Annotated in this window: 40 protein-coding genes; 11 read left to right on the plus strand and 29 right to left on the minus strand. The window is 56.6% G+C overall.

Translation table 11 applies throughout. The features are described 5' to 3' along the window. The 25 genes from rfbC to IM273_RS02000 all read right to left on the minus strand — a co-directional run. On the minus strand, window positions 1-535 hold a 535-nt coding region (gene rfbC / locus IM273_RS01880; protein ID WP_193055529.1), incomplete at its 3' end, for a dTDP-4-dehydrorhamnose 3,5-epimerase. 2 nt (window positions 536-537) lie between these two features. Further along, on the minus strand, window positions 538-1416 hold the full coding sequence (rfbA, locus tag IM273_RS01885; protein WP_193051675.1) for a glucose-1-phosphate thymidylyltransferase RfbA: 879 nt from the start codon (window positions 1414-1416) through the stop codon (window positions 538-540). 48 nt (window positions 1417-1464) lie between these two features. Next, window positions 1465-2364 (minus strand): dTDP-4-dehydrorhamnose reductase, encoded by a 900-nt coding sequence (gene rfbD, locus IM273_RS01890; protein ID WP_193051673.1) that lies wholly within the window; start codon window positions 2362-2364, stop codon window positions 1465-1467. After that, a complete protein-coding gene (rfbB, locus tag IM273_RS01895) occupies window positions 2364-3449 on the minus strand; it encodes a dTDP-glucose 4,6-dehydratase (RefSeq protein ID WP_193051672.1) in 1086 nt (361 codons plus the stop codon). Before rfbB ends, rfbD begins: the two co-directional genes overlap by 1 nt. A gap of 352 nt (window positions 3450-3801) precedes the next feature. Further along, window positions 3802-4698, minus strand: a complete 897-nt coding sequence (gene galF, locus IM273_RS01900; protein ID WP_048957548.1) for a GalU regulator GalF — start codon at window positions 4696-4698, stop codon at window positions 3802-3804. A 176-nt stretch (window positions 4699-4874) separates the two neighbouring features. Then, entirely contained in the window at window positions 4875-6266 is a 1392-nt protein-coding gene (gene wcaM, locus IM273_RS01905) for a colanic acid biosynthesis protein WcaM (protein ID WP_041909137.1), read from the minus strand. A 12-nt stretch (window positions 6267-6278) separates the two neighbouring features. Then, window positions 6279-7499 carry a colanic acid biosynthesis glycosyltransferase WcaL gene (wcaL, locus tag IM273_RS01910; RefSeq protein WP_193051671.1) on the minus strand — a complete coding sequence of 407 codons (1221 nt, stop codon included), beginning with the start codon at window positions 7497-7499 and terminating at the stop codon, window positions 6279-6281. Then, complete coding sequence (wcaK, locus tag IM273_RS01915; protein ID WP_047363165.1) at window positions 7496-8776, minus strand: colanic acid biosynthesis pyruvyl transferase WcaK; 1281 nt, start codon at window positions 8774-8776, stop codon at window positions 7496-7498. Before wcaK ends, wcaL begins: the two co-directional genes overlap by 4 nt. Before the next feature lie 17 nt (window positions 8777-8793). Beyond that, complete coding sequence (gene wzxC, locus IM273_RS01920; RefSeq protein ID WP_028013789.1) at window positions 8794-10272, minus strand: colanic acid undecaprenyl disphosphate flippase WzxC; 1479 nt, start codon at window positions 10270-10272, stop codon at window positions 8794-8796. Window position 10273: 1 nt separating this feature from the next. Beyond that, a complete protein-coding gene (wcaJ, locus tag IM273_RS01925) occupies window positions 10274-11668 on the minus strand; it encodes an undecaprenyl-phosphate glucose phosphotransferase (protein ID WP_028013790.1) in 1395 nt (464 codons plus the stop codon). 46 nt (window positions 11669-11714) lie between these two features. Further along, window positions 11715-13085 carry a colanic acid biosynthesis phosphomannomutase CpsG gene (cpsG, locus tag IM273_RS01930; protein WP_193051670.1) on the minus strand — a complete coding sequence of 457 codons (1371 nt, stop codon included), beginning with the start codon at window positions 13083-13085 and terminating at the stop codon, window positions 11715-11717. 109 nt (window positions 13086-13194) lie between these two features. Continuing rightward, entirely contained in the window at window positions 13195-14631 is a 1437-nt protein-coding gene (cpsB, locus tag IM273_RS01935) for a mannose-1-phosphate guanyltransferase (protein WP_028013792.1), read from the minus strand. 3 nt (window positions 14632-14634) lie between these two features. Further along, window positions 14635-15858, minus strand: coding sequence for a colanic acid biosynthesis fucosyltransferase WcaI (gene wcaI, locus IM273_RS01940; protein WP_045260413.1), 1224 nt, complete (start codon window positions 15856-15858; stop codon window positions 14635-14637). Next, complete coding sequence (locus IM273_RS01945; RefSeq protein WP_074135958.1) at window positions 15855-16334, minus strand: GDP-mannose mannosyl hydrolase; 480 nt, start codon at window positions 16332-16334, stop codon at window positions 15855-15857. Before IM273_RS01945 ends, wcaI begins: the two co-directional genes overlap by 4 nt. A gap of 2 nt (window positions 16335-16336) precedes the next feature. Beyond that, entirely contained in the window at window positions 16337-17302 is a 966-nt protein-coding gene (locus tag IM273_RS01950; RefSeq protein WP_024908102.1) for a GDP-L-fucose synthase, read from the minus strand. Window positions 17303-17304: 2 nt separating this feature from the next. Continuing rightward, window positions 17305-18426 (minus strand): GDP-mannose 4,6-dehydratase, encoded by a 1122-nt coding sequence (gene gmd / locus IM273_RS01955; protein WP_003863514.1) that lies wholly within the window; start codon window positions 18424-18426, stop codon window positions 17305-17307. Window positions 18427-18450: 24 nt separating this feature from the next. Then, a complete protein-coding gene (gene wcaF, locus IM273_RS01960; RefSeq protein WP_045260414.1) occupies window positions 18451-18999 on the minus strand; it encodes a colanic acid biosynthesis acetyltransferase WcaF in 549 nt (182 codons plus the stop codon). Window positions 19000-19014: 15 nt separating this feature from the next. Then, window positions 19015-19761 carry a colanic acid biosynthesis glycosyltransferase WcaE gene (gene wcaE, locus IM273_RS01965; RefSeq protein WP_028013796.1) on the minus strand — a complete coding sequence of 249 codons (747 nt, stop codon included), beginning with the start codon at window positions 19759-19761 and terminating at the stop codon, window positions 19015-19017. 16 nt (window positions 19762-19777) lie between these two features. Further along, a complete protein-coding gene (gene wcaD / locus IM273_RS01970) occupies window positions 19778-20998 on the minus strand; it encodes a colanic acid polymerase WcaD (protein ID WP_028013797.1) in 1221 nt (406 codons plus the stop codon). Next, window positions 20973-22190: a colanic acid biosynthesis glycosyltransferase WcaC gene (gene wcaC, locus IM273_RS01975; RefSeq protein WP_182035428.1), complete on the minus strand. Its 1218-nt coding sequence runs from the start codon at window positions 22188-22190 to the stop codon at window positions 20973-20975. The genes wcaD and wcaC overlap by 26 nt, the downstream gene beginning before the upstream one ends. After that, the gene (gene wcaB, locus IM273_RS01980) at window positions 22187-22678 is read right to left on the minus strand and encodes a colanic acid biosynthesis acetyltransferase WcaB (protein ID WP_047363155.1); all 492 of its coding nucleotides are present in this window, start codon (window positions 22676-22678) and stop codon (window positions 22187-22189) included. Before wcaB ends, wcaC begins: the two co-directional genes overlap by 4 nt. Beyond that, window positions 22678-23520 (minus strand): colanic acid biosynthesis glycosyltransferase WcaA, encoded by an 843-nt coding sequence (gene wcaA, locus IM273_RS01985; RefSeq protein ID WP_028013800.1) that lies wholly within the window; start codon window positions 23518-23520, stop codon window positions 22678-22680. The genes wcaB and wcaA overlap by 1 nt, the downstream gene beginning before the upstream one ends. Window positions 23521-23637: 117 nt before the next feature. After that, on the minus strand, window positions 23638-25800 hold the full coding sequence (gene wzc, locus IM273_RS01990; RefSeq protein WP_041909110.1) for a tyrosine-protein kinase Wzc: 2163 nt from the start codon (window positions 25798-25800) through the stop codon (window positions 23638-23640). 2 nt (window positions 25801-25802) lie between these two features. Next, window positions 25803-26246: a low molecular weight protein-tyrosine-phosphatase Wzb gene (wzb, locus tag IM273_RS01995; protein ID WP_045629833.1), complete on the minus strand. Its 444-nt coding sequence runs from the start codon at window positions 26244-26246 to the stop codon at window positions 25803-25805. Window positions 26247-26252: 6 nt separating this feature from the next. Then, entirely contained in the window at window positions 26253-27392 is a 1140-nt protein-coding gene (locus IM273_RS02000) for a polysaccharide export protein (RefSeq protein ID WP_014170829.1), read from the minus strand. A gap of 692 nt (window positions 27393-28084) precedes the next feature. On the opposite strand from IM273_RS02000, the gene IM273_RS02005 reads away from it, so the two are divergent. Further along, a complete protein-coding gene (locus IM273_RS02005; protein ID WP_047363153.1) occupies window positions 28085-29668 on the plus strand; it encodes a TerC family protein in 1584 nt (527 codons plus the stop codon). A 92-nt stretch (window positions 29669-29760) separates the two neighbouring features. Here the strand turns inward: IM273_RS02005 and asmA are convergent, their stop codons facing one another. The 3 genes from asmA to udk form a co-directional block, all read right to left on the minus strand. Then, complete coding sequence (gene asmA / locus IM273_RS02010) at window positions 29761-31611, minus strand: outer membrane assembly protein AsmA (RefSeq protein WP_193051669.1); 1851 nt, start codon at window positions 31609-31611, stop codon at window positions 29761-29763. 23 nt (window positions 31612-31634) lie between these two features. Beyond that, complete coding sequence (gene dcd / locus IM273_RS02015) at window positions 31635-32216, minus strand: dCTP deaminase (protein ID WP_028013805.1); 582 nt, start codon at window positions 32214-32216, stop codon at window positions 31635-31637. Window positions 32217-32307: 91 nt separating this feature from the next. Continuing rightward, complete coding sequence (udk, locus tag IM273_RS02020) at window positions 32308-32949, minus strand: uridine kinase (RefSeq protein ID WP_008500855.1); 642 nt, start codon at window positions 32947-32949, stop codon at window positions 32308-32310. A gap of 343 nt (window positions 32950-33292) precedes the next feature. Here udk and IM273_RS02025 point away from each other — a divergent pair, with 343 nt between their 5' ends. Beyond that, window positions 33293-36622, plus strand: coding sequence for a diguanylate cyclase (locus IM273_RS02025; RefSeq protein WP_193051668.1), 3330 nt, complete (start codon window positions 33293-33295; stop codon window positions 36620-36622). Here IM273_RS02025 and alkA read toward each other — a convergent pair. Beyond that, on the minus strand, window positions 36587-37459 hold the full coding sequence (gene alkA, locus IM273_RS02030) for a DNA-3-methyladenine glycosylase 2 (protein ID WP_049000314.1): 873 nt from the start codon (window positions 37457-37459) through the stop codon (window positions 36587-36589). The two genes, IM273_RS02025 and alkA, sit on opposite strands and share 36 nt — an antisense overlap. A 130-nt stretch (window positions 37460-37589) precedes the next feature. Here alkA and yegD point away from each other — a divergent pair, with 130 nt between their 5' ends. From yegD to yegS, 9 genes are all read left to right on the plus strand, one after another. After that, window positions 37590-38942 carry a molecular chaperone gene (gene yegD / locus IM273_RS02035; protein WP_049000317.1) on the plus strand — a complete coding sequence of 451 codons (1353 nt, stop codon included), beginning with the start codon at window positions 37590-37592 and terminating at the stop codon, window positions 38940-38942. A 159-nt stretch (window positions 38943-39101) separates the two neighbouring features. Beyond that, window positions 39102-40304, plus strand: a complete 1203-nt coding sequence (locus IM273_RS02040; protein ID WP_041909096.1) for an MdtA/MuxA family multidrug efflux RND transporter periplasmic adaptor subunit — start codon at window positions 39102-39104, stop codon at window positions 40302-40304. After that, the gene (locus IM273_RS02045) at window positions 40304-43426 is read left to right on the plus strand and encodes an MdtB/MuxB family multidrug efflux RND transporter permease subunit (protein WP_193051667.1); all 3123 of its coding nucleotides are present in this window, start codon (window positions 40304-40306) and stop codon (window positions 43424-43426) included. The genes IM273_RS02040 and IM273_RS02045 overlap by 1 nt, the downstream gene beginning before the upstream one ends. Next, window positions 43427-46504 carry a multidrug efflux RND transporter permease subunit MdtC gene (mdtC, locus tag IM273_RS02050; protein ID WP_193051666.1) on the plus strand — a complete coding sequence of 1026 codons (3078 nt, stop codon included), beginning with the start codon at window positions 43427-43429 and terminating at the stop codon, window positions 46502-46504. Then, window positions 46505-47920 carry an MFS transporter gene (locus tag IM273_RS02055; RefSeq protein WP_193051665.1) on the plus strand — a complete coding sequence of 472 codons (1416 nt, stop codon included), beginning with the start codon at window positions 46505-46507 and terminating at the stop codon, window positions 47918-47920. Further along, the gene (baeS, locus tag IM273_RS02060) at window positions 47917-49320 is read left to right on the plus strand and encodes a two-component system sensor histidine kinase BaeS (RefSeq protein ID WP_193051664.1); all 1404 of its coding nucleotides are present in this window, start codon (window positions 47917-47919) and stop codon (window positions 49318-49320) included. The genes IM273_RS02055 and baeS overlap by 4 nt, the downstream gene beginning before the upstream one ends. Continuing rightward, window positions 49317-50039, plus strand: a complete 723-nt coding sequence (gene baeR, locus IM273_RS02065; protein WP_047367938.1) for a two-component system response regulator BaeR — start codon at window positions 49317-49319, stop codon at window positions 50037-50039. The genes baeS and baeR overlap by 4 nt, the downstream gene beginning before the upstream one ends. 168 nt (window positions 50040-50207) lie before the next feature. After that, on the plus strand, window positions 50208-51569 hold the full coding sequence (gene yegQ / locus IM273_RS02070) for a tRNA 5-hydroxyuridine modification protein YegQ (RefSeq protein ID WP_008500866.1): 1362 nt from the start codon (window positions 50208-50210) through the stop codon (window positions 51567-51569). Window positions 51570-51817: 248 nt separating this feature from the next. Then, the gene (gene yegS, locus IM273_RS02075) at window positions 51818-52717 is read left to right on the plus strand and encodes a lipid kinase YegS (protein WP_193051663.1); all 900 of its coding nucleotides are present in this window, start codon (window positions 51818-51820) and stop codon (window positions 52715-52717) included. Window positions 52718-52783: the final 66 nt, after the last annotated feature.

A 52783-nucleotide genomic window follows, 5' to 3' on the forward strand; every position in this document is an offset into this window, starting at 1 on the left:
CAGAAAAGAATGGCAAAGATTTGTCTTTGGATGAAAGATTAAAAACCGAATCATCATCACAATTCCAATTTATATTTAGCTGAGGATCATTCCATAATATTCCATTATCATATGCTGGCATATAATAATTATTAGTTTTATATACAAACTCGGCCACTTCGCTTAAAACTAAAAAGCCGTGAGCGAATCCTTCTGGGATCCAAAGTTGTCGCTTATTTTCTGCTGATAGCTTTACCCCAACCCATTGTGTAAATGTTGGTGATTCACGACGAATATCAACTGCAACATCATATACCTCACCAACAACACAGCGAACCAACTTTGCCTGGGCGAAGGGAGGTAATTGATAATGCAGTCCACGTAGCACCCCCTTACTTGACTTCGAGTGATTATCTTGAACAAACTCAACCTTACGTCCTACTGCCTTTTCAAATATTTGCTGATTAAAGCTTTCCATGAAAAAACCACGTTCATCGCCGAAAACTGTCGGTTCAAAAATTAATAAATCTGGTATATCTGTCTTGATTACATTCATTATTAGTAACCTTTAATCATTTTAATTAAATACTGCCCGTAAACATTTTTCGATAAAGGGATCGCTAGCTTTTTAACTTGTTCTGCATTGATAAATCCCTTACGGAATGCTATTTCTTCCGGGCAGGAAACTTTTAAACCCTGACGCTCTTCAATTGTCGCAATGAAATTACTTGCTTCTATCAGACTCTGATGAGTCCCCGTATCCAACCACGCATACCCACGCCCCATCATCGCAACAGACAGGCGCCCCTGCTCAAGATAAATACGGTTAATGTCAGTAATTTCTAACTCACCACGTGCAGAAGGCTTCAGGTTTTTTGCCATTTCAACTACGTCATTATCATAGAAATACAGCCCTGTAACGGCATAATTACTCTTCGGTTCTAACGGTTTTTCTTCCAGACTAATTGCGGTGCCGTTCTTATCAAATTCCACTACACCATATCGCTCAGGATCATTAACATGATAGGCGAATACTGTAGCACCTTCGTCTTTATTTACAGCGGCTTCGAGTTGCTTCGGCAGGTCATGTCCGTAGAAGATATTGTCACCTAACACCAAAGCGCAGCTGTCACTGCCGATAAACTCTTCACCAATGATAAACGCCTGTGCAAGGCCATCTGGACTTGGCTGTACTTTATATTGTAGATTCAGCCCCCACTGGCTGCCATCCCCAAGCAATTGTTCAAAACGTGGTGTGTCCTGTGGTGTGCTGATAATAAGAATATCTTTTATTCCTGCCAGCATAAGTGTTGACAGTGGGTAGTAAATCATTGGTTTGTCATAAATTGGCAGCAATTGTTTACTCACTGCCATTGTTACAGGGTAGAGACGAGTGCCAGATCCACCGGCAAGAATAATACCTTTACGCGTAGCCATCATTTTTCTCTATAAATACAAAATGCCCATATAAAGGCATTTATCTTCTTAAATTGATTGAGTCGTAAAAAGCTCAGCGAGCATCCGTTTTACGCCAATATCCCACGAAGGTAGTACAAGCCCAAAATTCACCTGAAACTTCTCTGTGTTCAAGCGTGAATTATGAGGTCGACGTGCAGGAGTTGGATAAGACGACGTTGGAACAGCATTAAGCTTTTCAAGAGCCAACTCAATACCTGCTTTTCTGGCCTCTTCAAACACCAGTGCTGCATAGTCATACCAGGTAGTCGTATTCGACGCGACCAGATGGTAGAGACCAGCAACTTCAGGCTTTATCATTGCGACACGAATAGCATGCGCTGTGCAGTCTGCTAACAACTCAGCGCCGGTTGGGGCACCAACTTGATCGTTGATAACGGAGAGTTCCTGGCGCTCTTTTGCGAGCCGCAACATCGTTTTAGCGAAATTGTTGCCCTTCCCCGCATATACCCAGCTGGTACGGAAAATAAGATGCTTAGGACAATGCGCCTGCAATACCTTTTCACCTTCAAGTTTTGTCTCACCGTATACATTCAACGGAGCAGTCGAATCTATTTCACGCCATGGCTTTTCACCGTCACCGGGGAATACATAATCGGTAGAGTAGTGAATAACCCATGCGTCTATTTTTGCGGCTTCTTTAGCTATCGCTTCAACGCTAGTTGCGTTGAGGAGTCTGGCAAAATCCGGTTCGGACTCAGCCTTATCAACGGCCGTATGCGCTGCAGCATTAACGACAACGTCAGGTTTAATTGTACGAACAGTTTCCGCGATTCCTTCAGGATTGCTAAAGTCTCCGCAATATTCTTTAGAATGCACATCGACCGCTATCAAATTACCTAGTGGAGCAAGCGCACGCTGGAGTTCCCACCCCACCTGCCCTGTTTTACCGAACAGAAGAATATTCATTATTTACGTTCTCCGTAGTTCTGCTCGATCCAACTTTTATAAGCCCCGCTTTTCACGTTGTTAACCCAGTTCAGATTGCTCAGATACCATTCCACCGTCTTACGAATGCCACTTTCAAAGCTCTCCTGTGGCGTCCACCCCAACTCAGCACCAATTTTATTTGCATCAATCGCATAGCGGCGGTCATGGCCCGGACGGTCAGCAACATAGGTAATCTGATCGCGATACGACCCCTCTTTAGGCACAATCTCATCCAGCAGATCGCAAATCGTATGCACCACATCAAGGTTCTGCTTTTCGTTGTGTCCACCAATGTTGTACGTCTCCCCCGGTTTCCCTTGGGTGACCACGGTATAGAGTGCACGCGCATGGTCTTCAACATAGAGCCAGTCGCGGATTTGATCGCCCTTGCCGTAAATAGGTAGCGCTTTGCCGTCCAATGCATTCAGGATAACCAGCGGAATCAGTTTTTCCGGGAAATGGTAAGGGCCATAGTTATTTGAACAGTTGGTGACGATGGTCGGGAAACCGTAGGTACGCATCCAGGCACGAACGAGATGATCGCTGGAGGCTTTTGACGCTGAATACGGACTGCTGGGCGCATACGCGGTAGTTTCAGTAAAGAGTGGCAGCTCAGTTGATGCAGGATGCTCATCAGGATGCGGCAAATCTCCATACACTTCGTCGGTAGATATGTGATGGAAACGGAACGCTTTCTTCGCCTGCTCATCCAGAGTGGACCAGTACGCGCGAGCGGCTTCCAGCAACACATAAGTGCCGACGATATTGGTTTCGATAAACGCTGCCGGGCCCGTAATAGAACGGTCAACGTGGCTTTCAGCAGCCAGATGCATTACCGCATCAGGCTTATGCTTTGCAAAGATGCGATCCATGGCGTCTTTGTCGCAAATATCGGCATGCTCAAAGGCATATCGGTTGCTATCACTAACTTCTGTTAGCGACTCCAGATTTCCGGCATAGGTGAGCTTATCTACATTGACGACATCGTCCTGGGTATTTTTAATAATATGTCGCACAACCGCTGAGCCGATAAAACCAGCCCCGCCCGTCACAAGAATTTTCACGTTATCTGTTCCGTCTAATGTATATGTCTGGATACTGGGGTTCTGAAACCTGAGCATTTATTAACTGTTTCAGAAATTGAGCACGCTACCGCCCCTGGCTTAACAGCTACCAGTGCACTGAGCGATGTTTGATTAATGATTTTGCTTGTCTGGTTACAGACAAAAACTGGCGTTAATTGTCGTCCTAAACGACCTCAGAAACAAGCACAAATCGCTACAAAGCTGCTGAGATTTGAATCAGATAACCCTATGTAATCATTAAAATTAATAACAAAAAACGGCAGTTATCATTTTGGTTATGTCTCAACACCAAAAATGATAACTGCCGTTTGTTCTGGACGCGGAATGAATATCAGTCGTTAGCCAACAGCTTCTCAATCCGGTTTCTGAACTTCGCCCCTTCCTTCAGATTGCGCAGCCCATAGTTCACAAACGCCTGCATGTATCCCAGCTTCTTACCGCAGTCGTAGCTGTCACCTGTCATCAGCATTGCGTCAACGGACTGTTTTTTCGCCAGTGCTGCAATTGCATCGGTCAACTGGATACGATCCCAGGCGCCTGGCTCAGTTTTTTCCAGTTCCGCCCAGATATCGGCATTCAGAACATAACGGCCAACCGCCATCAGATCCGAATCCAGCGTCTGCGGCTGATCGGGTTTTTCGATGAACTCAACGATGCGGCTCACCTGCCCTTCCGTCTCCAGCGCTTCTTTTGTCTGGATAACGGAGTACTCGGAGAGATCGCCCTTCATGCGTTTCGCCAGTACCTGGCTACGGCCGGTTTCATTGAAACGTGCCACCATTGCCGCCAGGTTGTAACGCAGCGGATCGGCTGAAGCGGTATCGATGATGATGTCCGGAAGAACAACGATGAATGGGTTATCACCCACTACCGGACGGGCACACAAAATCGAGTGACCCAGACCCAGCGGCTGTGCCTGACGCACGTTCATAATGGTTACGCCTGGCGGACAGATAGACTGCACTTCTGCCAGCAGCTGGCGTTTGACGCGCTGCTCAAGCAGCGCTTCGAGTTCGTAAGAGGTGTCGAAGTGGTTCTCAACCGCATTCTTGGATGAATGGGTAACCAGGACGATTTCTTTGATCCCTGCAGCAACAATCTCGTCGACGATATATTGAATCATCGGTTTGTCGACGATCGGCAGCATCTCTTTAGGAATGGCTTTAGTGGCTGGCAGCATATGCATGCCCAGACCTGCTACCGGAATGACTGCTTTCAAATTAATCATTATTTCTTCCACCTTAAAATGGTTGACGAATTATAGCTCTTAAACCTGTTTTCGCCAGCATGATTTGCCGTAATCCTCTGGCAATGTTACGCCTTAGCCCCACAAATTTCTGTAGTTGCAATCTGAATAGATCACACTTCTGTGCCAGGAATAGTCTCAAAATAGAAAGTTGTCGATTATCTGTGCGGAAGCGCAAAATTCAGCCTTTCCACATTCACTACCTGCTGATCCACCCGGTCAATATCCACCGAACTCTGCCCCTTCTCATTCACCGCTTTGATGTTCGCCAGCGACAGCAAGGTTTCGTCTTTGGCCATAAATTTACCCCGCACATCTTTACGCAGGTCGAAGTTGATCTTCAGCGCGGGGCCAATAGCCGCTTCCTGCATCACGTTGATATTACGTAAAAAAAGATGCTGCGGTTTATTGTGCAGCTCAAGCGTCGCCCGCTTCATCTCCACGTTGGTGATCGCTACAAAGGAGGTCGCATTACCGGATGAAATTTGTATTCCGCGCAGCTTATACGCTAGCTGGCGATTATCCAGATGGATATTGTTAAGCTTGAAGTTCTGCGGGATGGACAAATAATCGCCTTTAATTACGCCATAGCCGATTAACATTCCGGCACTATTGACCATGTCGACATTATCAATGATGAAATTATCACAGCCATAAATGGCGACCGTTGCGTTGTCTATACCCGCCTTTTTACTGAAATCGGGGGTAATATTTTTGGCCTTTATATTGCGGATAACAAAGTGTTTCCCGTTCTCAACGTGCACCAGCTGGCGACAGTTGCTGCCGGTGATATTTGCCACCACGAAGTTCTTCACGGTTTGCTTTTCCGGGTAGTCGTTATCGTAGGTGCTGCCGGCGAGGCCGATGCCGATGCCCCAGTTGATCTTGCCGTTGGTGCAGTTGATGTTATCGATCACATGATCGGAGATGAGAATATTGCGGTCATTGATGGCAACGTTCCACTCGATCGCATCGCCCTGCAGATGGCTGAATTTGCTGTTGGTGATCCGGGCGCCGTCAACCTGATTGTGAAAGCCCTGGCGCAGGATGGCGTAGTTAGCCTGGCTCACGCTGATGTTATCAATCACCAGATTGCGCATCACGCGAGGTTTCTTGCCGCCAATGTAAATCTGCGTCACCGGCCCAAATCCGCTCATTGCCAGCCCTTTGATCGCGCAGTCCGAGCCGCGAACATCGAGCGTGATGTTCTCCGTGCGCCCACTGCCTTCACCGATCACTTTGCAGCCTTCCTGCAGCACAAAACGCCCACGTCCGTTGCCGGTCAACGCTCCGCGGATCAGCAGCGTTTTACCGTCGGGAATGAAAATGCCCGTATTGATGTTTTCGCAGGTAAGTCCGGCCGGGACAACGACGGTGTCACCGTCCTTAAACGCCTGCTTAAAAGCGGCGATCCAGTCATTGTTATTGTACTGATTAATGGAGACCGTCTTTCCGCTTGCCGCCCGCGCCATGCGGGACGACAGCAGCGGCGAGGCCGCCAGAACGGACAGAGAAGAGACAAAGGTGCGTCGGGTAATCTTTTTCAGCATACAACCTCGGCGTTACAGCGTTTGCAGCAGGCTCGCTAACTGGCGATTGATTACCTGCTGGTTAAAATCGGTTTCAACTTTTTGTCGGGCATTCTGGAGCACAGGCTCCAGCGCCTGCTGGTCGATGTCGCTAAAGGCAGCCAATCGATCTGCAAGAGCCATCGCGTTATTCTCCGGCACCAGCCAGCCGGAATGATCAGATTTGATCAGCTCCGGGATCCCGCTGTGCAGCGTCGATACCACCGGGATCCCAACGGCCATCGCCTCCATCAGCGCCACCGGAATGCCTTCCATATCGCCATCGGCGCCCGTTACAGAAGGCAGCAGGAACACGTCCGCCTCATCGAGCATGGCTTTAACCTCATGGCTCGGCTTGAAGCCCGGCATCTCGACGACATCGTCCAGCTGATACTGTTCGATAAGCGTGCGCAGACGACGTTCCCACGGGCCAATGCCGAGAATGCGATAGTGGAACGCTACCCCGCGCGCCTTCAGCTGTCGGCAGGCTTCGATGGCCACGTGCAGACCTTTCTTCTCGGTCAGACGGGCTACGGAGATGATCTGCAGCGGTTTTCCCGGCACCTTAACCGGGCGGCGAGTGAAGCGCGTTAAATCGACGCCCATACGCGACACGGCAATTTTCTCCCCCGGACAGCCCATGCTTTTCAGTCGTCCGGCCCACAGGTCGCTGATGGGCAGCATCATGTCGCCGCGGCGGAAAAGCTCCTGATACTCCGGCGTGTAGTGGTTCAGCACCTCGCGGCTGGAAATGTCGATACCGTGGAAGATGGTCGCAATTTTGCCGTCAATTACGCCAAGCTCACGCAGTTTCGCGGCGGTGACCCCCGCCGGGCCAAAGTGGGCGATAAACACGTCGGCACGATACGGCTGCGCCGTTTGCCCGCAGATGGCCGACAGAATTAAATTGCGAGATTCCGATCCATAGCGGGAAACGTTCAGCGCGCGCCACGTCGACGCGCGGTGGATCCCGCGTAACGTCTGGCTGGCCCGGTAGCGCAGCTTGCTCAGCTTCCCGGCCGGTTCGTCCTGCAGCCAGCGGGTCTTCTCCTCCAGCCCATACTGGGCATACGCCGCATGGGTATTTTTGGTGTCGCCCTTTTGCAGGGCGACGATCTCCACGTCATATCCCATATCGATAAACGCGGTAATTTGGTTCAGTACAAAGGTCTCAGACGACAGCGGAAATTTCAGTAAGAAGAAACCAACCTTCATTTCCCCTCCCGCACGCGTTCAAGCACCGATTTCACCATTCCAATGCCCTTCTCGCGCTCGGCTTTCACCGCTACCGCCAGGCGTTCATTGATCGCGGGCAGTTGACCCAGGGTGTCCCCCACCATTGCACCGAGCGATCCGTCCAGCAGATGACGAATATCCACGGCCATCTCCGGCATGCCAAGCTGCTGCATAATCCCGGCGGACTTGTGCTCATAGTTAATGGCGATGGCCGGCGTGCCAAAGTTCATGGAGATAATCGCCGAGTGCAGACGGGTGCCCACGGTCAGGTCGCAGGCTGCAAGCAGTTTGCCCATCTCCAGGTCGTTCAGCTCGTCCATCACCACGTGGTAGCGGGACGGGTCGTTCACCAGGTTGCGCAGGTTCAGCGCCACCATGCGGTCATCTTTGTTGTAGCTGTCGATGCCAGTACAGGTTGAGAGCGCCAGCACCTGGTAACCGCTGTCCAGTACGCGGTTCACCACGTCGGCGAACGCTTTCTCATAGGCTGCCTGGGTGGTGCCAAGACGCTTATCGAACGGGGCGAGTTCACGCAGGGTAATCGCAACGGTCTTCTGTTTCGCCGTCACGTCGAGCCAGTGCTGCACCGCGTAGCTCGGCTGGAAGTTATCGTCCTGGTGATCCACCAGCCAGGCGGTATCCACGCCGTGTTCTACTTTAGAGGTGTCAATTTCGCTACGCTTCATCATGTCGAGGCTGACCGATTCACGCAGGATCAGCGCGTCGCAGTGGCCAAACACATAATTTGCCAGCTGGTTAAACTGCGGATCCTGGAACGGCCCGACGCTGTGGCCGATCATAAACAGCGGCTTTTTCGCCATGAACGTGCACAGCGCATGCTCAAACTGCGGCACGCCGTAAAGATCGACGAAGAACGAGCCGCCGACCTGAATAATGGCGTCATAGCCGGAAAGCAGACGCACGAAGTCCGTAAATCCCTGCGCGATTGCGATGTTGCGCAGCCTGCCGGTGTCGGTGACGCGGGAAAGCAGCACCTGATGCTGGTAGCGACGGCGCAGCACTTTCTTCACGCGACCCATCACGCCCGCGGCGTTATTGTGCTGTTTCATCTGGCTGTAGAGCGGGTCGCCCATCACCGGGCGGTTCAGTAACCAGGATGAGCTGACCGGATAACGGCTCATCACGTCCACTTCAGTCTCAGGCTTAAGGGTGTTAATTGCATCCAGTAAACCGCGCAGGATGGCGCTGTCGCCACGGTTGCCGCAGGTATGGTTGCCAAGAATTAATAATTTCATAATGGCCTCTTAAAGAACTAGCCTGCGCGAAGCAGCGTTTTCATTTTTTCGTTACGGCAAAACTGGCGCTTCATCTCTACCACCAGCGCGTTGCGCGACAGCACAATCATCACGCCAAAGGCCAGCGCGCCCGCGGCAACCTGCACCGCCAGCAGCGCGGCCAGCGGCAGATGCCCGCTGAGGATAATGCCCAGGCCGTAGCTCACCGCCAGGGTCGGCAATGAGAGATAGAACGGCAGCCACAGGCTCAGGATGTACTGACGGTAGCTGGAGCCCAGCACCGGTTTGATCATGATGAAGTAGCTCAGAACGGTATTGACGATCTGCACCAGCAGGAAGCCCAGCGTGACGCCGATGGCGCCCGCCATATGCCCGCCGACGATAATCGCCGGAATAAACAGGAAAGTTTTGAACACGTTGAACTTAAAGCTGATATCCACGCGCGCCTTCGCCATCAGCAGAGAACCAATCGGATTGCCCACGGAGCGCAGCAGCCCCACCACACACAGCAGCTGCAGGATCGGGATAATGCCGTTCCACTTCTCGCCAAACACCAGCGGCACGAAGTTACTGGAAACCACCATCAGCCCCAGCAGCACCGGGAAGTTGATAATCCCCACCACGGAAAGCAGCTTGTAGAAGTTGACGCGCAGCTTCTCGGTGTCGTCCTGAATCTTGGCGAACGCCGGGAACAGCACGCGAGTAATAATGGGGTTCAACTTCATAGGAGGAACAACCGCAACGTTATAGGCCAGGTTGTAGCCCCCCGCCACGCTCGCGCCGAGAATACGTGCCAGCACCAGCGTCGAAAGGTTGGTGTTCACGTAGTTGATGATGCTGTCCGCCGTCAGCCACGCGCCAAAGCGCAGGTTGGACGAGACGGACGCGAGAGAGAAGTGCAGCCCCGGACGGTAAATCTTGCGGCCAAAGTAGCCGAACAGCAGCGTACGCACGGCAGAGTTAACCAGGTAACCGAGGATGGCGGTCATCGCCAGCGGCCAGAAATGGGCGCTCGCCACGGTAAAGGTAAAGCCCGCCAGCACGGCGCTGGTTTCAATCATGCCGATCTTGTTGAACTCCAGCTCTTTCTGCATCAGCGCGCGGAACTGCTGCCCGTGCGGGATAACCACGAATGCAAAGGACAACGTACGCATCAGCGGAGCGAGGTCCGGGTTGTGCAGCACGCTGGCGATGGTGTCGCTCAGGAGGAACACCAGCACAAAGACGAAAATCCCCAGCCCCACGTTCAGCCAGTAGAGCGTGGTCAGCTCAAGATGGCTGATCTCTTTGCGCTGGATAATGGAGTTGGCGATACCAAAGTCAGACAGCGTGTCGGCCAGCGCGATAATCACCAGCGAGACGGTCAGCAGGCCGAACTGGTGGTTATCGATAATGCGCGCCAGCACCGTCATCTGCACCAGGCCGAGGCCAATGATGACGATGGTCGCCATCGCTGACCACTTGGCGCCGCTGATGGTTTTTTCACGTAAGCTCATCTTAGTACGCCGCTTTGTTCACGAAACCTTTGAAGATGGTCAGAAAAACAATCTTGATATCGAACCAGAGGCTCCACTCGCGGATGTACTCCAGATCGAACTCGATGCGTTTTTCCATTTTTTCCAGCGTGTCGGTCTCGCCGCGCCAGCCGTTGATCTGCGCCCAGCCGGTGATACCCGGCTTCACCTTATGGCGCAGCATGTAGCCCTCAATCAGCGAACGGTACTGCTCGTTATGCGCCACCGCGTGCGGACGCGGGCCAACAATCGACATGCCGCCGGTAAAGACGTTGATGAACTGCGGCAGCTCGTCAAGCGAAGTGCGGCGCAGGAAGTTACCCACGCGGGTGACGCGCGGATCGTTCTGCGTCGCCTGGGTCACCACCTTGTCGTTTTCCATGACCTTCATGGAGCGGAATTTCCACACCATGATTGGCTTACCGTCCATGCCGTAGCGGGTCTGACGGAAGATGACCGGGCCGGGAGAGCTCAGCTTCACCGCCAGAGCGATGCAGCACAGCACCGGGGAAATAAGCAGTAAGATCAGCGAAGAGAGTACGATATCTTCCACGCGCTTGAGCACGCGGTTAATCCCCGACAGCGGCGTGTCGTACAGCGGTACCACCGGCACGCCGTTCACCTCCTCAATGCGGGAATGCAGAATGTTGAAGGTAAACACGTCCGGGATCAGGATCACCGAGCAGGTCGTGTCCGCCAGCTCGCGCATCAGCTGCTTGATGCGGGTTTCGTCTTTCATCTGCATGGCAATATAAACGTTGTGAATTTTGCCCGCTTTCGCGTCTTCAATCAGCTGGTCGTAATTGCCCGCCCAGTCAGACGGCACGCCACCCGGCTTCGCGTCGTGATAAATCCCCACCACTTCAAAGCCTAACCACGGCTCTTTGCGGAAGCTGTCGAGCAACACCCTCCCCACCGGCAGATCGCCTGCCACCGCCACGAAGCGACGGTTATAGCCGCGGTTACGCAGCCAGCCCGCGCCAAAGCGGATCAGGGAACGGCACACCACCATGCCGACGCTGGTTAACAGGTACCAGCAGAGATAGGTCACGAAGCGGTTGTCAAAATCATGGCTGAACGCCACCAGACCGGCGCTGAAAATCAGGCTCAGGGTCCAGTTCTGCAGCAGCAGCATCAGTTCGGTGGTCATTTTCACGCCGCGCCACGAGCGGTAGAAATCGGTCATTCCGCCGATCATCTGAAACACAACCAGCGCAATCAGGGCCATCAGAAGATGCATATATAAGAACGGCAGCCCGCTGATCCGACACACCGCCCACAATCCACCGACCATGATGGTGATATCAGAAAAACGCTGCACCATAGAGATTAACGATGCATTCGTTCTCGCTCGTTCGCGTTTTTTTAGATTCGTCATCGTTGTTCCTGTATTCGGTTCCCCCTCCCGCCGGGAGGGGCAATTGTTACTGAGTCAACAGCGCCAGAATGTCCTTCGTTCGGGCTTCCATCAGCGCCGTATCAGCGCGGGATTCCACGTTCAGGCGAACCACCGGCTCGGTGTTGGACGAACGCAGGTTAAAGCGCCACTGCGGGAACGCCATGCTGATGCCGTCCGTACGGTCAATCTCCAGCGCGTGAATGGCAAAGTGCTGTTCAACGCGGGCAATCGCCTCGGCCGGCTGCGCCAGCTTGCTGTTGATCTCCCCGCTCGCCGGGAAGGCAGCCATACGATCGCGTACCAGTTCTCCCAGGCTCTGCCCCTTCAGGCACAGGAGTTCGGTCACCAGCAGCCACGGGATCATCCCGCTGTCGCAGTAGGCAAAATCACGGAAATAGTGGTGCGCGCTCATCTCGCCGCCGTAGATGGCGTCTTCTTCGCGCATGCGCTCTTTGATGAAGGCATGGCCGGTTTTAGACATCACCGGCTCGCCGCCCGCGGCCTTCACCACGTCGACGGTGTTCCAGGAAAGACGCGGATCGTGAATGATCTTCGCGCCCGGGTTTTTCTCCAGGAACGCTTCCGCCAGCAGGCCAACGATGTAGTAGCCTTCGATAAACTGCCCTTTCTCATCGAACAGGAAGCAGCGGTCGAAGTCGCCGTCGAAGGCGATGCCCATATCGGCACCGTGCTCAATCACCGCGTTACGGGTGTCGTCGCGGCACTCCGGCAGCAGCGGGTTAGGAATACCGTTCGGGAAGTTACCGTCCGGCGTGTTGTGTACCTTGACGAAGGTCACCGGCACGTTCAGCGCCTTAAAGCGGGCTTCCAGCGCATCGACAACCGGGCCGGCCGCACCGTTACCGGAGTTGATGACCAGCTTGAGCGGCTTGAGGTTCGCCACGTTGATGTAGCCCAGCAGGTGGTCGATGTACTCTTTCTGCAGGTTAATCTGCTTGTAGCTGCCGCGCTTCGCTTCGTTCACCGGCGGGAAGTCGTTAGCTTCCGCGAGGCGCTGCACGTCGCGCAGGCCGGTGTCGCCGCTAATCGGACGCGCGCCCTTGCGCACCAGCTTCATGCCGTTGTAGTCCATCGGGTTGTGGCTGGCCGTCACTTCGATACCGCCGTCCACGCCGAGGTGGAAGGTGGCAAAGTAAATCTCTTCGGTTCCGGACAGGCCGATGTCCAGCACGTCCACGCCCGCGTCCTGCAGCCCTTTTGCCAGCGCCAGCTTCAGGGATTCACTGGTCAGACGCACGTCGCCGCCCAGCACGATGGTCTTAGGTTTTAAATATTCGCCGTACGCGCGGCCGATGCGCCACGCGATGTCTTCGTTCAGCTCTTCGCCCAGCTTGCCGCGAATATCGTAGGCTTTAAAACAGGTTAATTTTTCCATGATGACCCCTTTTTCAGGCAACAGTTGGCCCTGACCACTTAATGGCCAAATTTATTTTTGTCATTCGTAGGCCCGGCAGGCGCAGCGCCGCCGGGCATGATGCGGCGTGCTACACGCGCCCGTAGCGATCCTGGAAGCGCACAATGTCGTCCTCTTCCAGATACGAGCCGGAGCGCACCTCAATTAAATCGAGAGGAATTTTTCCCGGGTTTTCCAGACAGTGCGTGGCGCCCAGCGGAATATAAATGGACTCGTTTTCACCCAGCAGCTTCACTTCGCCGTCGATTGTGACTTTGGCCGTACCCGCCACCACCACCCAGTGTTCAGCGCGGTGATGGTGCATCTGCACCGACAGCCCCTCGCCCGGCTTCACGGTGATGCGCTTCACCTGATAGCGGTCACCCGCGTCGATGGAGTCATATTTGCCCCACGGACGGTACACTTCACGGTGAATGTGGTGTTCGTGACGGCCATCGGCCTTGATCTTCTCAACCACTTTTTTAACGTCCTGCACGGCGTTACGGTCGGCAATCAGCACCGCGTCTTTGGTCTGGACAACCACCAGATCCTTCACCCCGACGGTGGTGACGAGGCCGGACTCGGCGTAAACGTAGCTGTTTTCGGTTTTGTGGCTAATCACATCGCCGTGATGGACGTTACCCTCCGGGGTATGGGCGCTGATCTCCCACAGGGAGGACCAGGAGCCAACGTCGCTCCAGCCTGCATCCATCGGTACCACCACCGCGTCAGCCGTGCGTTCCATCACGGCGTAGTCGATAGACTCTTCCGGGCAGGCGAGGAACGCCTCTTCATCCACGCGGATAAAGTCGAGATCCGGGTCCACCACCGCCATCGCTTTTTCGCAGGCGTTCAGAATATCCGGGCGGTATTTACGCAGCTCTTCGAGATAGCGTCCGGCGCGGAACAGGAACATCCCGCTGTTCCAGTAATATTCACCGCTGGCGACATAGGCCTGCGCGGTTTCGAGATTCGGTTTTTCGACAAACTGCGCCACGTCAAACGCCACGCTGTCGCCTTCACCCGGCGTTACGCTGCCGCGACGGATGTAGCCGTAGCCGGTTTCCGGCAGATCCGGCACGATGCCGAAGGTCACCAGCTTGCCGCTCTCGGCGTAAGGGATCGCGGCACGCACCGCGTCGCGGAATGCGTCTTCCTGCTGGATAACGTGATCTGCCGCCAGGACCAGCATCAGCGGGTCACAGTCAGGGCTGCTGCGTTTTGCCGCCAGCGCCGCCAGGGCGATCGCGGGCGCGGTATTACGTCCGGCAGGCTCCAGGATGATGTTTTCCGTGAGCTTGTTCAGCTGGCGCAGCTGCTCGGCAACGATAAAGCGGTGCTGTTCGTTACAAATCACCACCGGGCTTTCACACTCCACGCCGTGCAGACGGTTTACCGTCGTCTGCAGCATGGTGAGATCCCCTTTCAGGCAGAGGAACTGTTTTGGATAGAGCACGCGGGACAGCGGCCACAACCGGCTACCAGAGCCACCAGCCATCACAACCGGATACAAAGTGGTTTGACTCATGATTTATCCCCGTATATCTGCAATAAATTGGCTCAGCACGTTCTCTTTCTCGAGCGTGCGTTCGGCATATTCACGTGCCACCGTGTTCACTTTTGGCATGGCGAGTGCCTGTTCAATGCCGGTGACCAGCGCGGGAACGGATTCCGGCTCCACGCACACGGCAATCCCCGGATAGCTGCCACACAGCTGGCCTAATTCAGTTTCGGCTTCGGCCGTAATCACCGCGTTACCGCCCACTGCCAGAATGTTGGTCAGCTTGGACGGCAGCACCGCATCCGCCGCGCCGCGTTTTTGCACGACCAGATGGCAATCCGCCATTTTCAGCAGCGCGGGCAGCGCATCGTACGATTGCAGCGGGAAAAACTTCACGTTGGTCAGGCCGCGTTCACTGGCCATCTTCTCCAGCCGCGCTTTTCCCCCGCCCTGTCCGACAATCACAAACGTCCACGGCTGTTCGATCAGCAGCTGGGCCGCTTCAATAACGCTCTCCAGCCCCTGCTTTTCGCCGATGTTGCCTGAGTAAAGAATGATTTTTTGGTCTTCAGGCAAACCGAGCCGGGCGCGCAGCGCCTGAGCCTCTTGCTCCGTCACGTCGCGAAAACGCGCCACTTCGGACCAGTTCGGGAAGAAGATAACCTTCTCCGCCGGGACGCCCTTCTCCTGCGCTTTGTTCATCATCGAGCGCGAGATCGTTGAGACGTAATCCACGTTATGCAGGCCACTGCGCTCAAAGGCGCTGGCGAGCTTCGCCACCTTGCCGCCCTTGCCTTTCCCGGCCATCCCCAGACCGAGCATGGCGTCCACTTCATAATCCTGAATGTGCAGCAGGGTGCGCGCGCCGGAGAGTTTTCCCAGCAGGCGCATGCCCGGCGTGCAGAACAGCGTCGGCACCACGCCGATAATGCGATCCGGCTTCCAGCGACGCTGCGCCATCAGCGGGAAGAAACTGCTGAGGGCAAAGCTGCCCAGATGAATTAAACGTTTCAGCGTCGAGGGCTGTTTCGGCACGTAGAGCGGGCAGCGCCAGACGGTCGCGGCCCCCTCTTCACGGCGATAGCGCCAGCTGGAATAGCGTTCGCCTACCTTCCACTCCGGGTAATACGGCGGGGCAGTAATCACCCGCACGTCATGTCCCTGGCTCGCCATCCACTCCACCATCTCGCCGGTGTATTTCCCGATACCGGTTAATTCCGGCGAGTAGTTAATTCCGTAGACGAGGATTTTCATAGTCCTGGCACCTCGGCCTGACGTTCCGCGAGGAAGTACGCCCGACTGTTGTCATGGACGTTGTCGCTTGCCAGCAGCGCCTCTGGCGTTAGCCAGCGGTAATCGTCATGCTGAGAATCAGGCAGACGCAGGTCTGCCTCACTCACCTTCAGGCGGAACCCCAGCACGATGTAGTGCGTGGAGAACCCGGTGCCCGAAAAGTTATCGTCATAGAAGTGCTGCCAGACCCCGTAAAACTGGCCCGCTGCCATCGGCAGCTGCAGGCCCAGCTCCGCCAGAGTGAGACGCTCAAACGCATCAACCAGCGTCTCATCCTTCTGCACGCGCCCGCCGGGCACGAACCAGAAGCCCTGTGCAGGACGATTGGTTCGTTTCCCCAGCAAGAACTCGCCGCGTTCGTTCTCCACGATCAAATCAATCGAAATGAGCGGAGTGGAACGCACTACCGTGGCAAAATCTTCCTGACTTAAAAACATCATTACCCCCGGAAGCGGTGCTGGTTTTCCAGGAACCACTGGTAGGTGCTGGCCAGCCCCTGCTCCAGTGAGACCTCGTGATACCAGCCCAGCTGATGCAGACGGGTCACGTCCAGCAGCTTGCGCGGCGTGCCGTCCGGTTTGGTCGCGTCAAACACTACGCGGCCCTTGTAGCCCACCACCTGCGCGATGGTCTGCGCCAGCTCGCGAATGGTGCAGTCCACGCCGGTACCCACGTTAATGTGCGACAGCATCGGCTCGGTGTTTTCCTGCCACACCTCGCGATCCAGCTCCATCACGTGAATGCTGGCAGCCGCCATGTCGTCCACGTGCAGGAACTCGCGCATTGGCGTTCCGCTGCCCCACACCACCACGTCCGGGGCGTTTTCGGCAGTCGCCTCGTGGAAGCGACGCAGCAGCGCCGGGATCACGTGGGAATTGCTCGGGTGGAAGTTGTCGTGCGGTCCGTACAGGTTAGTCGGCATCACCGAGCGATAGTCGCGGTTGTACTGACGGTTGTAGGACTCGCACAGCTTGATCCCGGCAATTTTGGCAATCGCGTAGGGCTCGTTAGTAGCTTCCAGCGTGCCTTGCAGCAACTCACTTTCGGCGATCGGCTGCTTCGCCATCTTCGGGTAGATACAGGATGAACCGAGGAACAGCAGCTTGTTCACGTTGTGCAGATGCGCGGCGTGAATGATGTTGCTCTCAATCATCATGTTCTCGTAGATGAAATCCGCCGGATAGGTGTTGTTAGCGACAATGCCGCCCACCTTCGCCGCCGCCAGATACACCTGGTCAATGCGTTCGTTGGCAAAGAAGTCCTGTACCGCACGGCTGTCGAGCAGGTTCAGCTCGTCACGGGTGCGGACAATCACCTCTACGTCACCGCGCTGTTCCAGCTGGCGGACAATCGCGGAACCCACCATTCCGCGATGACCGGCGACAAAAATACGTTGTTTTGTCATTCTCAGGACTCCAGCGCGATGGCAACCTCGTAGCCATGAGACTTGAGCAGGGAGTGTTTTTTCGCTGCTTCAAGATCTTTGGCCACCATCTCGGAAACCATCTCCTGCAGAGTGGTTTCTGGTTTCCAGCCCAGCTTCTCGTGCGCTTTGGTTGGGTCGCCCAGCAGGGTTTCTACTTCAGCAGGACGGAAGTAGCGCGGGTCAACCTGCACAATTACGTCGCCTGGCTTCACGCCCGGCGCGTCGTGGCCGGTCACGGACACAACGATACCCTTCTCTTCCACGCCGGTGCCTTCGAAGCGCAGCTTGATGCCCAGCTGCGCCGCAGCCATCTCAACGAACTGACGCACGGAGTACTGCACGCCGGTCGCGATAACGAAGTCTTCTGGTTGTTCCTGCTGCAGCATCATCCACTGCATTTTCACGTAGTCTTTGGCATGGCCCCAGTCACGCAGGGAGTCCATGTTGCCGAGGTGCAGGCAAGATTCCAGACCCTGAGCAATGTTGGCGATCGCGCGGGTGATTTTACGGGTCACGAAGGTTTCACCGCGGCGCGGGGATTCGTGGTTGAACAGAATGCCGTTACAGGCGTACATACCGTAGGATTCACGGTAGTTCACGGTGATCCAGTAGGCGTACAGTTTTGCTACCGCATACGGAGAGCGCGGGTAGAACGGCGTGGTCTCTTTCTGTGGAATTTCCTGCACCAGACCGTACAGCTCGGAGGTAGATGCCTGGTAGAAGCGAGTTTTCTTCTCAAGACCGAGGAAGCGAATCGCCTCCAGCAGACGCAGGGTACCCATGGCGTCAACGTCAGCGGTGTATTCCGGGGACTCGAAGGAGACCGCAACGTGGCTCATCGCCCCCAGGTTGTACACTTCATCCGGCTGTACTTCCTGCAGGATACGGGTCAGGTTGGAGGTATCGGTCAGGTCGCCGTAGTGCAGGTGGAATTTCGGGTTCGCCGCGTGAGGATCCTGATAGATGTGATCCACACGTTCGGTGTTGAAAGAAGACGCACGACGCTTAATACCGTGCACTTCATACCCTTTCTCCAGCAGCAGTTCTGCCAGGTAAGAACCATCCTGCCCGGTAACGCCGGTGATGAGAGCGACTTTAGACATGTTTATATTCCTCTACTTATGAATTTAATCAGTTTCAACGCGTTCGCGTATCACCACTGCGGGGTTGCCACGGCAAACTTTATTTGCCGGTAGCGATTTAAAAACGCTGCTGCGGGCACCGACTACCGTGCCATCGCCAACAGAAATACCTGGTGCAACAAAAACATCCGTTGCCAGCCAGCACTTTTCACCGATCACAATAGGCGAAGCGGTAATATCAAAATGCGGGCTCATAAAGTCGTGGCTGCCGGTGCACAAATAACACTTCTGTGAAACCACCGAATTTGCGCCAATCGTAATCTCGCCCAGGGTATATAACACCGCGTCATCCCCTACCCAGGCGTAATCCCCGAGGGTTAATTTCCAGGGGTAGGTAATCTTTACCGAAGGTCGAATAACTACGTTTTTTCCGATTTTTGCGCCAAACAGGCGCAATAAAAAGGCTCGCCAGCGGTACAGTATTTGCGGCGACCAGGCAAATAAGGTTGCCTGAACCGCCCACCATAGCTGTACCTTAATACCGTTCCCGCCCCGAAAACCTTTCGGCACGGAGAAACCTTTTAAATCCTGCATTGCGTTTCCTTATATTCAGGCTTTGTTATATAAGGTTTTCGTTTTACCTGTCGTACGCAGGCGTAATAAATAAGACAATTCCGCCCAGAATCCCGGCACGCGTAATATTTGACGCTGCACCTTTTTTGCATCCTGGCATAATTCCAGATTATTAGACGTTGACACGCCGCCCATCGAAAATTCAGACACCAGCCCTTTAATTCGACGGAACGGGTAACCTGATTTATACAGGCTGGCGGCCAGCGCATAATCGGATGACACCTTGTACTGCAAATCGTAAGGCTGTTTTTTCAGACCGTTTACCGGGAAGAAAATGGCCTGATGGCTGGCCGGCAGGCTATGGTAGATATACCAGCCTGGCTTGGCGCTGCGGCAGACTTTATGCCCGTCGCCAAAATCGAGCAGCGCATCGCCAATATACATGGCATCCTCTTTCTGGCGCGCCAGCTGACGAGCAAACAGCGCCACGTCGTCGTGGAAAATATCGCCCGAGTTGAGGAAGATGGCATAACGGCCCTGGGCCATAGTAATGCCCTTGTTCATCGCATCGTAGATGCCTTTATCTTTCTCGCTGATGTAGCGTAAGTTGAATTCACCGTTGAGTTTTTCCAGAAACTCCGCCGTGCCATCGTTCGAGCCGCCGTCGACCACGATCCACTCAAAGGTGAGGCTTGGATCGCGCGCCAGGTTGCGCAGCGAGCGCCAGGTTTTTACCACCCCTTCGTAATTACGAAAAGCGACAGTAATGACGCTAAGAAACATAAATCACCTCATTTCGTCATACGTTCGTAATATTAAGCGCCTTACGCAAAATAAACGGACAGACAATCAAGAAAGCATATTCCGGGCTAAATATTGACCCGGTAAAAAACAGCGACACCGGCGTAAAAAGATAAAGCTGCACGCGAAAGTTCTGGTTATCACCAAACGCGTTGATCATCATTTTGAAAACTTTAAACAGATACCACAGCGTCAACAGTACGGCGAACCATGAAAAATAAATAATTAACAGATACAGACCATTGTCTATGGTTTTACCCACATCCGCACCGTTAAAGATTCCGAATGATGCAACATATTCGTAAAGTGAGCCGAATCTTACTACACCATCGATATGGGTTAAGGAATAACCCACCATCACCAGCGGACCAATGATGCGATAATAGGACGATGACCCTTCCGTTCCCAAATCACCCAGACGTTCTGAAATGTACGGAAACGCGAATATGACGCCCACTAAAAATACCGTCAGAGAGATTATCGCCAGCGGCAGTTTTTTCTTAATCGCATCTTTGTTCAGGTACTGGAACGCCCACTCCAGCAGGTAAAACAGGATAAATGTCATTACCCCTGAGAACGATCCAGACAGAACGATTCCTGCAAGAATCATAGCATCGGTCTTAGGCGTTTTGATACCAAACTGTTTGATGCTGAGCCAAATTGAGATTAACGCCAGAGCGAAAAACGCCGGTTCAAAATAGAGCGCCGTTGTACGCTTACCACCAAACTTAATGAAGTTCAGTACATAGCTGTTACTGTAAATGAGATATTTCGAAATTATCTCCATCAGGCTGCTGCCACCGGTCAAAATAATCTGCGCCATTTCCAGTGCGGCAAGCACAACAATTAACGCAACGGCAATATAAAAGAACCTGAGGATTTTCCGATAATTGTGCGGTGAAATAGTTTTGAAGCGAATACTCCAGACCATGCCAATAATAATAACGATATAAACAAACAGCATGGTTGAAGTGACGTATTTACTGGCATCCAGCGACTGGCCAAAGATGTAGTTAAACAGCGTCAGACCCGTGCCCAGCCCCAGAGCAATCATCAGCTTCTTCAGGTTGATTTTATCGACATACAGCAGAAGCAGAACGGGCAAAAAAGTCACGATGGTTATCGGGAAGCTTTCGCCGAGCTGGGCAATTTTGACGTTGACCAGCAGGTAGATCAGCGGCAGCAGCAGATAACTACAGATTCTGATAGAACGAGACATACTCCTCCAGCATCTGTTGTCCACTGTAGGCCTTGCGGCTGCGGTTGCGGAACGATTCCAGGTCAGTGCCAAAAACGGCCTCGGCGATCTGCGCCTTCGGCAGTTGCACCAGAGGCAAAACCTCGTGCGCGGCGAAGGTTTTTCCGCCAGATTTTTCCAGCACTTCGCGCGCTGCATCGCTGTGGGTGGCAATCACCGGCACGCCGATGGAGAGCGCCTCGCAGAGGATCAGCGGGTAATTATCCACGCGGGAGCTGAACACCAGCGCGTCCATACCATTCAGGGCGCTCATCAGCTTGCGCTTGTCGGTTTCAAACCCGTGATTCACCACGTTAGCGCCTTCGAACGGCGAGAATTTGCCAAAGGTATGCAGTTCAATTTTGTCGCCGAGCGCCATCATGTCGCGCACCAGTTGCTGGTTGGTTTTGCCGTCGTAGCGCAGATCGTGCGCAACGATGGCAATTTTCGGTTTGCCCGCGGTTTCCGCCACCGGTGTCAGCTCGGCCAGGATGGCTTCCGTGGCCACGTCGATACCGTTGTTGATAATCTGACAGCGCCCTGCCCCATACAGGCTGTTGAAGGCGTCGGCCACGTGCTGGCTCGGGGAGATAAACGTGCAGCCGAGCGAAAGCATGTCGCGGAACAACTGACGCTTTCCGTCTACCAGCTGATGCGCGCGATCCACCTTCACCGGCGGATAGTTGCTCAACGTCGGGCATTTCTGGCAGCTATCTTTCCAGCCTTCGCAGCCGTCGGTAAACGCGCAGCGTCCGGTTACGCTCCAGTGATCGTGCAGCGTCCAGACGAAGCGGGTGTCGGGCTTGTGGGCCTGCACCTTCTGACAAAACGCCACCACCTCTTCCAGATTCAGCCAGTAGCTGTGCAGCACGTGAAAATGCAGCACAACCGGGCCGCTGGTGCGGGTCACGGTGCGATAAAGACTGTTCAGGTTGCCAAACAGATCGCGGTTAAACAGGCGGAACAGCGCAATGTTGGCAACAGAGGTCAGACGCGGCGTGTGCTTGTGCACCTGCGGGAAGTTATCATGGCTGACGCTTTTCTTGCCGCCTTTGCCGTAGCCGTAAATAAACCGGGACTGAAGTCCTTTTTGCAAGGCACGCTGGTGCAGATCCAGCGCCACGCCTGCCGCTCCGCCTTCTGCGAGGCGTACGTTAAATTGCAGAATGTTCATTTAATCACCTTCACGCGGGCTTTCTCTCCCACCACCAGCGCGTTATCCGGAATGCTGTCCAGCACCACGCTGCCCGCCCCGATCGTCACGTTGTTACCAATCGTAATGTCGCCAATCATCACCACGTTCGCCCCCAGCTCGACGTTATTGCCGATAACCGGACAGGCCAGGCTGTCCGGCCCGCGGTTGCCGATCGTCACCCCGTGGCGAATGGTGAAATCATCGCCCGCAACCACGAACTTGTTGATCACCACCGCATAGCCGTGGTGGATGGTAAAGCGGCGGCCAATGGTGGCAGCGGCCTGGATTTCATAGCCAAAAAAGCATTCGGTGATGATGCGGTACAGCACTAGTACGGGTGCCGCCCAGATATTGTTCAGTACGTTTTTCTTGCGCCACACCGAGCAAAAGTGCGCGATGCGGTACGCCAGAACCATGCAGCACGGGCGCAGGCTCCAGCTGTTTGCGCGGCAATCTTCCAGAAACATTATTTCCCCCGAAGCCCGTCAGCCAGACGCTTGCCGTTACGCACCGACAGCAGCGTCAGCAGGGTGCGCCAGTTCATGCGCTTATTGCGGATCTGATACAGGGTAAAGAGCTGATACTTCCGGCTGGCACGGTCAAACTTGTCCTTGTGCTTGCGGTAAAAATGGAAGTAGCCTGAAAACTTCTTGGGTGAGGAGGTGATCTGCATCTCCCCGTGGTTGATGTGCAGGATCTGCGTGGCCTCTTCCACTTTCCACGGCTCGCCGTACTCCACCACCATCCGCAAGAAGATGTCGTAATCCTGCGCGGCCTTCAGCTCGGTATCGAACAGGCACTCCTTAAAGCGCCAGGCCCAGGTAAACACCTGATTACCGATAATGTTGCGCTTGTAGAACAGGCGACGAGAGTACGGTGATTTCGGGTACAGCGGCAGGCTCGCGGGCTGCGAGTAAACCTCGCCCTGGCAGACATAGTCGTTGGCATACAGAAAAGCGTGCGTGACCAGTTGCTCTTTATGCGAAAGGAAGACGGACAGGCGGTTCGGCGTCCATTCGTCGTCATCGTCGATGCCGGTCAGATACTGCCCTTTGGCCTGCATAATCGCCTGATTACGCACCGCGCACGCCCCGGAGTTAATCGGGTTATGGGTATACATCACGCGCGGATCGTTGAGTTCGGTGACAAATTTTTGCAGCTGTTCATACGAGGAAGAACAGTCATCAACGATGATCAGTTCCCAGTTATCGTAATCCTGACGTAAGACCGACTTAATAGCGCGGATCGCCAGCTGCTGACGGTTCCATGTCGGCATATAGATAGAAACTAAAGGGCGTTGTGTGGTCATCTTTTCCTCCTACCCCTCACCCCGGCCCTCTCCCCCTGAGGGGAGAGGGTGAAAGGCGGCACCGGACAGTTCCCTCTCCCCTCTGGGGTGAGGGTTAGGGTGAGGGGGGGTGTTTTGTTATTTGCTGTCAGACTTGTATTCGTACTCGTAATAACCGTAATCCTGGTACCCGGTCGCACGACGGAAGATGGAGTTCAGGATGACCCCTTTCACCTCAATGCCGTTCTGCTCGAAGCGGCTCAGGCTGGTTTCCACTTCCTTCAGGGTGTTCACCGCATAGCGCGCCACCATCAGCGTGGTACCCGCATGACGGCCAACCACGGCGGCATCGGTCACGGCCAGAATTGGCGGCGTATCGATCAGCACCAGGTCATAGTTTTTGCTCGCCCACTCAATCAGCTGGGTGAAGCGTTCGCTCATCAGCAGTTCAGACGGGTTCGGCGGCACCTGACCACGCGGGATCAGGTCGAATCTCGGAATCGAGGTCGGCTTGGCGCTCTGGCTAATCTCTCCCTGACCCAGCAGGATTTCCGACAGACCGTTCACGTTGTTGGTGCCCAGCAGTTCGTGGGTATAACCCTTACGCATATCGCAGTCGATCAGCAGCACGCGCTTGTTGGTCTGGCTCACCACGGCCGCCAGGTTGGCACAGACAAAGGTCTTACCGATTGACGGGCTGACGCCGGTTAACATCAGGACGTTGTTTTTAGCCTGCATCATGGCGAAGTGCAGACTGGTACGCAGGCTGCGGATCGCTTCAATCGCCAGGTCGGTTGGGTTACCCACGGCCAGCAGCTGGCTCTGTTTGTAACGCTTAACGCCCTTGATGGTCTTGACGCTGTCACGGGATTTTTGCCACTCAGACAGCGGAATGCTGGCATAGACGTTGATACCACTCTCTTCCAGCACCTGCGGGCTTTCGATGCCGCGGTTGAACAGCGAGCGCAGCAGGACGCCAACGATAGAGAGCATCAGGCCAAGAATAATGCTGCCGAGAATAATCAGCGCTTTCTTCGGCTTCAGCACGCCAGGCTGGGTAATGGCCGGGTCGACGATGCGCACGTCACCCACGGTGCTGGCCTCGGTGATTTTCAGCTCCTGCTGTTTGTTCAGCAGCTGCATGTAAACCTGCTGTCCGGATTCCACGTCGCGGGTCAGGCGGACGATCTCCTGCTGCGTTTTCGGCATCGCGGTCACGCGGTCGTTCAGCTTCGCCTTCTCCTCTTCGAGAGTGCGGCGCTTCTCCAGCAGCGTGCGGTAGGCCGGGTGGCGTTTGGTGTAAAGCTTGGAAATCTCTGCCTCTTTGAAGGTCAGCTCGTTGAGCTGCGCATCAATATTCACCATCGAGTCGAGAACCGATTTCGCCTCCAGCGGCAGGTCGACGGAGTCTTTATCCTGACGGTAGGCGTTCAGCTTGTTCTCGGCATCATCCAGACGGGCACGCACTTCCGGGAGCTGTTTAGCGAGGAACGCCAGGCTTTTCGCCGCTTCCGCCGACTTGCGCTCGACGTTCTGCTCAAGGTAGTTGCGGGTAATGCTGTTCAGGATGTCGCGAATTTGATCCTTATCTTCACCGGTAAAGGTCATGCTCAGCACGCCGGTGTCCTTACCGTTTTCGGTGACGGTCAGGTTGTTCTGCAGATTGTTGATCATTCCCAGCGTGGAGAATTTGGTCACGGTGAATTCACCGCCCTCCTGGGCGTGGATCGCGCTAACCATCATGCTAACGCCGTCTTTGTTCAGCATCTGCCCCACTTCGCCGCGTGCGCTAAAGCCCGCATCGCTGGTCAGCTGATACTGTTTCGGGCCCAGCACCGTCAGGGTAAAGGTTTGATCCCCCGCCCCTTTCGGCAGCACAAAGTCAGTGACCTTTACGGTGTCATTGCTGCGCCCCATCAGACGGTCCCAGCCGGCACCGAAGATCGGAAACGTATTTTTGGTGACGGAGATGTCGAGTCCGAGGTCGTGAACCGTTTTACCCAGCACCAGACGCGACTGGATCAGCTGAATTTCAGCGTCGGATGCTGGCGGTTTGTTCGCCAGCGCGGAGCCGATATCCTGCACCAGCGAGTTGCCGGTATTCTGCTCGATCTGCACCAGCGCGTCGGCGCTGTAGATTGGTGTGGCGAACAGCGTATACACGACGGCCGCTGCGGCAAACACGGCAGTAATGCCAAGCACCCACCACTTTGCCTCGATAACCGTGCCGACCAGGCGACCAATATCAATTTCATCACTGCCCGAAGTCGGGGCGGCAGAAGGTCTTGTTTTTTCTGTCATTGTTATCCCTGCTGAGCTTTCAGTGCCTGCGCCCACTGTTGGGCAGACTGGTCAAGTAAGGTGTAAACCGCCTCGAAGGCTTCATGGCTCTTGCGATACGGATCGGGGATTTCGCGTTCGTTGTCCCAGTGACCAAACAGCATCACCTTGCCGCGCATCTCCGGAGCAATATCGCATAGCGCATGAATATGCCGTTTTTCCATTGCCAGAATCAGGTCATACTCCCGGCACATGCGGCCGGTGACCTGGCGGGCGATATGCCCGTCAAGAGAGAGGTTGTGATCGCGGGCCACGCTCGTGGCGCGCTCGTCGGCACCTTTTCCCACCAGCGCGCCCAGCCCTGCGGACTCGACCGTTAACTCGGGCTGGTACTGTTTCAACAGCCGTTCAGCCGTGGGGGAACGGCAAATGTTCCCCACGCATACCACCAGAATTTTGTTAAACATCGCGGATTACCAGGTATGAATGTCGCGCGCCGTATCCGTCATGTAGCGAACGCCACTGATGGTTGGCAGCAACTGGTTGATCAGACGGTTCCAGCGGGCAACCGGCGCGGTGGTGACGTAAACCACATCGTATGGCTGGAGACGGAACTCCGTCGCCATCACCAGAGACGTCGCATCGGACATATCCAGCTGGTAGATGTTGGCAATCTTGCCCTTCGCACTGCCTTCACCTTTCAGCGGACGGATGACGAAGATACCGGTCGCGTTAGAGGTGGTCAGATCGATACCTTCAGCATTGCCCAGCGCTTCGGTCAGGGTCATGCCGCTGAAGTCCATTTTGAGGGTGCTCTGTTTCTTCACTTCACCCATCACGAAGACTTTCAGATCGTCGTTGCGCGGTACGTAGAGAATATCGCCTGGATAGAGCAGGCGGTTCTGGGTCAGGTCGCCGTTTTGCATCAGCGCCTGCAGCGAAATGCGCTGCTCTTTGCCGTTGTGGGTCAGCACCACGTTGCGCCAGTCGGCGCCGTCGGTTAAGCCGCCCGCGGCGTTAATGGCGTCCAGAACGGTGAGCGGAACGTTGGTGATGGCCTGCTGGCCGGATTTGTTCACCTGACCGGAGATATAGGCTTTTTGCGAGCGGAATGCGGCGATATTAACGTCCACCTGCGGGTCGGCGATGTACTGCGCTAAGCGGCCGGTAATATCACTACGGATCTCGGCAAGCGTTTTCCCGGCGACATGTACTTTACCAATGTACGGATAGAACATGGTGCCATCTGACTGTACCCAGTTCCCGGTGTCGCTTGAGCTACGGTACTGGCCCGCTGGCGTGGTCAGTTCAGGGTGGTCCCAGACGGTCACGTTGATCACGTCGCCCGGCCCCACGCGATACTGATAGGAGGCAATTTCCTGGTCCAGAGACATATTCGGCTGGGCAACATTCGGACGTGGACGTAATTGTTCGACCAGACGTGGCGTAAGTGGATAAACATTCACCATTTTGTCGAGATCAAAATCGGCATCCTGTTGCTTGATCACATCCTTACCCATTGTTGACATATTGCTGCCGGGAAAGACCGTGCAACCACTCATCAAGGTCACAGACACCAATAATGGCATCAATTTCATTTTGGATTTCATCATTGATTATTTATCACTTTGGCAGAGTAATTATCCTGTGCAATTTAAATAAGCCTGAGACGTATTGGGTTTCAGCATGCAGTTAATCAAATAGAAATATAACTGGCATCAGTCCTAAAAAAAGCTTATTCATCCATTGGCTATTGACAGAATAATCGAGGCTGATTTACACGCTTTCAGGCACGCTACCGCCCTTGGCTTTCAGTTACCAATCCACTGACTAAACAATGTGTTATGGATAGACACCCTCTTGAGTAAGGTCTTCTGGAAATATATCAGCCGCTTGAAATACACAACGGATAATGAATGACCATTCCGAAGACCAAAACAATAATAGCAACAACAAGATTTAACATTTGATGCTGGGAGAATTGTTGCAGCTAACCTAATAGCAGGCAAGGAGACAACTGTCCTAATATCTGTTTTTAAGATTAATATTAAGAGCAAAGTTTTGACCTTTTAGGATTTTCTTTATATTGACAAAAAGAGAGTAAAAACCATTATCTGCGATATATCCTAAAAAGCACTCAGAATAATAAAATATACGTATTTTGCTTATTTACACTCACCTGAGACTGCTCTCTTTTTTACGCATCGTATTAAGAGAAATCTCAGCCCGACATTGCATTTTCCCCCAGCTTTATCCATGATCGAAGTGTGACATTCGTCATATAACAGAAGGTATTGCTATTACTATGGAATGGATTGCCGATCCATCAATCTGGGCCGGGCTGGTGACGTTGGTCGTCATCGAATTAGTGCTCGGTATTGATAATCTGGTGTTTATCGCCATCCTCGCTGAAAAACTGCCCCCTTCCCAGCGCGACCGCGCGCGCGTGACGGGTCTGCTGCTGGCGATGGTGATGCGTTTACTGCTGCTGGCCTCTATCTCCTGGATGGTCACGCTCACTCAGCCTCTGTTCTCCGTTCGCGGCCTGAGCTTTAGCGCGCGCGACCTGATCATGCTCTTCGGCGGGCTGTTCCTGCTGTTCAAAGCCACGGTGGAGCTTAACGAACGGCTCGAAGGCAAGGACAGCGAGAACCCGACCCAGCGACGCGGGGCGAGATTCTGGCCGGTGGTGGCGCAAATTGTGGTGCTTGATGCGGTCTTCTCCCTGGATTCGGTGATTACCGCCGTCGGGATGGTGGACCATCTCGCCGTCATGATGGCCGCGGTAATTATCGCCATCACGCTGATGGTGATGGCAAGCAAAGCACTGACCCGCTTTGTGAACAGCCACCCGACAATCGTGATCCTCTGTCTCAGCTTCTTGCTGATGATTGGCTTCAGCCTGGTCGCCGACGGTTTCGGCTTCCACATTCCGAAAGGCTACCTGTACGCCGCCATTGGCTTCTCCGTCATGATTGAAGCGCTCAACCAGCTGGCGATATTTAACCGCCGCCGGTTTCTCTCCGCGAATCAGACCCTGCGCCAGCGCACGGCCGACACCGTGATGCGCCTGTTGAGCGGCAGGAAAGAGGATGCCGAGCTGGACGCCGAATCCTCTGCCCTGCTGGCCGATCACAGCGACGGGCAGATCTTTAACCCGCAGGAGCGGCTGATGATCGAGCGGGTGCTTAACCTGAATCAGCGCACGGTCAGCAGCATCATGACCTCCCGGCATGACATTGAGCATATTGACCTCACGGCACCGGAAGAGCAGATCCGCGCCCTGCTGGATAAAAACCAGCACACCCGCGTGGTGGTCACCGGCGGTGAAGAGGAAGAGGAGCTGCTGGGGGTGGTACACGTGATTGACCTGCTCCAGCAGCAGCTACACGGCGAGCCGCTCAACCTCCGCGCGCTGGTACGCCAGCCGCTGGTTTTCCCGGAAGCACTTCCGCTGCTCTCCGCGCTGGAGCAGTTCCGCAACGCGCGCACCCATTTCGCGTTTGTGGTGGATGAATTTGGTTCGGTGGAAGGGCTGGTCACGCTCAGCGACGTAATGGAAACCATCGCCGGTAATCTGCCAAACGAGGTGGATGAGATTGATGCCCGCCACGACATTCAGAAAAACGCTGACGGCTCGTGGACGGCCAACGGCCACATGCCGCTGGAAGACCTTGTGCAGTACGTGCCGCTACCGCTGGATGAAAAACGGGAATACCACACCATTGCCGGTCTGCTGATGGAGTATTTGCAGCGCATCCCGCAGCCGGGAGAAGAGGTTCAGGTGGGCGACTATCTGCTTAAAACCCTGCAGATTGAAAACCATCGCGTGCAGAAAGTGCAGCTTATTCCACTGCGGGATGAGGAAGAGCTGGATTTTGAGGTTTAGGTAAAACAAAACGGCAACCCCGTTGCCGTTTTTGTGTTTGCTCCCTCTCCCGTGGGAGAGGGTCTGGGTGAGGGCTTCAGGCCGCACCGCCGTCAAAGCTTATCCAGCAGCTTCTTCACATCCTTGCCGTTCTGGGAATCTTTATTACGATCCGCCCAGCTGTTGAGCCGACGCTTCGCTTCATCCTGCAGATGCTTACGCAGGATCTGATCTACCTGAAGGCTGTAGTTCAGCGCCTGCCATTTGCCGTATACGCTAAGCGGAACCGGCGTCTCTTTGAGGAAGTCAATCAACTTGCTTTCGCCCTGCCAGCCGGAAAGCACCCGGACGTTAAAGCGCGTGTCCGCCGTCTCTTTGACGAGATCCAGCGAGCCTTCTCCGGTTAACGACAGCATAGATGAAGTTCCCTGCATTCCGTCCAGTGTCAGCACCCCTTTATCCAGCGTCAGGTCAGTGGTGAAGCTGTCGAGGCGAGTTGCGCTGTCGTAGTTTTCCTGGGCTTTAACATCGCTGCTGCGCTCCACCGCCTGCTGAACCAGCTGCTGGAAGTTGAGCCCTTCCATTCGCGAATCTTTCAGGTCAACATGCGCCTCGCCCTGCCACTCACGGCGGAAGGCGTTGGCATCAATTTTGGTGCCTGAGAAATCGCCCGCCAGCGTCAGCTGACCCGTCAGGGATATCGGATAGTTAAAGGCTTTGAGGATGCTGCCTATCTCCACGTTGTCGAGACGCGGCTGGAATTCAGCGCTGGCAACGTCCTTACGCACGTCCAGCGTACCCGGAAGTGACAGGTGACCCGCCCCCATTTTGCCGCTCAGTTCTGAAATTACCAGCAACCCGTTGTGGTTGAACATCTGGCCGCTCACGTCGGTAAAATCAATACCGCGCCAGCGCACGCTGTTGGCTTTCAGCAGAATATCCGCCGTGAAGCCGCGCAGCACGTTATAGTCAGGCTGTTCAAGGTTGGACGAGATAACCGGACGCGACACCGGTGACTGGCTTTGCCCCGTCTGCACGGCATCGCTGTCCGTTGCGCTTGCCGGCACCGGTGGCAGGATGTTCTCCAGGTTGAGCTTGTCAAACTGCAGGTTCAGCACCCACTTCGGCTTATCGTCGAGCGTGACGCTCGCCTGCCCTTTCAGGCTGCTGTCGTTGGCCTGCAGGTTAAGGTTATCCAGCGCCAGCTGTTTTTGCTCTTCGCGCCATACGGCCTGCAGCGTCCCCTGCCCGGCGATCCCCTGGGTCGGGAGATCCGCTCCCGTCAGCTGCCAGCTAAGCTGCTGGATGTCGGCCGTCAGCTGATGCGGGTAGTCCGACGCATTCACGTTTGCATTCAACGAGAGGGACAGATCGCGCTGGTCGCGGTTTACCCGTCCGCTAAATTCCAGCGACGCAAGATGGTGTTCATCCTGTTCCATCTGCAGGTTGATGTTGCGAACGGTGACCTGCTCCTGATCCTCATGCTGGAACACCAGCACGCTATCGGCCACTTTCAGTTTGCCTATATCAAAGGACCAGCCCGTATCGGACGGTTCATCCGGTAAGGTATTCTCGCGCGGCGCAACTGGCGCATTCGCGTCGCGCACGGCTTCGGTCTGCGGGGTAAGCTGAATGACCGCGCCCTTCAGCATCACTTGATTAACCTGCAGCTGATGGGAGATGAGGGGGATCAGCGCCACATCGAGACGCATGTTGTCCGCAGAGACCAGCGGCTGTGCCGCGCCCGGCGCGGTTAACGACATGCGGCCAGAGAGAATGCTGAGCTGCGGCCAGACGTGCCAGCGCAGCGGCCCGTCAAGCTTCAGTTGGTAACCACTGCGTGCCTCGACCTGCCGCACCATGTAAGCGCGGAAATCATTCGGGTTAACCAGCAGAACCAACGCCGAAAGGCCAGCAACCAGCACTACCAGCAAAATCATCAGCGTTGTCAGAACTCTTCTCATGGCATCCTCAATGGACTTAACGATCAGTCTTTATCAATACGGCTGGCAACCGCACCCTGCTGGTCGCGGTATTTTGCGTCCTGGCGGCGGTTATAAGGCCTGTCTGCCGGGCCTGTCAGCGGTTCAAAGCTTAACGCACCGATCATCATTCCGGGGCGCAGCGCCAGCGGCAGTTTACCGGCATTGAAGAACTCCAGCACGATACGGCCGGACCAGCCTGGGTCAATACGGTGCGCGGTCACGTGAACCATCAACCCCAGGCGGGCCAGAGAAGAACGGCCATCAAGCCAGCCGACGAGATCCGCAGGCAGGGTCACGGATTCATACGTCACCGCCAGCGCCAGTTCACCCGGGTGCAGATAAAAAGCTTCGCCTTCGTCAATGATGATTTCATCACTCATGACGCGATCGAGCGCGGCGCTGACTTCATCCTTCGGCCCGCTGAGGTCGATGAACGGCGCGGTATGACCGCTAAAGGTGCGGAATTTATTCCCCAACCGTACATCAACGGTCACCCCATTGATACGCTCCACGGGGGGACGTGGGGTAATAGACAAGCGGCCTTCATCCAGCCAGGCTTCAATATCACGATCGCAAAGACGCATGGTACTTTCTCCTTTCATGCATCGTACCCTGAGCCGTTGAACGCTCAGGGTAAAACCAGGTTATCTCTGAACGGTACACAATTCGCGCGGCTTATTCAAAAAACTGGCTGATTTTCGCTTTTAAGATATCAATAGCAATGCGGTTTTTGCCCCCGCGAGGCACGATGATATCGGCGTATTGTTTGGATGGTTCAATAAACTGCAGGAACATCGGACGGACCGTTTTCTGGTATTGCGCCATGACGGAGTCCATCGAACGGCCGCGCTCGTTAACGTCACGCTTGATGCGGCGCATCAGGCAGATATCCAGCGGGGTATCGACGAAGATGGAGAAGTTCATGGATTCACGCAGGCGGGCATCGGTCAGGAGCAGGATGCCTTCAAGGATAATGACCTTCTTCGGCTCGATGCGGATCGTTTCCTGGGTACGGGTGTGTTCTACGTAACTGTAAACGGGCAGTTCGATCGCCTGGCCGCTCTTAAGCGCTTCTAAATGCTGGAACAGTAAACTGTGATCCATCGCATTCGGGTGGTCGTAGTTGGTTTTTACACGTTCTTCCATCGACAGATGGGATTGATCTTTGTAGTAGCTGTCTTCGGGAATGACGCCGATATGCTCATCACCTACCTGTTCACGCAGTTCGCGATAAAGCGTACTGGCAATTAGACTTTTACCTGAAGCCGATGCGCCGGCGATGCCTATAATGACGCACTGATGAGACTTATCAGTCATAAATTTAGCGACCTGAATAACCTGGATGTTAAGGAAGGACGACGCCGGAGCGTCAAACGCGGCAATTATAGGGATTTCGCGGGCGTGATACCAGTCGAATGCGCAGGTTCTGCGAGACAGGCTGAAAAGTGGCGCATTGATCCCTGAGAGAAATTTTAATGACCGTTTTTTCAGCGTTTAACAGGAATTTTTTAGCGAGTAACTATTTAATAAGTCTATGATGTCAAATTATGAGCAGTCGCCATATGAATTGTAAATTGTTTGTACTAGCATAAACCAAATTATCAAATTCACTCGTGCGCACTTCTCTCCTGACGGCATGGCGTCTCTGGATAAAGCGGTAATGAATAAACAATACCAGCGGGTTTTGGTTACCACCCCACATCCTTTATTACGACTTGTCTGTCTGGGCCTGGTCACCTTTATCTTTACCTTATTTTCGCTGGAGCTTACCCGCTTCGGTACCCTGCTGGCGCCACTCTGGTTTCCTACCGCCATTATGATGGTGGCGTTTTACCGCCATGCAGGAAAAATGTGGCCCGGGATAGCCCTGGCCTGTTCATTTGGCAATATTCTGGCCTCGTGGATGGTGTTCTCCTGGGCGTCGATAAACCCCACCTACACCGCAATAAACGTTATTGAGGCCATCATCGGTGCCGTATTACTGCGCAAGCTGCTTCCGTGGTACAACCCGCTGCAAAATTTAAACGACTGGATCCGCCTGGCAATAGGCAGCGCGGTGGTGCCACCGCTGGTGGGCGGTATTCTGATGACGCTTCTGATCCCCGGCCCTGAGCCGCTGCGTAATTTCATCGTCTGGGTGCTATCTGAATCCATTGGCGCGCTGGCGCTGGTGCCGCTGGGGCTGCTGTTTAAATCCCATTACCTGCTCCGCCACCGTGACCCGAGATTGCTGCTGGAAACCCTGGTTACCATGGCCGTAACGCTGGCCCTCAGTTGGGCATCCATCACCTGGCTGCCGTGGCCCTTTACCTGCGTGATTGTCCTGCTGATGTGGAGCGCCGTGCGCTTGCCGCGGATGGAAGCGTTCATGGTGTTTCTGGTTACCGTGATGGTCGTTTCACTGATGATTGCCCATAACCCTTCGGCGCTGACCACCCAACATGCCGGGCCGATGATGAACGCGCCGTGGCTGCCGTTCCTGATGCTCCTCCTCCCCGCTAACGTGATGACCATGGTGATGTATGCCTTCCGTGCCGAACGCAAACACATCACCGAGAGCGAAGAGCGCTTTCGTAATGCAATGGAGTATTCCGCCATCGGTATGGCGTTAGTCAGCATGGAGGGCCAGTGGCTTCAGGCCAACAAGGCGCTGTGCAATTTCCTCGGTTACAGCCAGACCGAGCTACAGTCGCTCACCTTCCAGCAGCTCACCTGGCCGGAAGATTTGCATACCGACCTGGAACAGCTGGAGCAGCTGGTCAACGGCGAGATCAACACCTACACCCTTGAAAAGCGCTATTACACGCGCAACGGAGAGGTCGTCTGGGCGCTTCTGGCCGTCTCCGTCGTGCGCCATGCCGATGGCTCGCCGCTCTATTTCATCGCCCAGATTGAAGACATTAACGATCTGAAGCAGACCGAGTGGGTCAATAAGCGCCTGATGGAGCGCATTACGCTGGCCAACGAAGCGGGCGGCATCGGCATCTGGGAGTGGGATCTGGAGCCAGACATCATCAGCTGGGATAAGCGGATGTTTGAGTTGTATGAAATTCCGCCGCACATCAAGCCCACCTGGCAGCTCTGGCACGAAAGAATATTGCCTGAAGATCGCGCCCATGCGGAGCAGGTACTGCGGGATTCACTGGTTTCGCGTCTGCCGTTTAAGCTTGAATTCCGTATCCGCGTGAAGGAAGGCGTGCGCCATATACGATCCCTGGCAAACCGGGTGCTGAATAAAGAGGGTGAAGTCGAACGTTTGCTCGGCATCAATATGGACATGACCGAGGTGAAGGAGCTTAACGAAGCGCTGTTTCAGGAAAAAGAGCGCCTGCACATCACGCTCGACTCCATCGGCGAAGCGGTGCTCTGTACCGATATCGACATGAACGTCACCTTTATGAACCCGGTCGCCGAGAAGATGAGCGGCTGGCTGCAGACCGAGGCCATCGGCCAGCCGATCCTGAAGGTGTTACACATCACCTTTGGGGAACGGGGCCCGCTGATGGAGAATATTCACAGCGGCGATATGTCACGCTCCGATATCGACCAGGATGTAGTGCTGAACTGCCGCACCGGCGGATCGTTTGATATCCACTACAGCATTACGCCACTCAGTACCCTTGATGGGCACAGTATTGGCTCGGTGATCGTTATTCAGGACGTCACCGAGTCGCGCAAAATGCTGCGTCAGCTAAGCTACAGCGCGTCGCACGATGCCCTTACCCACCTGGCAAATCGGGTCAGCTTCGAAAAGCATCTCAAACGGCTTCTGCAAACCGTTCGCGAGACGCGTCAGCGTCATGCGCTGGTCTTTATCGATCTGGACCGCTTCAAAGCCGTCAATGATAGCGCAGGCCATGCGGCGGGAGATGCCCTGCTGCGGGAACTCTCTTCCATGATGTTAACCATGCTTCGCTCCAGCGACGTGCTGGCGCGCCTGGGCGGCGACGAGTTTGGGCTGCTGCTGCCGGACTGCAATATTGAGAGCGCGCGCTATATCACCGGGCGTTTGATCCATTCCATCAATGACTATCACTTTATGTGGGAAGGTCGCCTGCACCGGATTGGCGCCAGCGCAGGGATCACGCTGATTGATGAGCATAATAACCAGGCGTCAGAAGTGATGTCGCAGGCGGATATTGCCTGTTATGCCTCGAAAAACAGCGGCCGCGGCATCGTGACGGTGTACGAACCGCAGCAGGAGCGGGATCGGAGCGCGCGCAGCATGATGTCGCTGGACGAACAGTGGCATATGATCAAAGACAATCATCTGATGATGATAGCCCGCAGCGTCGCCTCCCCGCGCATACCGGAAAGCTGTAACTTCTGGCTGATTTCGCTACGCCTGTGGACCAGCCAGGGTGAAGTCCAGGAGGAGCACGCCTTCCGTTCTGGTCTGGCGGAGCCCGAACTGCTGCACGCCCTCGACAGACGTATCTTTGGTGAGTTTTTCCGCACCTCTGCCGCACAGGTCGCCCGTAAAGGGATGGGGGTAGCACTGCCGCTTTCTGCCGCCGGTTTAGCCAGCGTAACGCTGGTTGATGAACTCCTCGACCTGCTCGATAACAGCCCCATGCCGGGCCGTCTGCTGCATCTGGTTATCGCGAGCGACGTGGTGTGTAATCCGGATGAGAATCTGCAGCGAGGGCTGCAAAAGCTTCGCCAGGCGGGATGCCGGGTGATCTTCAGCCAGATAGGGCGCGACATGAACGTCTTCAGCCACCTGAGCCAGAACATGGCCGATTATCTGATGCTCGACGCCGAGGTGGTGAGCAACGTGTATGGTAATCTGATGGATGAGATGATGGTGACCATCGTTCAGGGCCACGCCCAGCGTCTGGGGATGAAAACCATCGCGGGCCCCTGCAACCAGCCCATCATGATGGATACGCTTTCTGGCATCGGCATTGATTTTATCTATGGCGACACCATCGCCGAGCCGCAGCCGCTGGATCTACTGCTCAACACCAGTTATTTCGCCATCAACTGACGGCGTCCAGCCGTCGGTATACCAGATGTGCAGCAGCGCGTAGGAGCGCCACGGCTGCCAGCGCTCGGCGTAACGACGGATCTGCGCGGGAGTCATCCCGGCGAAACGTTGCTTAATCAGATAATCATCCGGCAGGAACACATCTTTCGCCTGCCAGCCTCTCAGGGCCAGGTAATTTGCCGTCCAGCGTCCGATGCCCGGCCGCTGCTGTAGCGCCTTCATGCCCGCCTCAACGTCCTCAGGCGGCGTCAACGGAAACGTCCCGTCAACAACCGACTGCGCCAGATGAATCAGCGCCTCCGCGCGTTTTACCGGCATCCCGAGCGCCTTGAGCGCCAGCGGATCGGCAGCGGCCAGCGCTTGCGGGGAGGGAAAGCAGACATAACCCGGTGCATCCTTCACCGGCTCACCGCACAGGGCGACAACGCGGGAAGCCAGTTTCGCCGCCATCGCCACGCTGACCAACTGCCCGAGAATGGCCCGGACGCCCTGCTCGTACGCATCCATCGCCCCCGGCAGACGCAAGCCGGGGCGGGCAGCGCCGAGATCCCCCAGCGTATCCGCGATGTGCTGCGGGTTACAGGCGAGATCGAACAGGCGCGCGATGCGTTCAAGACACGTCTGCGCAACCGGAACCAACCCCGGGCTGAGCGTCACAATCAGCGTATGGGTAGCGATATCCGGCGTCACGCGAAATATCCCCTGATGGCCGTCGCAGGCAAAGCTGCGCTCGTAGTAGTCTCTCGTGACGGTTTCAATGCCCGTCACCGCACGAGCGCCGAGAAAGCCAAACATCCACTGCCAGTCGTAAGGGGGTTGCCACGTCAGGGTATACATCGCTGCTCCTTTTTTATTTTTATCAGCATAAACGGAAAGACCTTGTTTCGCCTTGCTTTCATATTCCTGTTGTCGCGATGCAGACATTTCGTTAAAGTCTCGCCCCTTCTCACCGGCATGGGGATTAATCGTGTTTATTGGTTTTGACTACGGTACGGCAAACTGCTCGGTTGCGATCATGCAAAACGGCCAACCGCAGCTTCTGAAAATGGAAAAAGAGAGCACGCTGCTGCCGTCAATGCTCTGCGCGCCAACGCGCGAAGCGGTGAGCGAGTGGCTGTTCCGCCACCATCAGGTTCCGGCTACCGCGGCGGAGACCCAGGCGCTGCTGCGTCGGGCGGTCAGCTTTAACCGCGAGGAAGACATCGACGTTACCCCTTCCAGCGTGCAGTTTGGCCTCTCCTCGCTCGGGCATTACATTGAAGACCCGGAAGAGGTCTACTTCGTTAAATCGCCAAAGTCCTTCCTCGGCGCGAGCGGCCTGAAGCCGCAGCAGGTGGCGATGTTTGAAGATCTGGTGTGCGCCATGATGCTGCATATCCGCAATCAGGCGCAGTCGCAGGTGCCGGATACTATCACCCAGGCGGTGATTGGCCGCCCGATCAACTTCCAGGGGCTGGGCGGTGACGAAGCCAACCAGCAGGCGCAGGGGATCCTTGAACGTGCGGCGCACCGGGCGGGATTCCACGACGTGGTGTTTCAGTACGAGCCGGTTGCGGCGGGGCTGGATTTTGAAGCCACGCTGACGGAAGAGAAGCGCGTGCTGGTCGTCGACATCGGGGGCGGTACAACGGACTGCTCGCTTCTGCTAATGGGACCGCAGTGGCATCACCGTCGTGACCGCGAAAACAGCCTGCTCGGGCACAGCGGCTGCCGCGTAGGCGGTAACGATCTGGATATCGCCCTGGCCTTCAAGAGCCTGATGCCGCTGCTGGGCATGGGCGGGCAAACTGAAAAAGGCATTGCCCTGCCGATCCTGCCGTGGTGGAACGCGATTGCCATCAACGACGTTCCGGCGCAGAGTGATTTTTACAGCACCGCGAACGGGCGCTTCCTCAACGATCTGGTGCGCGACGCGCAGGATGCCGAGAAGGTCGCCCTGCTCTATAAAGTCTGGCGTCAGCGCCTTAGCTACCGCGTGGTGCGAACTGCGGAGGAGTGCAAAATCGCCCTTTCCGACCGTCCTGAACAGGCGGTCTCCTTGCCGTTTATCAGCGAGGAGCTGGCCACGGCGATTTCACAGGAGGGGCTGGAGACGGCGCTTGCTCAGCCGCTGCAGCGCATTCTGGAGCAAGTCCAGCTTGCGCTGGAGAACGGCAAAGAGAAGCCGGATGTGATCTACCTGACCGGCGGTAGCGCCCGTTCACCGCTGATCAAGAAAGCGCTGGCGGAACAGCTGCCGGGCATTCCGATTGCCGGTGGGGATGACTTTGGCTCCGTTACCGCCGGTCTGGCGCGCTGGGCGCAGGTGATGTTTAGCTAGTGCGGTTGTGCCGGGTGGCGGCTTCGCCTTACCCGGCTAAAACGATCGCCACACTCAGACCATTCCTGACAGTCTTCCATATTTCCTCCATTTTTCCGCTGTGTTAGCTGACTAAACTAGTATCATTCCCCGAAGTATTCAGGATGAGAACGTATAACGATGAAAGGCAGTAACAAATCCCGCTGGGCAATCGCCGCTGGCATCATTGTGGTGGTCCTTGCCGCCGCCTGGTACTGGCACAGTCAATCTGCAAACTCCGCCGCTCCCGCTGGCGCCAGCAGTCAGGCCCAGCGCCCGGCTGGCGGCGGCCGTCACGGCATGCGCGGCGGCGCGCTGGCACCGGTTCAGGCGGCGACGGCGGTGAGCAAAGCCGTTCCGCGTTATCTGACAGGACTCGGAACCATTACCGCCGCCAACACCGCCACGGTGCGTAGCCGCGTTGACGGTCAGCTCATCGCAATCCACTTCCAGGAAGGTCAGCAGGTCAAAGCGGGCGATCTGCTGGCGGAAATCGACCCGAGCCAGTTTAAAGTCGCCCTCGCTCAGGCGCAGGGGCAGCTCGCGAAAGACAAAGCCACCCTCGCCAACGCCCGTCGCGATCTGGCGCGCTACCAGCAGCTGGTGAAAACCAATCTCGTTTCTCGTCAGGAGCTGGACACCCAGCAGTCGCTGGTCAGCGAAACGCAGGGCACCATCAAAGCCGACGAGGCCGCCGTCGCCAGCGCGCAGCTGCAGCTGGACTGGAGCCGCATCACCGCGCCGATTGACGGACGCGTGGGCCTGAAGCAGGTCGATATCGGTAACCAGATCTCCAGCGGCGACACCACGGGCATCGTGGTGATCACCCAGACCCACCCGATTGATTTAGTCTTTACCCTGCCGGAAAGCGATATCGCAACCGTCATGCAGGCGCAAAAAGCCGGTAAAGGCCTGGTGGTGGAAGCCTGGGATCGCACCAACAAGCAGAAGCTGAGCGAGGGTTCCCTGCTCAGTCTGGACAACCAGATCGATACCACCACCGGCACCATCAAGCTGAAGGCGCGCTTTAACAACCAGGACGATGCCCTCTTCCCGAACCAGTTCGTCAACGCGCGAATGCTGGTCGCTACCGAAGAGAACGCGGTAGTGATCCCCACCGCAGCGCTGCAGATGGGTAACGAAGGAAGCTTTGTCTGGGTGCTGAACAGCGACAATAAAGTGAGCAAGCATCTGGTGAAAACCGGGATTCAGGACAGCCAGACGGTGGTCATCAGCGCCGGGCTCTCCGCCGGCGACCGCGTGGTCACCGACGGCATCGACCGTCTCACCGAAGGCGCGAAAGTTGAGGTGGTTGAACCTGCGAAACAGGGAGCGACCTCCTGATGCAGGTTATGCCCCCGAGCTCTACAGGTGGGCCGTCACGCCTGTTTATCCTCCGCCCTGTCGCCACCACGCTGTTGATGGTGGCGATCCTGCTGGCCGGGATTATTGGCTACCGCTTCCTGCCCGTGTCGGCGCTGCCGGAGGTAGATTATCCAACGATTCAGGTTGTCACTCTCTATCCCGGCGCCAGCCCGGATGTCGTGACCTCCGCCATCACCGCCCCGCTGGAGCGCCAGTTTGGCCAGATGTCCGGGTTAAAACAGATGTCCTCCCAGAGTTCCGGCGGGGCATCCGTCGTGACGCTGCAGTTCCAGCTAACGCTTTCACTGGACGTCGCCGAGCAGGAAGTGCAGGCCGCCATCAACGCCGCCACCAACCTGCTGCCGTCGGACCTGCCTAACCCGCCGGTCTACAGCAAGGTGAACCCGGCGGATCCGCCGATCATGACGCTGGCCGTCACCTCCTCCGCCATGCCGATGACCCAAGTCGAAGACATGGTCGAAACTCGCGTGGCGCAGAAGATTTCTCAGGTCTCCGGCGTCGGCCTCGTCACGCTGGCGGGCGGCCAGCGCCCGGCCGTGCGCGTGAAGCTTAACGCACAGGCGATTGCCGCGCTGGGGCTGACCAGCGAAACCATCCGCACCGCCATCAGCAGTGCCAACGTCAACTCGGCGAAAGGCTCGCTGGACGGCCCGACCCGTGCGGTCACCCTCTCGGCAAACGACCAGATGCAGTCCGCCGACGAATACCGTCAGCTGATTGTGGCCTACCAGAACGGCGCGCCGATCCGCCTGGGCGACGTCGCCACCGTGGAACAAGGCGCGGAAAACAGCTGGCTCGGCGCGTGGGCGAACAAGCAGCAGGCGATCGTGATGAACGTGCAGCGCCAGCCGGGCGCCAACATCATCGAAACCGCCGACAGCATCCGCACCATGCTGCCGCAGCTGATTGAAAGCCTGCCGAAATCGGTCAGCGTAAAAGTCCTTTCCGACCGCACCACCAACATTCGTGCGTCGGTCACCGACACCCAGTTCGAGCTGATGCTGGCGATTGCGCTGGTGGTGATGATCATCTATCTGTTCCTGCGCAACGTTCCGGCAACCATTATCCCCGCCGTCGCCGTGCCGCTCTCGCTGGTCGGGACCTTTGCGGTGATGGTGTTCCTCGACTTTTCGATTAACAACCTGACGCTGATGGCGCTCACCATCGCTACCGGGTTCGTGGTGGATGACGCCATCGTCGTTATCGAGAACATCTCGCGCTATATCGAGAAAGGTGAAAAGCCGCTGGCCGCCGCGCTGAAGGGCGCAGGGGAAATCGGCTTTACCATTATCTCGCTGACCTTCTCGCTGATTGCGGTGCTGATCCCACTACTGTTTATGGGCGACATCGTCGGGCGGCTGTTCCGCGAGTTTGCCGTGACGCTGGCGGTCGCCATTCTGATCTCTGCCGTGGTGTCGCTGACCCTGACGCCGATGATGTGTGCCCGCATGCTGAGCCACGAATCCCTGCGCAAGCAAAACCGCTTCTCCCGCGCCTCCGAGCGGATGTTCGAGCAAATTATTGCCGCCTACGGTCGCGTGCTGGCGAAAGTGCTGAACCATCCGTGGGCAACACTTGGCGTGGCGCTGGGCACGCTGGCGCTCAGCTTAATGCTGTGGATTTTTATTCCGAAAGGTTTCTTCCCCATCCAGGATAACGGCATTATTCAGGGCACGCTTCAGGCTCCGCAGTCGGTCTCCTTCGCGAACATGGCGCAGCGCCAGCAGCAGGTGTCTGAAATCATCATGAAAGACCCGGCGGTGGAGAGCCTGACGTCCTACGTGGGGGTGGATGGCACCAATCCGTCGCTCAACAGCGCGCGTCTGCAGATCAACCTCAAGCCGCTGGATGAGCGCGACGACCGCGTGAACGCCGTCATCGAGCGCCTGCAAAGCGCCGTGGCCCGCGTGCCGGGCGTTGAGCTTTACCTGCAGCCGATTCAGGATTTGACCATTGATACCCAGGTCAGCCGCACGCAGTATCAGTTCACGCTCCAGGCTACGTCGCTTGATGCCCTCAGCACCTGGGTGCCGCAGCTGGTTGAAAAACTTAACACCCTGCCGCAGCTCGCCGACGTCAGCAGCGACTGGCAGGACAAGGGGCTGGCGGCGTACGTGAACGTTAACCGCGACACCGCCAGCCGTCTGGGCATCACCATGTCTGATGTGGACAACGCCCTGTACAACGCCTTCGGGCAGCGCCTGATCTCCACCATCTACACCCAGGCGAACCAGTACCGCGTGGTGCTGGAACACAACACCGAGAACACCCCCGGCCTGGCCGCGCTGGACTCGGTGCGCCTGACCAGCAAAGACGGCGGCATTGTGCCGCTGAGCGCCATCGCCACGGTGGAGGAGCGCTATACCCCGCTGTCGATTAACCACCTGGATCAGTTCCCGTCCACCACCATTTCCTTCAACGTGCCGGACGGTTACTCGCTGGGCGAGGCGGTGGAAGCCATCCAGGCTGCTGAAAAAGCGCTTAGCTTCCCGTCCGACATTCAGACCCAGTTCCAGGGCAGCACGCTGGCGTTCCAGGCCGCGCTGGGCAACACCGTCTGGCTGATCGTCGCGGCGGTCGTGGCGATGTACATCGTACTTGGCGTGCTGTACGAAAGTTTTATCCACCCGATCACCATCCTCTCTACCCTGCCAACGGCAGGCGTGGGGGCGCTGCTGGCATTGATGCTGGCGGGCAGCGAGCTGGACGTTATTGCCATCATCGGCATCATCCTGCTTATCGGGATCGTGAAGAAAAACGCCATCATGATGATCGACTTTGCGCTGGCCGCCGAGCGCGAGCAGGGCATGTCGCCGCGCGATGCCATCTTCCAGGCCTGCCTGCTGCGTTTCCGCCCGATCCTGATGACCACGCTGGCCGCCCTATTGGGGGCGCTGCCGCTGATGCTCAGCACCGGCGTCGGCGCGGAGCTGCGCCGCCCGCTGGGTATCGGTATGGTCGGGGGCCTGCTGGTGAGTCAGGTGCTGACGCTCTTCACCACGCCGGTGATCTATCTGCTGTTTGACCGCCTGGCGCTGTGGACCAAAAGCCGTTTCCCGAAACGTGAAGAGGAGGCGTAAGTGAAGTTTTTCGCCCTCTTCATTTACCGTCCGGTGGCGACGATTTTACTCTCCGTCGCCATTACCCTGTGCGGCGTGCTGGGCTTCCGGCTGCTGCCAGTTGCCCCCCTGCCGCAGGTGGATTTCCCGGTGATCATGGTCAGCGCCTCGCTGCCGGGTGCGTCACCGGAGACCATGGCCTCGTCCGTTGCCACGCCGCTGGAGCGTTCTCTTGGGCGGATTGCGGGGGTCAACGAGATGACCTCCAGCAGCTCGCTGGGCAGCACGCGCATCATTCTGGAATTCAGCTTCGACCGGGATATTAACGGTGCCGCCCGTGACGTGCAGGCGGCCATCAACGCCGCGCAAAGCCTTCTGCCGAGCGGGATGCCGAGCCGTCCTACCTACCGCAAGGCCAATCCGTCCGACGCGCCAATCATGATCCTGACGCTGACCTCGGACACCTATTCTCAGGGGCAACTCTACGACTTTGCGTCGACCCAGCTGGCGCAGACGATCTCACAAATCAACGGCGTGGGTGACGTGAGCGTTGGCGGCAGTTCTCTGCCCGCCGTGCGCGTGGGCCTGAACCCGCAGGCGCTGTTCAATCAGGGCGTGTCGCTGGACGACGTGCGCTCCGCCATCAGCAGCGCCAACGTGCGTAAACCGCAGGGGGCGATTGAGGACGGCAGCCACCGCTGGCAGATCCACACTAACGACGAGCTAAAAACCGCCGCGGAATACCAGCCGCTGATTATTCACTACAACAACGGCGCGGCGGTACGCCTGAGCGACGTCGCCAGCGTCACCGACTCGGTGCAGGACGTGCGCAACGCCGGGATGACCAACGCTAAACCGGCCATCCTGCTGATGATCCGCAAGCTGCCGGAGGCGAACATTATTGAGACGGTGAACAGCATTCGCGCCCGTCTCCCGGAGCTGCAGGAGACCATCCCGGCAGCAATCGATCTGCAGATTGCCCAGGATCGCTCCCCGACCATCCGCGCCTCGCTTGAAGAGGTGGAGCAAACGCTGATTATCTCCGTCGCGCTGGTGATCCTGGTGGTGTTCCTGTTCCTGCGCTCCGGCCGCGCGACGCTGATCCCGGCGGTGGCCGTGCCGGTGTCGCTGATTGGGACCTTTGCCGCCATGTACCTGTGCGGCTTTAGCCTTAACAACCTGTCGCTGATGGCCCTGACGATTGCGACGGGCTTCGTAGTGGATGACGCCATCGTGGTGCTGGAGAACATTTCCCGCCACCTTGAAGCGGGCGTGAAACCGCTGCAGGCCGCGCTGCAGGGCACGCGCGAGGTGGGCTTTACGGTACTTTCCATGAGCCTGTCGCTGGTGACGGTATTCCTGCCACTGCTGCTGATGGGCGGGCTGCCGGGCAGGCTGCTGCGGGAGTTTGCCGTCACGCTCTCGGTCGCCATCGGGATTTCGCTGGTGATTTCCCTGACGCTGACGCCGATGATGTGCGGCTGGATGCTCAAGCGCAGCAAGCCTCACTCGCAGCCGCGCCGCAAAGGCTTTGGTCGTTTTCTGATGGCGATGCAGGAAGGCTACGGCAAATCGCTGAAGTGGGTGCTGAACCATACGCGGCTGGTCGGCCTGGTGCTGATCGCCACTATTGGGCTCAACGTCTGGATGTACATCACCATCCCGAAAACCTTTTTCCCGGAGCAGGACACCGGCGTGCTGATGGGCGGCATTCAGGCGGACCAGAGCATTTCCTTCCAGGCAATGCGCGGCAAGCTGCAGGACTTTATGAAGATCATTCGTGAGGATCCGGCTGTAGACAACGTCACTGGCTTTACCGGCGGCTCGCGCGTTAACAGCGGGATGATGTTCATTACCCTTAAGCCGCGCGGCGAGCGCAACGAAACCGCCCAGCAGGTGATTGACCGCCTGCGTGTGAAGCTCGCCAAAGAGCCGGGCGCAAACCTGTTTTTGATGGCCGTTCAGGATATCCGCGTCGGCGGGCGGCAGGCGAACGCCAGCTACCAGTACACGTTGCTCTCGGATGATTTAGCCGCCCTGCGCGAGTGGGAGCCGAAGATCCGTAAGGCGCTGGCCGCCCTGCCGGAGCTGGCGGACGTGAACTCCGATCAGCAGGACAACGGCGCGGAGATGGCGCTCACCTACGACCGCGAAACCATGTCGCGGCTGGGCATCAACGTTGAAGCCGCCAACAGCCTGCTGAACAACGCCTTCGGTCAGCGGGAGATCTCCACCATCTATCAGCCGATGAACCAGTATAAGGTGGTGATGGAGGTCGACCCGCGCTACACCCAGGACATCAGCGCGCTGGATAAAATGTTTGTGATTAACAGCGACGGCAAGGCGATACCGCTCTCGTACTTTGCCAGCTGGCGACCAGCCAACGCGCCGCTGTCGGTGAACCATCAGGGGCTGTCGGCGGCGTCGACCATCTCCTTTAACCTGCCCGCCGGTTCATCGCTTTCCGAGGCCAGCGACGCGATCAACCGCGCGATGACGCAGCTCGGCGTACCGTCCACCGTGCGCGGCAGCTTTGCTGGGACCGCGCAGGTGTTCCAGGAGACGATGAACTCACAGGTGATTTTGATCCTGGCGGCCATTGCCACGGTCTATATTGTGCTGGGCGTGCTGTATGAAAGCTACGTGCACCCGCTGACCATCCTCTCGACGCTGCCGTCGGCGGGCGTGGGGGCGCTGCTGGCGCTGGAGCTGTTCGGCGCGCCGTTCAGCCTTATCGCGCTCATCGGGATCATGCTGCTGATCGGCATCGTGAAGAAAAACGCCATCATGATGGTGGACTTCGCGCTGGATGCCCAGCGCAACGGCAACCTCTCGCCGGAAGAGGCGATCTTCCAGGCCTGTCTACTGCGTTTTCGTCCGATCATGATGACCACCCTGGCGGCGCTGTTTGGCGCACTGCCGCTGGTTATCTCGGGCGGCGACGGCTCAGAGCTGCGCCAGCCGCTGGGGATCACCATCGTCGGCGGCCTGGTGATGAGCCAACTGCTGACGCTGTATACCACGCCGGTGGTCTATCTGTTCTTCGACCGCCTGCGGCTGCGCTTTTCGCGTAAAAACAGAGAAACGGTAAACGGGTAAATGACTGAGCTTCCCAGCAACGTTCGCTGGCAATTGTGGATAGTCGCCTTCGGCTTCTTTATGCAGTCGCTGGATACGACCATCGTCAACACCGCCCTCCCCTCGATGGCGAAAAGCCTGGGGGAGAGCCCGCTGCATATGCATATGGTGATTGTCGCCTACGTGCTGACGGTTGCGGTGATGCTGCCTGCCAGCGGCTGGCTGGCAGACAAAGTGGGCGTGCGAAATATCTTCTTTACCGCCATCGTGCTGTTTACCGCTGGCTCGCTGTTTTGCGCCCAGGCCAGCACCCTCGACCAGCTGGTGACGGCGCGCGTGCTGCAGGGCGTCGGCGGGGCGATGATGGTGCCCGTCGGGCGGTTAACGGTGATGAAGATTGTGCCACGCGAGCAGTACATGGCGGCGATGACCTTCGTCACCCTGCCCGGCCAGGTGGGGCCGCTGCTGGGCCCGGCGCTGGGCGGGATGCTGGTGGAGTATGCCTCCTGGCACTGGATCTTCTTGATCAATCTGCCGGTGGGCATCATCGGCGCCATCGCCACCCTGACGCTGATGCCGAACTACAAAATGCAGACCCGACGCTTTGATTTCTTCGGCTTTATTCTGCTGGCGGCGGGCATGGCCACGCTCACCCTGGCGCTCGACGGGCAAAAGGGGCTGGGGATCTCCGCCCTGACGCTCGGGGTGCTGGTGGTTATCGGCATCACCGCCATTCTGTGGTATCTGTGGCATGCTCGCGGGAATGACCAGGCGCTGTTCAGCCTGAATCTGTTTAAAAACTCTACCTACCGCCTTGGCCTGTTCGGCAGCTTCGCCGGACGTATCGGCAGCGGCATGCTGCCGTTTATGACGCCCGTGTTTCTGCAAATTGGCATGGGGTTTTCGCCGTTCCACGCGGGCCTGATGATGATCCCGATGGTGCTCGGCAGCATGGGGATGAAGCGCATCGTGGTGCAGGTGGTGAACCGCTTTGGCTACCGTCACGTGCTGGTGGCCGCCACGCTGGGGCTGTCGCTGGTCAGCCTGCTGTTTATGACCGTGGCGCTGATGGGCTGGTACTACGTCCTGCCGCTGGTGCTGTTCTGCCAGGGGATGATCAACTCCATGCGCTTCTCGTCGATGAATACCCTGACGCTGAAAGACCTGCCGGACGATCTGGCGAGCAGCGGCAACAGCCTGCTGTCGATGATCATGCAGCTCTCCATGAGCGTGGGCGTGACTATCGCGGGGTTACTGCTCGGCATGTACGGCCAGCACCACCTCAGCGTCGACACGCCGGTGGCGCATCAGGTCTTTTTGTATACCTATCTCAGCATGGCGGTGATTATCGCCCTGCCCGCTTTCATCTTCGCCAGAGTGCCGGATGATACCAGCAAGAACGTCGTGATTAGGCGCGGCAAAAGGAGTGGCTCATGAAATTCTGGCGTCCGGGTATTACCGGCAAGCTCTTCGTGGCGATTTTTGCCACCTGTATCGTCCTGCTGATCACCATGCACTGGGCGGTGCGGATCAGCTTTGAGCGCGGTTTTATTGATTACATTAAGCATGGCAACGAGCAGCGCCTGCAGGGCTTAAGCGATGCGCTGAGTGAACAGTACGCCCAGCACGGCAACTGGCGCTTTCTGCGCAACAATGACCGCTTTATTTTCCAGATCCTGCGCTCGCTGGAGCACGACACCGGTGACGATCGCCCGGGGCCGGGCATGCCGCCGCACGGCTGGCGCACCCAGTTCTGGGTAATCGATCAGGATATGCGCACGCTGGTTGGGCCGCGCGCCCCGATACCGCCGGACGGCACCCGCCGGGCGATTAAGGTGAATAACGCGACCGTCGGCTGGGTTATCGCCTCACCGGTGGAGCGCCTGACGCGCAACACCGATATCAACTTTGACCGCCAGCAGCGCCGGACCAGCTGGCTGATCGTCGCTCTCTCCACCCTGCTCGCCGCGCTCGCCACCTTCCCGCTGGCGCGCGGTCTGCTCGCGCCGGTGAAACGGCTGGTGGAAGGCACGCACAAGCTGGCCGCCGGGGATTTCACCACCCGCGTCGACACCCGCAGCCAGGACGAACTGGGCAAGCTGGCGCAGGACTTTAACCAGCTCGCCAGCACGCTGGAGAAAAACCAGCAGATGCGCCGCGACTTTATGGCCGATATTTCCCACGAGCTGCGCACCCCGCTGGCGGTGCTGCGCGGCGAGCTGGAGGCGATTCAGGACGGCGTACGCCAGTTTACGCCCGAATCGGTTGCCTCTCTGCAGGCGGAGGTGGGTACGCTCACCAAGCTGGTGGACGATCTCCACCAGCTTTCCATGTCCGACGAAGGCGCGCTGGCCTACCAGAAGGCGCCCGTCGATGTCATTAACGTGCTGGAGGTGGCGAGCGGTGCCTTCCGCGAGCGCTTTGCCAGTCGCAACCTGAAAATCGACCTCTCCCTGCCGGACAGCGCGGTGGTGTTTGGCGACAAAGACCGGCTGATGCAGCTGTTCAACAACCTGCTGGAGAACAGCCTGCGCTACACCGACAGCGGTGGCGGGCTGCATATCTCCGGCAGGCAGGACAACGGGCGCTTCGCCCTCACCTTCGCGGATTCCGCCCCCGGCGTGCAGGACGCGCAGCTGGAAAAATTGTTCGAGCGCTTTTACCGCACCGAAGGCTCCCGCAACCGCGCCAGCGGCGGTTCCGGCCTGGGGCTGGCGATTTGCGTTAACATCGTCGAGGCGCATAATGGCACCATTCGCGCCGCCCATTCGCCTTTTGGCGGGGTTAGCATTACAGTAGAGTTACCTCTGGAACGGAATTTATCGAGAGAAGTATGACCGAGTTACCGATTGACGAAAACACGCCGCGCATTTTGATCGTCGAAGACGAACCCAAGCTGGGACAGCTGCTGATCGACTATTTACGCGCGGCCAGCTATGCCCCGTCACTGATCAGCCACGGCGACCAGGTGCTGCCGTACGTGCGCCAGACTCCGCCGGATCTTATCCTGCTGGATTTAATGCTGCCTGGCGTTGATGGCCTGACCCTGTGCCGGGAAATTCGTCGCTTCTCCGACGTGCCGATCGTCATGGTTACCGCCAAAATCGAAGAGATTGACCGTCTGCTGGGGCTCGAAATCGGCGCGGACGACTACATCTGCAAGCCCTACAGCCCGCGTGAGGTGGTGGCCCGCGTGAAAACCATTCTGCGCCGCTGCAGGCCGAAGCGCGAGCTTCAGATGCTGGACGCCGAAAGCCCGCTGATTGTGGATGAGAGCCGCTTCCAGGCGAGCTGGCGCAGCAAGCTGCTGGACCTCACCCCTGCGGAGTTCCGCCTGCTGAAAACCCTCTCCCACGAGCCGGGAAAAGTCTTCTCACGCGAACAGCTGCTGAACCACCTGTACGACGATTACCGCGTGGTGACCGATCGTACCATCGACAGCCACATCAAAAACCTGCGCCGCAAGCTGGAGGCGCTGGACGCCGAGCAGTCATTTATTCGCGCGGTGTACGGCGTGGGGTATCGCTGGGAAGCGGATGCGTGCAGGATTGCCTAGTTAGCCGCTGGTTAATCCAGGCCGGGTAAAGCGAAGCCGCCACCCGGCACAATAACTTTACCTCCCTGCCCCGCAGCGCTACAATGCCCGCCCTTAAAGTGGGGGATCTCCCCTTACCGCTGCACCTGGTGCATGCGGATCTGACCTGTCATCAGAACGAGAACAAACATGTTTAAACCGGAACTCCTTTCCCCGGCGGGAACGCTGCAAAATATGCGTTACGCTTTCGCCTATGGCGCCGACGCCGTGTATGCGGGCCAGCCGCGCTACTCGCTGCGCGTGCGTAATAACGAATTCAACCACGAGAACCTGCAGCTCGGCATCAACGAGGCGCATGCTCTGGGTAAAAAATTCTACGTGGTGGTCAACATCGCGCCGCACAACGCCAAGCTGAAAACGTTCATCCGCGACCTGAAGCCGGTGGTGGATATGGGGCCGGACGCGCTGATCATGTCGGACCCGGGTTTAATCATGCTGGTTCGGGAGAACTTCCCGGAGATGGATATTCACCTCTCCGTACAGGCTAACGCCGTCAACTGGGCGACGGTGAAATTCTGGAAGCAGATGGGGCTGACCCGCGTCATTCTGTCCCGCGAGCTTTCGCTGGAAGAGATCGAAGAGATCCGCACTCAGGTGCCGGACATGGAAATTGAAATCTTCGTTCACGGCGCGCTGTGCATGGCCTACTCCGGCCGCTGCCTGCTCTCTGGCTATATCAACAAGCGCGACCCGAACCAGGGCACCTGCACCAACGCCTGCCGCTGGGAATATAACGTCCAGGAAGGCAAAGAGGACGATATCGGCAACATCGTCCACAAGCATGAGCCGATTCCGGTGACGAACGTTGAGCCGACGCTGGGCATCGGCGCGCCAACCGACAGCGTGTTTATGATTGAAGAAGCCAAGCGTCCGGGCGAGTACATGACCGCCTTTGAAGACGAGCACGGCACCTACATCATGAACTCAAAAGATCTTCGCGCCATCGCCCACGTTGAGCGCCTGACGCAGATGGGCGTGCACTCCCTGAAGATCGAAGGCCGCACCAAATCCTATTACTATTGCGCGCGTACCGCACAGGTGTACCGCAAAGCCATCGACGATGCGGCGGCCGGTAAACCGTTCGATACCAGCCTGCTGGAAACGCTGGAAGGCCTGGCGCACCGCGGCTATACCGAAGGCTTCCTGCGCCGCCATACCCACGACGACTACCAGAACTACGAGCACGGCTACTCCGTTTCCGAGCGCCAGCAGTTTGTCGGCGACTTCACCGGCGAGCGCAAAGGCGCGCTGGCGGCCGTGGCGGTGAAAAACAAGTTCACCAAAGGCGACAGCCTGGAGCTGATGACCCCGCAGGGCAACATGAACTTCACGCTGGAGCATCTGGAAAACGGCAAAGGCGAAGCGATTGAGGTTGCGCCGGGCGACGGGCATACCGTCTGGCTGCCGGTTCCGGAAGAGGTGGAGCTGAAGTTCGCGCTGCTGATGCGTAACTTCAACGGTGAAAGCACACGTAATCCACACGGCAAATAGTCAATCAGGGAAATTTTTTCGCGCTGGGATAATTCTTAGAATCGGATCACATACCGCTTCGTTCAATACGGGTATTATCCCCCCGCTGAAAAACATAACCCATAAATGCTAGCTGTACCAGGAACCACCTCCTTAGCCTGCGTAATCTCCCTTACGCGGGCTTATTTTTTGTCTTTCATCCTGTTCTTACCCGCTTTTTTCCTCTCTGCTATACACTCTTACTAACGCTAAAAAAGGGAGCAGCGAGGATGGCAACCTATCCAGACAGTTTATTGATTCTCAATGGCAAAAGTGCAGGCAACGATCCGTTGCGTCAGGCGATTATGGGTTTGCGTGACGACGGCGCACGTATCCACGTGCGCGTGACGTGGGAAAAAGGCGACGCGGCACGCTATATCAACGAAGGCTTAGCGTTAGGTATCAGCACTATCATTTCCGGCGGCGGCGACGGCACCATCAATGAGATCGCCTCTGCGCTTATCGACCAGCCACCGGCAGATCGCCCGGTGATGGGCATATTACCGCTCGGCACCGCCAATGATTTTGCCACCAGCGCCGGGATCCCGGAAGATTTAGAGAAGGCGCTTCAGCTGGCGATCCTCGGCAAAGCCACCGCCGTGGATATCGCCCAGGTGAATGACAAAACCTGCTTTATCAATATGGCGACGGGTGGATTCGGCACGCGCATTACCAGCGAAACGCCGGAAAAACTGAAGGCGGCGCTGGGCGGCGTGTCGTACCTGATCCACGGATTGATGCGTATGGACACCCTCAAGCCGGACCGATGCGAAATTCGCGGTGAGGATTTTCAGTGGCAGGGTGACGCGCTGGTAATTGGGATTGGCAACGGACGTCAGGCAGGCGGCGGACAGCAGCTCTGCCCGGAGGCGCTGATTAACGATGGTCAGCTACAGCTGCGCATTTTCACCGGCGACGGTCTGCTGCCCGCGCTGTTTACGACGCTGACGCAGCCGGAAGAGAGCCCGAATATCATTGACGGTAAATCGGCGTGGTTCGAGGTGAATGCTCCGCACGGGATGACGTTTAACCTCGACGGAGAGCCGCTTAGCGGGACGCATTTCCGCATTGAGGTATTACCCGGCGCGCTGCAGTGCAGGCTGCCGCCGGACTGTGTGCTTTTGCGCTGATGTTTCACACGGTGCGCGATGATGCCCTCACCCCAACCCTCTCCCACAGGGCTGAGGGTTCCCCAG

It is taken from the genome of Enterobacter cloacae complex sp. P13B, assembly GCF_014895915.1.
GTDB classification, from domain to species: Bacteria; Pseudomonadota; Gammaproteobacteria; order Enterobacterales; family Enterobacteriaceae; genus Enterobacter; species Enterobacter bugandensis.

Excerpts from the sequence above, each read along its gene's own strand:
- rfbA (WP_193051675.1), bottom strand. The coding sequence starts at position 1,416 with ATGGCTACGCGTAAAGGTATTATTCTTGCCGGTGGATCTGGCACTCGT.
- rfbD (WP_193051673.1), bottom strand. The coding sequence starts at position 2,364 with ATGAATATTCTTCTGTTCGGTAAAACAGGGCAGGTGGGGTGGGAACTC.
- galF (WP_048957548.1), bottom strand. The coding sequence starts at position 4,698 with ATGATTAATTTGAAAGCAGTCATTCCGGTAGCAGGTCTGGGCATGCAT.
- wcaM (WP_041909137.1), bottom strand. The coding sequence starts at position 6,266 with ATGCTGAAAAAGATTACCCGACGCACCTTTGTCTCTTCTCTGTCCGTT.
- wcaL (WP_193051671.1), bottom strand. The coding sequence starts at position 7,499 with ATGAAGGTTGGTTTCTTCTTACTGAAATTTCCGCTGTCGTCTGAGACC.
- wcaK (WP_047363165.1), bottom strand. The coding sequence starts at position 8,776 with ATGAAATTATTAATTCTTGGCAACCATACCTGCGGCAACCGTGGCGAC.
- wzxC (WP_028013789.1), bottom strand. The coding sequence starts at position 10,272 with ATGAGCTTACGTGAAAAAACCATCAGCGGCGCCAAGTGGTCAGCGATG.
- wcaJ (WP_028013790.1), bottom strand. The coding sequence starts at position 11,668 with ATGACGAATCTAAAAAAACGCGAACGAGCGAGAACGAATGCATCGTTA.
- cpsG (WP_193051670.1), bottom strand. The coding sequence starts at position 13,085 with ATGGAAAAATTAACCTGTTTTAAAGCCTACGATATTCGCGGCAAGCTG.
- cpsB (WP_028013792.1), bottom strand. The coding sequence starts at position 14,631 with ATGAGTCAAACCACTTTGTATCCGGTTGTGATGGCTGGTGGCTCTGGT.
- wcaI (WP_045260413.1), bottom strand. The coding sequence starts at position 15,858 with ATGAAAATCCTCGTCTACGGAATTAACTACTCGCCGGAATTAACCGGT.
- IM273_RS01945 (WP_074135958.1), bottom strand. The coding sequence starts at position 16,334 with ATGTTTTTAAGTCAGGAAGATTTTGCCACGGTAGTGCGTTCCACTCCG.
- IM273_RS01950 (WP_024908102.1), bottom strand. The coding sequence starts at position 17,302 with ATGACAAAACAACGTATTTTTGTCGCCGGTCATCGCGGAATGGTGGGT.
- gmd (WP_003863514.1), bottom strand. The coding sequence starts at position 18,426 with ATGTCTAAAGTCGCTCTCATCACCGGCGTTACCGGGCAGGATGGTTCT.
- wcaF (WP_045260414.1), bottom strand. The coding sequence starts at position 18,999 with ATGCAGGATTTAAAAGGTTTCTCCGTGCCGAAAGGTTTTCGGGGCGGG.
- wcaE (WP_028013796.1), bottom strand. The coding sequence starts at position 19,761 with ATGTTTCTTAGCGTCATTACTGTCGCTTTTCGTAATTACGAAGGGGTG.
- wcaD (WP_028013797.1), bottom strand. The coding sequence starts at position 20,998 with ATGTCTCGTTCTATCAGAATCTGTAGTTATCTGCTGCTGCCGCTGATC.
- wcaC (WP_182035428.1), bottom strand. The coding sequence starts at position 22,190 with ATGAACATTCTGCAATTTAACGTACGCCTCGCAGAAGGCGGAGCGGCA.
- wcaB (WP_047363155.1), bottom strand. The coding sequence starts at position 22,678 with ATGTTTCTGGAAGATTGCCGCGCAAACAGCTGGAGCCTGCGCCCGTGC.
- wcaA (WP_028013800.1), bottom strand. The coding sequence starts at position 23,520 with ATGACCACACAACGCCCTTTAGTTTCTATCTATATGCCGACATGGAAC.
- wzc (WP_041909110.1), bottom strand. The coding sequence starts at position 25,800 with ATGACAGAAAAAACAAGACCTTCTGCCGCCCCGACTTCGGGCAGTGAT.
- wzb (WP_045629833.1), bottom strand. The coding sequence starts at position 26,246 with ATGTTTAACAAAATTCTGGTGGTATGCGTGGGGAACATTTGCCGTTCC.
- IM273_RS02000 (WP_014170829.1), bottom strand. The coding sequence starts at position 27,392 with ATGATGAAATCCAAAATGAAATTGATGCCATTATTGGTGTCTGTGACC.
- IM273_RS02005 (WP_047363153.1), top strand. The coding sequence starts at position 28,085 with ATGGAATGGATTGCCGATCCATCAATCTGGGCCGGGCTGGTGACGTTG.
- asmA (WP_193051669.1), bottom strand. The coding sequence starts at position 31,611 with ATGAGAAGAGTTCTGACAACGCTGATGATTTTGCTGGTAGTGCTGGTT.
- dcd (WP_028013805.1), bottom strand. The coding sequence starts at position 32,216 with ATGCGTCTTTGCGATCGTGATATTGAAGCCTGGCTGGATGAAGGCCGC.
- udk (WP_008500855.1), bottom strand. The coding sequence starts at position 32,949 with ATGACTGATAAGTCTCATCAGTGCGTCATTATAGGCATCGCCGGCGCA.
- IM273_RS02025 (WP_193051668.1), top strand. The coding sequence starts at position 33,293 with ATGAATAAACAATACCAGCGGGTTTTGGTTACCACCCCACATCCTTTA.
- alkA (WP_049000314.1), bottom strand. The coding sequence starts at position 37,459 with ATGTATACCCTGACGTGGCAACCCCCTTACGACTGGCAGTGGATGTTT.
- IM273_RS02040 (WP_041909096.1), top strand. The coding sequence starts at position 39,102 with ATGAAAGGCAGTAACAAATCCCGCTGGGCAATCGCCGCTGGCATCATT.
- IM273_RS02045 (WP_193051667.1), top strand. The coding sequence starts at position 40,304 with ATGCAGGTTATGCCCCCGAGCTCTACAGGTGGGCCGTCACGCCTGTTT.
- IM273_RS02055 (WP_193051665.1), top strand. The coding sequence starts at position 46,505 with ATGACTGAGCTTCCCAGCAACGTTCGCTGGCAATTGTGGATAGTCGCC.
- baeS (WP_193051664.1), top strand. The coding sequence starts at position 47,917 with ATGAAATTCTGGCGTCCGGGTATTACCGGCAAGCTCTTCGTGGCGATT.
- baeR (WP_047367938.1), top strand. The coding sequence starts at position 49,317 with ATGACCGAGTTACCGATTGACGAAAACACGCCGCGCATTTTGATCGTC.
- yegQ (WP_008500866.1), top strand. The coding sequence starts at position 50,208 with ATGTTTAAACCGGAACTCCTTTCCCCGGCGGGAACGCTGCAAAATATG.
- yegS (WP_193051663.1), top strand. The coding sequence starts at position 51,818 with ATGGCAACCTATCCAGACAGTTTATTGATTCTCAATGGCAAAAGTGCA.